The sequence below is a fragment of the Allobosea sp. NPDC055353 genome (genome assembly GCF_053644975.1).
This window is the reverse complement of the sequence record NZ_JBSHMC010000001.1, coordinates 2,168,798-2,223,145: the sequence shown is the minus strand read 5'-3', so window position 1 is coordinate 2,223,145 and position 54,348 is coordinate 2,168,798. Positions and strand designations below refer to the sequence as shown.

The window sequence follows — 54,348 nt, the reverse complement described above, 5'->3', positions numbered from 1 at the left end:
GAAGACCTTGAGGACGGCGGCCGAGAGCCCCTCGTCCATGGTGAAGCGCTCGCGCGACCAGTCGCAGGATGCGCCGAGGCGGCGGAGCTGGTTGAAGATCGTGCCGCCCGATTCCTCCTTCCACTTCCAGACCTCGGCGAGGAAGGCCTCGCGGCCCATCGAGCGGCGGTCGGTCTTGTTTTCGGCGGCGAGCCTGCGCTCGACGACCATCTGCGTCGCGATGCCGGCATGGTCGGTGCCGGGCTGCCAGAGCACGTCCTTGCCGCGCATGCGCTCGAAGCGGCAGAGCACGTCCTGCAGCGTGTTGTTGAGCGCGTGGCCCATATGCAGCGAGCCGGTGACGTTCGGCGGCGGGATCACGATGCAATAGGGCTCGGCGCCGGGCGCAGCGCCCCTGCCCGCCTTGAAGGCTTCAGCCTCGTCCCAGGCCTTGCTGATCCGGGCCTCGACGGCGGCCGGTTCGAAAGTCTTGTCCATCATCGCATCGCTCGAACGCAGAAAGGCCGGGGAGCCTGCCCCGGCCGGAAAATCATGGGCCAAATAGGTCTCGCGCCTTAAGAGCCCATGCACGGGCCGCGCGTCAACGTTTTCGATGAGACGCAGCTTCGCGCCACCCTTGTCATTCCGGGGCTTCGCGGAGCGAAGAACCCGGAACCCACGACTGGGCGAGCCGATCCTGACGCTGCACCTGATGTCTCACCCAGTCGTGGGTTCCGGGTTCGCGCCTGCGGCGCGCCCCGGAATGACAAAGGGATAGCGCCCCAAAACAGCCGTTCAGGCGAGGTTCGACTGCAGGAACCAGAGCGACTTGTCGAGCATGCGGGAATAGTCGGTCAGGATGTCTGCGGTATCGGCATCTCCCGCCTCGTCGCAGGCGTCGATCGCTTCGCGGACCTTTTTGGCCGTATCGGCATAGCGCTCGATCAGTGCGGCGAGATGATCCTGCACCGGGACGATGTCCGTCGGATAGGGCTTGAGCGAGGTCGACTGGGCCGTGGTCTGCGTCGTGCCGAAAGCGATGCCGCCAAGCTGGGCGATGCGCTCGGCGACCGTGTCGACATGGGTGTCGAGTTCGGCGCGGAATCCGTCGAGCATCAGGTGGATGCCGATGAAGCCCGGGCCCTTCAGGTTCCAGTGCGCCTGCTTCGTCAGCAGCGAGAGGTCGATGCCGTCCGCAAGGCGCTCGTTGAGCAGGCCGATGACCTTCGTCTTGGTGTTCGATGCCAGGTCGATCCGGCTGGATTTGACCACTTTCGCCGTGGTCGAGCTTTTCGGGGCGCTGCGGGGCGCGGTCTTGGCTGCAGTCTTGGCCATGGCAAAACCTCGGATCGGGAAAGGATTGTGGGAACGACATCGCTGCCGGGGCCGGGCGACCCCGACACACCCTTCCTGATACGCGCGAGCCGCCGCGGGGTTCCGGCCGGGCTGCATTCTCCTGTGACGGAACCAGCCGCGCCGCGCCCCGTTGGACCAAGCAGCAGCCAACGACAACCAACAGGGAGAGCGACATGCCTCACCACAGCGACCAGACACGGGTCTGGGACCTGATCGATTCGATCAAGTTCGCGATGCTCGTGACCCATGACGGCCAGGGCGATGAATTGCGCGCCCGGCCGATGCATGCCCATGGCGAACGCGAGGACGACGCGATCTATTTCCTGACCGATCGCCGCCACCACAAGGACGACGAAATCCAGGTCAACGACAATGTCTGCGTCGCCTTCGCCGACACCGATGGCCAGCGCTATCTCTCGGTGACGGGAACCGCCACCGTCGTTGACGACCGCCAGCGCGTGCATGACCTCTGGGATGCGAGCAACCGGGCGTTCTGGGACGACGAGAACGATCCGAACATCCGCGTGCTGCGCGTCCGGCCGAGCATGGCGGAATTCTGGGACAGCCCCGGCAAGATCGTCACCAGCGTCAAGATGGCGGCGGCGGCCCTGACGGGCGCCAAGCCTGATCTCGGCGAAAACCGCAAGGTTCCCCTCTGATCCCCGTAACGACGAGCAGGATGCGATGATGAAACTCTTGGTCCATGCCCTCGGGGCCTGGTTTGCCGTCGAAGCGGCCTCCGGCCGCTACCCCCGCCCGGTCGCCGTCGGCCTGACCATGCTGGTCTCCCGGCTGGGCGCGCCGGCGACAGCCTTCGCCATGCTCGGCTACGGATTGCTGCGGCTGCAGGAGGCTGGCGCTTTCGAGCGCGGGCGGCCACGGCCCCGGCGCCGCCGGGCCCGCAATACGGGTTGAAGCGGCTTCGACGCCGCCTCGACGCTAGGCGACCGGCTTAACTTCGGCCGCCGCGCGCGACGCGCTCGATCTCGGCGCGGACCAGTCGCTCGACCATGGTCGGCAGGTTGTCGTCGAGCCAGGTCTTCAGCATCGGCTTCAGCATGTCCTTGACCAGATCCTCCAACGTCCGCGCATTGTTGCTGAGCACGGTGTTGGCGAGCTGGCCGAAGGCATTGGTCACGACGAAGCTGGCCTGATCCGACAGCAGGCTCGCCATGTCGGGGACTGGCGTGGAAGCGGGCTCTGGCCGTGCTTCGGGCTGAACTAGAGCCGGCTGCGGCTCGATGGCAGGGGCCGGCGGTTCCGGAGGCAGGGCCGCGGCGGGCTCCTCCTCGATGAAGGCGATATCGGCATCGTCGGGGAGTGCGGCCGGCGCGGGCTCCGGCGCTGCGACCAGGGCAGCCTCGGCTCCGAGATCGAGAACATCGTCGTCGATCGCCGCAACCGGCTCGGGCTCCGGCGCCACGTCTACCTGCGGCGCTGCAGCCTCATCGGCCGGCTTCGCCTCATCGTCCGAAATGATCCGGCGGATGGAGGCGAGGATTTCCTCCATCGACGGTTCGCTGGGCTTGGCTTGCGCGCTCATGAGTCTAACCGTTGGACACCGGGCGCGCCGACAGAATCAACGCTGCTCCACGAGCGCAGTATTCCACGGCGCTGCTGTCAGACAAGGCGCCCACCGGCTCCCCCACAGGAGAAATCCGCCCTGTTGCCCGAATACGCCGTGGTGTGAGGCTGCCGGCCCGGGCTCAGCGGCCGTCGGGCGTCTGCGTGCCCCAGAGCTTGCCCTGGACCTGCTCGTAATGCTGGCGGGCGTCGTAGACCTCGGCCTTGAGCTTGAGGGACTGGGCGGAGAGCTTGCCGACGGCGGAGAGCACCGCATAGGACGCCACGACGCGGTCGCGCTGCGCGACGACGAGGCTCGAACGCGCGCTCACCAGCTCCTGCTGGGCGTTGAGGACGTCGAGCGTGGTGCGCTGCCCGACCTTGGCCTCCTCGCGGACACCGGACAAGGCGGTGGAAGCCGCCTCGACCTGCGCCTGGGCGGCGACGATCTGGGCCTTGGCGGCTTCATGCCCGCCCCAGGCGGAGACGACGGCGGCGCGCACGGTGTCGCGCTGGGTATCGACCTCGATCCGGCGCTGGCCTGCCGTTTCCTTGGCCTGGCGCGTCCGGGCGTAGACTTGGCCGCCCTCGTAGATCGGGATCGTCAGCGTGCCGACGATGCTGGCCGAGAAGCGGTTGTCGCCGGAGAACTGGGTGTCATAACGCTGCTGGACCACGCCGCGCACGCCGACCACCGGATAGAGATCCGCCTCGGTGACCTTGACCTGGAGCTCTGCGGCATCGACGCCGTGAAGCGAGGCGATGATGGCCGGATGGTTCGACAGGGCCTGATTCAGCGCAGCCGGCAAGGATTTCGGCAAGAGCCTTTCGACCGGGCGCCCCGGGGCGAGCGAGCGCGGCTCGGTGCCGACATTCTGCCGAAAGCGGGCGACCGAGGTCTTCAGGTTCGATTCGGCGAGAATCGCTTGGGACCGCGCCGAGGACAGGCGGGCTTCCGCCTGCGCCACGTCGGTGCGCGTCACTTCGCCGACCTGAAAGCGGTCACGCGTCTGGCGCAGCTGCTCTTCGAGAACCTCGACGTTGTTGCGGTTGAGATTGAGGATCGCCGTGTCGCGCAGCACGTTCATATAGGACGTCGCCGCATCGAGCAGCACGTTCTGCTCGGTGTTGCGCAGCGTGGCGCGTGCGCCGAGAACCTGCGATTCGGACTGGCCGACGGCGCTGCGGGTCCTGCCGGAATCGAAGATGTTCTGGTCGATCTGCAAGCCGGCGCCGCGCGGCCCGAGGCGGGATACGTTGTTGGTATGGACCGGCGAGGTGCTGGCGAAGGCCGGAATCCCCGATTCCGTGATGCTGGCACCGATATCGGCCGAGGCCGTGATTCGCGGGCGATAGCCCGCCTTCGCCTGCGGCACGTTCTCGTCGGTTGCGCGGACCGAGGCGCGCTGCGCATTGAGCGTGGGATTGGCGGAATAGGCCCGCGCGAGCGCGGCTTCCATCGTCTGAGCCGAAACCGGCCCCGCCCAGCCGCCCGCCAACGCCAGGGCGAAGACGGCGGAGAGCCCGAACCGGGAAGTCTTTTCGTCGCTTTTATACACTTGGACGCCTCACGTGCGCACTGAAAGTCGCGCCCAGGCATCGCCCCAGCCTCGGCAGAGTTGCAATTTATAACCGCTCCGGCGCCTCCCGCCAACGGATTGGGCGGCTCCGGAATGGTTTCGTCTGTGCAGTGCCGCAAAAATGCGACACCAATCGCCTCAGAAAACGAAGGCCGCCGGACGACGGAACTCCGACAGGACCGGCGCCGCCGCGTCGAAAACCGGCCGGCCGGAGACGATGTCGCTGGACTTCAGATAGAGCACGACCCGCGCGGCGCGGCCCAGGCCCTCGACCACGATGAGCCGGCCTTCCGGCCGCAGCAGCGGGAAAAGCGCTTCGGGCACGATTTCGCAGGCGCCGCTGACGAGAATCGCGTCGAAGCTGGCATCGCCCGGCTGGGTGGCTGTGACCGTCACGCCGGCGGAGCCCGCGCGAACAAGCGCCGCTTCCGCCAGGGCGCGCGCCGGCGCGTCAGGCTCCCAGAGCGTAGCCCTGGCACCCATATGCGCCATCAATGCCGCCCCGTAGCCGGAGCCGCCGGCGTATTCGAGAACATCCTCGTCCGGCTGCGGATCGAGCAGCTGGATCATCCGCACGGCGACCATCGGGGTCATCAGCGCCCGGCCGGTGCCTGGCAGCGGAATCGCCTGATCGAGATAGGCGAGATGGGCGAGATTCTCGGGAGCGAACGCTTCGCGCGGCACCGAATCCGCCGCCGCCAGCGCGGCCCGGTCGGTGATGTCATAGGTACGCAGCTGGCAATCGACCATATTGCGGCGCAGCGAGGTAAAATCGTCCATGCCCGAATTCTCCGTCCACGACGCCGGTGCTGCAAGGGGCGACCGCTGTTGTGAAGCCGCATCGAACCGGTGCAGCGATCGCGCCGTTCTTCGGCAGCTTTCTGTTCGAGGCTCGCGCAAAAGGCAAGCGTCGGCTGGCCGCAGGCTGCTTGTGCCGCTCCGTGAGGACGAACCATCGATGTCAGGAGGAGGCTGGCTCCCGGAGCAGGATTCGAACCTGCGACCAATCGATTAACAGTCGATTGCTCTACCGCTGAGCTATCCGGGAACAACGTGGCGGCGTCTTAGCCGCGTGATCCGGATAGCGCAACCCCCTTGCGAGCCGACCCGACAGATTTGTCGCCGCTGCTGTGGAAGTTGCGATGCCGGGTTGCGGCGGCGCACGGCTTGTGGTTAGTGCGCTCTCGCTGAAGCGGCCGTGGCCGTTTTGGCCGGAAGGCCTCGTGGCGGAGTGGTTACGCAGAGGACTGCAAATCCTTGCACCCCGGTTCGATTCCGGGCGAGGCCTCCAAAGATCCCAAGCGCTGATATGATCGCGCTCTTCTCCTTTTGATCACTACTGCGGCCGTAGCCTGATCGACAGGATCGGTGGCACCCGCTCCCTTTTTCAGCGCATCGAGGAGCGCGACTGAAACAAGGCCGGTGCGACCCGCTCCGGAAATGTCAGCGACGACACGGCGACGATCACTGTCAAGCCGATGACGGCCAGCCAGAGCCAAAAATCCAAAGGCGGTTTTTTCGGATCCTTCATCTAAAGGGGGACGCCCGAGCGGGCTTCGGGTTCCCGATCCCAAGCCGCGAAGGTCGCCGTCGCGGCTCCTGGGAAGCGCGTCAGTCCTTTCGGGCGGCATCGGCCGATGAAGCGGCTTTCTGCGGACCCTCGCCCCGCTTTGGCCCCGAGCCATGCTTGATCGCCAGCGTGAGAATCGTCCGGCCGATCGCCTCCGGCAGGTCGGCGTCCAGCATCACGCGCAGGCGACCGGCCCCTGCCTCGGCAGCCGAGACTTCGAATGCCGCCGGCTTGTGCCGCGGCGGCGTCCGCGGGCGGCGCGCGCTGAACAGGGTGTCCAGCCTCCGGCCGATTTCTCCGAGCTCGAGATCGAGACCGGCTTCCTCCAATGCATCCATCGTCTCAACAGCCGTCCATCCGGAGCCATCGTTCAGGCTGTGATTCGCCTTAAGAACTTCATTTACAAATCGTTAAAATTTGAGTTAGTGGCAGCCGCCCGATTTGGGGCGGAGTAGCGTCATGTTCGAAGCCATTCTGATAGCGGTCCTCATGGCCGGAACTGCAGGCGTGTCCTGGCTGGTCGCCGATGTCCTGCATCTGCCGCTGGAAATCTGAGCGACGATAACAGATTCGGCAGGAGCGGGCCGGTTTTCGAAGCCCCGCGAGCCAGCGCTTCCAAAAAACCTTTCCTCTTGTCCGGTCCCGTTCCGCTTCGGCCGCGTTGATCGGGGATTGCGGCCTCGCGTGGCCGTGCCGGGATGAGGAATGATGACTGGACGCACCCTTCACTGGTTCCGCAACGATCTGAGGCTGGCGGACAATCCGGCGCTCGCAGCCGCATCCGAGGCCGGGCCGACCTTATGCCTCTACATCCTCGATACAGGTAGCGATCGCCGACCGTTGGGAGGCGCCGCGCGCTGGTGGCTGTCGCGCTCGCTCGATGCGCTTGGCGAAGCGCTCGCACGGAAGCGTGGGCGGCTCGCGCTGATGAAAGGCGATCCAGCCGAATTGCTGCCGCGGGTTGTGGCAGAGGCAGGGATCAACCGGGTCACCTGGAACCGCCGCTACGAGGCGAAGGAGATCGCGCTCGACAGCCGGCTCAAGGAGGCGTTGTCCGGAAACGGCATCGATGTCGGCAGTTTCAACAGCCATCTGCTCAACGAGCCCTGGCAGGTGACCGCCACCACCGGGCAGCCGATGAAGGTGTTCACGCCTTACTGGCGCGCCGCCCGTCAGAAGGGCGAGCCGGCTGCTCCGATCCCGGCTCCGGCACGAATCCCTGCATTCCCCCTGCCCGATTCGGTCGAGGCGCTGACGGTCTCGCTTGATGATCTCGGGCTCGCACCGCGGAAGCCGGACTGGGCCGGCGGTCTGCGGGCTGCCTGGACACCGGGAGAATCGGGTGCCGCGGAGCGTCTCGACGATTTTCTCGGTAGCGGGCTTTCCGGCTATGCCGGGGACCGCGACCGGCCGGATCGGGCAGCGACGTCGCGGCTCTCGCCGCATCTGCATTTCGGCGAGATCGGCCCGCGGCAGGTCTGGCATGCTCTGCACCACGCCCGTGCCATCGGCGAAGCCGCAGGATCGGAGCAGGACGCCGAAAAATTCCTCTCGGAGATCGGCTGGCGGGAGTTCTCCCACCACCTGCTCTTCCACAACCCCGACCTCGCGCGCCGCAACTACGACTCGCGATTCGATGTCTTCCCCTGGCAGCCGGACGAGACGGCACTCCGCCGTTGGCAGCGCGGCCAGACCGGCATTCCGCTCGTCGATGCCGGCATGCGCGAGCTCTGGACGACCGGCTGGATGCATAACCGCGTGCGGATGGTGGTCGCGTCGTTCCTGATCAAGCATCTGCTGCAGGACTGGCGGGCCGGCGAAGCCTGGTTCTGGGACACGCTGGTCGATGCCGACGCCGCCAACAACGCTGCGAGCTGGCAATGGGTCGCAGGCTCCGGAGCAGATGCCTCGCCCTATTTTCGCATCTTCAACCCGGTGACGCAGGGCGAAACCCATGATCCCCAAGGCGCTTACGTTCGCCAATGGGTGCCGGAGCTGGCGGGGCTTTCCGATGGGGATATCCACCAGCCCTGGAAGGCATCGGAGAAGGCCCTGCGCGACGCGGGCGTCCGAATCGGCGAGACCTACCCGGCCCCGCTCGTCGATCTCGCTTTCGGACGCCAGCGCGCGCTCGACGCCTTCGCTACGATCCGCAGCGGCTGACGCCCGTTTCAGCCGTTCCGCTCGGCAAAGCGGCTCATCAGCGCGAAATAGACCGGATAGGGTAAAAGGCGCGCGACCTTCAGGATCCAGGCGAGGCGACGCGGCACCGTGACCTCGAAGCCGCCGCGCTCGAAGCCATCGACGATTCGCCTCGCGCCATCCTCCACGGTCAGCAGGAACGGCATCGGGAAGCGGCGGCCCTCCGTCATCGGCGTCGCGATGAAGCCGGGATTGACCAGCTGCAGGCGGATGCCCGCCGCCTCGCAATCGAAGCGCATCGATTCGCAGAAATGGATCGCTCCCGCCTTCGCTGCGCCGTAGGCGGCTGCGCCCGGCAGGCCGCGATAGCCGACGAGCGAGGCGTTGACCGCGATCTGCCCCCCGCCCCGCGCGACCATGCGCGGCTGCACGGCAAAGAAGCTCTTGGCGACACCCAGCAGATTGACGCCGACCACCGCCTCGACGGTCTCGACATCGACCGTCCGCCCCAGTCCGGAGGCGATGCCGGCATTCAGGAAGGCCAGCACGATCGGCCCGTGGATGCTCTGGATCGCATCGGTGACGTCGCGCATGCCCTGCGCATCGGTCACGTCGCCGGCATGGGCGACGATGCGGCCCGGCAGGCTCTCGGCGCTGCGGGCGAGACGCTCAAGCATCTCCAGGCGCCGGGCGGTGACGGCAACCGTCCAGCCCCGCGCCGCCAGTTCGAGCGCGACCGCAGCGCCGATGCCGGAGCTGGCACCGGTGATCCAGGCGACGCCGTCCTGCGGCTTCATGCGGGGCAAGGCCATGGCGGCTCCGGGGTGGCGGGACAGTCATCTAGGCACGGAATCGTCTGGCCGGAAGCCATGCGTCCCAAATCATCCCCGCTATCCCGCCAACGAGGTGGCATGGCCGGCTCAATCGGTGCAGTCTGCGTCGCGAAGGCGCTCCGCGCCGCCAGTGAAATGACGAGATCATGCCGACCGAACTTCTCTTTCGACAGGATGCCTATCTCAAGGAAACGCCCGCGACGGTCGAAGCCGTGAACGAGCGCGGCGGCATCATCCTCGACCGCACGAATTTCTACGCGACCGGCGGCGGCCAACCGGGCGATGCCGGCCATCTGCGCCGCGCCGACGGCAGCGAGATCGCGATCGCCACCACGATCTACGATCCCGAGGACAAGAGCCGGGTCATCCATGTTCCCGCCGAAGGCCAGGCCCTGCCCGCGCCCGGCGAGGCGGTGACGACCGTGCTCGACTGGGAGCGCCGCTTCAAGCGGATGCGCATCCACACTGCGCTGCATCTGCTCAGCGTCGTGCTGGCCTTCCCGGTCACCGGCGGCTCGATCGGCGACGGTGACGGGCGGCTCGATTTCGACATCCCGGAAGGCGGGCTCGACAAGGCGGAGATCGGCGAGAAGCTCAACGCGCTGGTCGCCCGCAATGCCGACGTCACCGAGCGCTGGATCACCGATGCGGAGCTCGACGCCAATCCCGGCCTGGTCAAGACGATGTCGGTGAAGCCGCCCCGCGGCTCCGGTCGCGTCCGGCTCGTCGCGATCGGCGATATCGACCTGCAGCCCTGCGGCGGCACCCATGTCCGTAACACCGCCGAGATCGGCGCGGTCGTGGTCACCGATATCGAGAAGAAGGGCAAGCAGAACCGGCGCGTCCGGATCGCGCTGGCCTGAGATCACCGAGTTTATGTCCAGAGGATACGCCTATGGCCCGTGAAGACGTCTTCGTTTCGACCGAGTGGCTGGCCGAGCGCCTGAATGCGCCGGATATCGTCGTGGTCGATGCCTCCTGGTACCTGCCGGCGCAGAAGCGCGACGGCGCGGCCGAATATGCCGCGCGCCGCATTCCGGGCGCGGTCCATTTCGATATCGACAAGATCAAGGATACGCGCTCGTCCCTGCCTCATATGCTGCCATCGGCCCCCGAATTCGCGGCGGCGGTCGGCGCGCTCGGCATCGGCGACGGCATGCGCATCGTCGTCTATGACGGGCTCGGCTTCTTCGCGGCGCCGCGCGTGCGCTGGACCTTCAAGGTGTTCGGCGCGCGCGATGTCGTCATTCTCGATGGCGGTTTCCCGAAATGGCTCGCCGAAGGGCGCCCCGTCGAGGACGACAGCCCGAAGGCGCGAAAGCCGCGCAGCTTCACCGCAAGGCTCGACAATGGCGCCGTGGCCAACGCGGACGATGTGGCACGCGCCACCGCCTCGCAGGCGATCCAGGTTGTCGATGCCCGTGCCGCCGACCGTTTCCGTGGCGAAGCGCCGGAGCCGCGGCCGGGCCTGGCCTCCGGCCATATCCCCGGCTCGCTCAACCTGCCGTCGTCGCAGCTCACCAGCGATGGCCGGCTGAAGTCCCCGGAAGAGATCGCCGCGCTGTTCAAGGATGCCGGGGTCGATCTCGACAAACCCTCGATCATGACCTGCGGTTCGGGCGTCTCGGCCGTGATCCTGTCGACGGCGCTCGAGACCGTCGGCAAGCCGGCCAAGGCGATCTATGATGGTTCATGGTCCGAATGGGGCATGGGCGAGCGGCCTGTCGCGACCGGACCGGCGAAGCAGGCTTGAGCGGGAGGCATCGATGAGCCACGACCACGACCATTCGCACGACCATCCGCACGATCACAGCCATGACGGCGAGCCGCGCTGGAAGCATGATGGCGTGCGCGTCATTTCCGGCGACAAGCTCGACCCCAACACGGCGCAGACACCCGGCATGTTCCGGCAGGCGGCGATCAACCATGCCCGCGTCGGCGCCCAGAAGATCTGGGCCGGCACGGTCGCGATCGAGCCCAACGCCAAGACCGGCGTGCATCATCACGGCGATCTCGAAAGCGTGATCTATGTCGTGAGCGGCAAGGCGCGGATGCGCTGGGGCGAGCGATTGGAATTCGTCGCCGAGGCCGGGCCGGGCGATTTCATCTATGTGCCGCCCTTCGTGCCGCACCAGGAGATCAACGCCGATCCCGACAATCCGCTGCAATGCGTATTGGTGCGCTCGGATAACGAGGCGATCGTCGTCAACATCACCGATGTCGACCCGGTCGAGAAGCCGGAAGAAGTCTACTGGGTCGATCCGATCCACAAGCACCCGCACGGGTGAGCGGACCGCAGCAGGCTCGCTGAAACAACACGCGGCCAGCCATGTATCAGCCGCGCACCCCGGGCTATCGCAAGAGCGACGCGCAGATGCGCTGGGCCCTGCCCGACCGTGTCTTCTTCGCCTGCGGCGCCTGCCATATCCTCGCTTACGCATTCCTCACGAGATGGGGGGAGCGTGGTATGCGGGCGCTCTGGATCAAGCCGGCGGCCGGCCATACCGGCAACCACATCTTCGTCGACGGCGGCGGCTGGGCCTTCGACTATCACGGATATGCGGAGAAGGATCGCTTCCTCGCTCACACCTGGCGCGGTGCCCGCAGGCGCTGGCCGGGCTGGGAGGCCGCCCTCATCGAACTCCCGGCCGATATCCTCGTCTCGGAGGTAAAATCGCGCGGCTATGACGGTCTCTGGCTGCGTGAGCCCGGCCAGTTCCTGCACGACGCCATGCCGCGAGCCGAGGCCTATCTCAGCCGGTTTCCGGCCCCTCCGCCATGACCGTCGAACTGCGCGAGATCACCGCGGCGACGGTCCGCACCATCTGCGGACTCGAGGTCGCGGAGGAGCAGAGCGACTACGTCGCGCCGGTCGCGATCTCGATCGCGCAGGCGCATTTCGAGCCGCGCGCAACCTTTCGGGCGATTTATGCCGGGGACGAGCCCGTCGGCTTCATGCTCTGGCGCAATGACGATAAGCCGGGCACAGCCTATCTCTGGCGCTTCATGATCGATCGGCGGCATCAGGGAAAAGGCTATGGCCGCGACGCTCTGGAGCAGGTCTTCGCAATGCTGAAAGCGCAAGGCGTCACCACGCTCAGCGCCAGCGTCGTCCGTGGCGAGCACAGTCCGCTGGCCTTCTACCTGTCGATCGGCTTCGTCGAGGCGAATGAAGTCACGAGCAGCGGCGAATGGCTGATCCTGAAAAGCCTTTAGGCGAGCCGGCCGCCTAGCCCGTCTCGAAATCGCCGGGCTGCGGCGGGGCGATCGGCGTGAACAGCGTGCGGTCCGGCTTGATGTCGAGCAGCGGCGTCTCGTCGAGGCAGTCGAGCCCGCGCACCAGCAAAACCCGCCCCTCCCGCGCGACCAGCGTCGCGATCGAGGTGCCGATCGGGTTCGGCCTGACGGGCGTGCGCAAGGCGAAGGTGCCATGGGTCTCGCCGTTATTGGCCGGGCTCTGGCGGACGAGATCGCGGCGCGACCGGTGCAGCCAGTAAAGCACCTCCAATCGCTCGAAGCGCTCGATCCCCTCAAGCGCCTCGTCCCAGGGCGGGAAGAGTTCGATACGGCAGATCGGCCCATCCGCCCTGCCCTGACGCGGGCAGACAAGCCGCGAGGTCCAGGGCGTGCGGATGGTGCCGATGAAGACGAGGCCGGCATCGGTCGCCTGCGGCGGCGCGACGGCGACCTCCTTCTCGCGGATCTCGTTCTCGCGGACCATTGTCGTCAGTCGATGGCGATCATCACGTCGGAGGCCTTGACCACGGCATAGGCCTCCTTGCCGACGGCGAGGCCGAGATCGTCCACCGCCGCATTGGTGATCGAGGAGGTCACGATCGCGCCGCCGATATCGATGCGGACATGGGCCGTCGTTGCGCCCTTGGTGATCTCGACGATCCTGCCCTTGAGCTGGTTGCGCGCGCTGATCTTCATGGCTCGTCCTCTCCTTGCGACAACACGGCTGTCGCCGCGCCTTGACTTGGGTTCGGGGGCGCGGCAACCATCGTTATACCCGACGATATACAACGCGAAATTCGAGCGAGGAACAGCATGTTGAAACGCCGCACCCTGCTGGGCATGGGCCTGGCCCTTGCCGTGAGTTTCGCGCCTGCCTTCAATGCCGCGCAGGCGCAGACGAAGGACCTCGTCATCTTCGCCGCCGCCAGCATGAAGAACGCGCTCGACGAGGCCGCCGCCAACTGGGTCAAGGAGAGCGGCAAGCCCGCGCCCAAGATCTCCTACGCCGCCAGCAACACGCTGGCGAAGCAGCTTGAGAACGGCGCCCCGGCCGATCTCTTCGTCTCGGCCGATCTCGACTGGATGGACTATGCGGCGGGCAAGAACCTGATCAAGCCGGATACCCGCGTCAGCCTGCTTTCTAACCGGATCGTGCTGGTCGCCGGCAAGGATTCGACCGCCAGGCTCGATCTCAAGCCCGGCGCCGATGTCGCCGGCGCGGTTGGCGCCGGCCGCCTCGCCATGGGCAATGTCGATTCCGTCCCGGCCGGCAAATACGGCAAGGCGGCGCTGGAGAAGCTCGGCGCCTGGGACAAGGTGAAAGACAAGATCGCGCAGGCCGACAATGTCCGCGCCGCGCTGCTGCTGGTCTCGCGCGGCGAGGCCCCACTCGGCATCGTCTACGCGACCGACGCCGCCGCCGATCCGCAGGTCAAGGTGGTCGCGACCTTCCCCGAGGATTCGCACCCGCCGATCGTCTATCCCGTTGCTGTCACCAAGGATTCGGCCAATCCCGATGCGCAGGCCTTCCTGACCTATCTGCGCAGCCCCGCCGCCCGGCCCGTCTTCGAGAAGCAGGGCTTCACGGTTCTGAACAAGGCCGCCAGCTCTTCGTGATCGACTGGCTATCACTATCGCCTGAAGAATGGACGGCGGTGAGGCTCAGCCTCATCGTCGCGACGACAGCCATGCTCGCGAGCCTTCCACTGGGGCTCGCGGTTGGCTTGCTGCTGGCGCGCGGGCGCTTCTGGGGCAAGTCGCTGCTCGACGCGGTCGTCCATATGCCGCTGATCCTGCCGCCTGTGGTGACGGGCTATCTGCTGCTCGTCGGCTTCGGCCGGCGCGGGCCGATCGGGGAATTCCTCTATGACTGGTTCGGGATCGTGCTCTCGTTCCGCTGGACCGGCGCGGCGCTGGCCTGTGCCGTGATGGGCTTCCCGCTGATGGTCCGTGCCATCCGCCTCTCGATCGAGGCGGTCGACCGCAAGCTCGAATCCGCCGCCGGCACGCTGGGGGCGAGCCCGATCTGGGTCTTCCTCACCGTCACGCTGCCACTCTGCCTGCCCGGCATCATCGCCGGCATGATCCTGTGCTTCGCCAAGGCGATGGGCGAATTCGGCGCGACGATCACCTTCGTTTCCAATATCCCCGGCGAGACGCAGACCCTCCCCTCCGCGATCTACACTTTCACGCAGGTGCCCGGCGGCGATGCCGGGGCGATGCGCCTGACGCTGATCTCGATCGTGATCTCGGTTGCGGCGCTCCTCCTGTCCGAGCTGATGGCCCGCATCGTCGGCCGGCGGATCGCTGTCGAATGAATCCGGTTCTCGACATCGCCGTCCGCCACAGGCTCGGCGACTTCACGCTCGATTCCGCCTTCACCTCGGATGGACGCCTGACCGCCCTGTTCGGCAGCTCGGGCTCGGGCAAGACCTCGCTGGTCAATGTGATCGGCGGTTTGATCCGCCCCGATTCCGGCCATGTCCGCGTCGATGGCGAAACGCTGGTCGATACCGGGCGCGGCATCTTCCTGCCGAAGCACCGTCGGCGCATCGGCTATGTCTTCCAGGAGGCACGGCTCTTTCCGCATCTCACCGTGCGGCAGAACCTGCTCTTCGGACATTGGTTCGTGCCGCGTGCGCAGCGCAAGCCGGCCGAGCTCGACAAGGTGCTGGACCTGCTTGGCATCGGCCATCTGCTGCACCGGAGACCGGGCGGCCTTTCCGGCGGCGAGAAGCAGCGCGTCGCCATCGGCCGCGCCCTGCTGGCCCAGCCGCGCCTGCTGCTGATGGACGAGCCATTGGCAGCGCTCGACGACGCCCGCAAGGCCGAGATCCTGCCGCATATCGAGCGCCTGCGCGACGAGGCCGGCATTCCCATCGTCTATGTCTCGCATGCGCTGGCCGAGGTCGCGCGCCTCGCCACAACCGTCGCCATGGTCGAGAACGGGCGCGTTGCGGCGTGCGGCCCAACGGCCGACATCCTGTCCCGCCCCGATCTGGCCGCACGGCCGGGCGCACCGGAAGCGAGCACGTTGCTATCCGCCGAGGTCATCGGCTTCGAGGAGGCTTTCGGACTGGCCCGGCTGACGACGCCGGCCGGTCCCTTGACGATCGCTCGTGGCGCATTGCGGCAGGGCCAGCGCATCAAGATCCGCATCCTCGCCAGCGACGTCATGCTCAGCCTCGGTCAGCCGGCCGAGATCAGCGCGCTCAACGTGCTGCCGGGGACCATCGCTGAGATCGGCGAGCGCAGCGGCGCCGGCGGCAGCACCGTGCATCTGCTCGTCGCCTGCGGCGAGGCGAAGCTGGCCGCGCGCCTGACGGCGAAATCCGTCGCCCTGCTCGGCTTGGCGCCCGGAAAGCCGGTCCATGCGGTGATCAAGAGCGTCTCGGTCGAGATGCCCTGAGCCGGGCGCTGCACAACCTTCCCAAAAAGTCATGGATTGAACCTTGACCTTCCCATGATGGGAAGCCCTATATCGCCTGTCATCACCATGAAGGAGACGGCGATGACGGTCATCGACAGAAGCAGGAACGATCTCGAAACCCTCGATCTGGGCGTCGAAGGGATGACCTGCGCTAGCTGCGTCGGGCGCGTCGAGCGTGCCATCGCGGCGGTTCCGGGCGTCGATGCGGTTGCGGTCAATCTCTCGACCGAACGGGCGCGGATCACTTTTGCCAAGGGCGGCACCGACCTCAGGCAGATCGAGGCGGCCGTCCGACAGACCGGCTATACGCCGGTCGAGAACACGATCGAGTTGTCGGTTTCGGGCATGACCTGCGCCTCCTGCGTCGGCCATGTCGAGAAGGCCCTGCGCGCCGTGCCGGGCGTGGTCGAGGCCACCGTGAACCTCGCGACCGAGCGTGCCAGCGTGAAGGCGCTCGCCGGCAGCGACATCATCCCTGCCCTGGTGAAGGCCGTGGCCGGCGCCGGCTACGAGGCGAGCCCGGTCGCCGCGGCCGATGGCGATGCCACGGCACGCCAGCAGGCCGCCAAGGACGAGGAACAGGGCAAGCTGCTGCGCTCGGTCTTGCTTGCCGGCCTCCTGACCCTGCCGCTGCTCGTCATAGAGATGGGTAGCCACATGGTCCCCGCCTTGCATCACTGGCTCGCCGGCACCTTCGGCGAATGGAATGTGCGCGTCTTCTCCTTCGCGCTGGCGACCATCGTCCAGTTCGGGCCGGGCCTCGTCTTCCTGCGCAAGGGTTTCCCGGCGCTGCTGCGAGCCGCGCCCGACATGAACTCGCTGGTCATGCTCGGCACCGGCGCGGCCTATCTCTATTCGAGCGTCGCGACCTTCCTGCCTGACCTGATGCCGGCGGGTACCGAGGGCACCTATTTCGAATCCGGCGCGGTGATCGTGACGCTGATCCTGCTCGGGCGCTGGTTCGAAACCCGCGCCAAGGGCCGGACCGGCGCCGCCATCCGCAGCCTGATCGCGCTCCAGCCCAAGACTGCCCGCGTGCTGCGCGACGGCACTGAGAGCGACGTTGCGGTCGACAGCGTCCGCCCCGGCGACATCGTCATCCTCAGGCCGGGCGAGCGCGTCCCGGTCGATGGCGAGGTCTCCGACGGCAGCTCCTTCGTCGATGAATCGATGATCACCGGCGAGCCCGCACCTGTGCGCAAGGAAGCCGGCAGCACCGTCACCGGCGGCACCGTCAACGGTTCGGGCGCGCTGCGCTTCACCGCCCAGAAGGTCGGCGCCGACACGCTACTCGCCCAGATCGTGCGGACCGTACAGGCCGCGCAGGGCGCCAAGCTGCCGATCCAGGCGCTGGTCGACCGCGTCACGCTCTGGTTCGTCCCGGTCGTGATCGTACTTGCTCTGCTGACCTTCGCCGTCTGGCTGGCCTTCGGCCCGAGCCCGGCCCTGTCGCATGCGCTGGTCAACGCGGTCGCGCTGCTGATCATCGCCTGCCCCTGCGCTATGGGCCTCGCGACCCCGACCTCGATCATGGTCGGCACCGGCCGCGGCGCCGAGCTCGGCATCCTGTTCCGGCAGGGCGACGCCTTGCAGGCCCTGAAGGACGTCCAGATCGTCGCGCTCGACAAGACGGGCACGCTGACCAAGGGCAAGCCCGAGCTCACCGATATCGAGCCGGCCGCCGGCTTTGCGGCCGACGACGTTCTGCGTCTCGTCGGCTCGGCCGAGAATCGCTCCGAGCATCCGCTAGCGCTGGCGCTGGTTGCAGCCGCCAAGGCTCGTAATCTCGCCCTCACCGAGCCGGCCGATTTCACCAGCGATCCCGGCCGCGGCGTCACTGCGACGGTCGAGGGCCGGAAGGTCGCGATCGGCGGCCACCGGCTGATGGATGACGCTGGCCTCGACCTCGCGCCCTTCGCCGCCCGCGCCAAGGCGCTGGCCGAAGCCGGCAAGACCCCGCTCTATGCCGCGATCGACGGCCGGATCGCCGCTGTCATCGCGGTTGCCGACGCGGTGAAGGAGACCACGCCCGCCGCCATCGCCGCCCTGCACAAGCTCGGCCTCAAGGTCGCGATGGTGACCGGCGACGACCGGCGCACGGCGGAAGCGGTCGCGCGCGGCCTCGGCATCGACGAGGTCTGGGCCGAAGTGCTGCCGACCGACAAGGCCGAGGTGGTGAAGCGCCTGCAGAGCCGCGGCGCCAAGGTCGCCTTCGTCGGCGACGGCATCAACGATGCGCCCGCGCTGGCTCAGGCCGATGTCGGCATCGCCATCGGCACCGGCACCGATATCGCGATCGAAAGCGCCGATGTCGTGCTGATGTCCGGCGACGTGATGGGCGTGCCCCGAGCGATCGCGCTGTCGCAGGCGGTGATTTCCAATATCCGCCAGAATCTCGCCTGGGCCTTCGGCTACAATGCCCTGCTGATCCCGGTCGCGGCGGGCGTGCTCTATCCGGCCTTCGGCATCCTGCTCTCGCCGGTCTTCGCCGGGCTCGCCATGGCGCTGTCGAGCGTCAGCGTGGTCAGCAATGCGCTGCGGCTGAAGCGTTTTCAGGTGCCGGCTTCGCACGGACAGGAGGTCTGAGATGAATATCGGCGAAGCCGCAACCCGCTCCGGCGTCAGCGCCAAGATGATCCGCTATTACGAGAGCATCGGGCTGATCACCGCGCCGGCCCGCACGGCTGCGCAATACCGGGTCTATGCCGCCGACGACGTGCATACGCTGCGCTTCGTGCGCCGCTCGCGCGATCTCGGCTTCTCGCTGGAGGAAACGCGGGAGCTGCTGGCGCTCTGGCGCGACAAGAGCCGGGCCAGCGCCGATGTGAAGAACCTCGCCATGGCGCATGTGCGCGAGCTCGAGGAAAAGGCTTCTGAACTCAAGGCGATGGCCGACACGCTGCGGCATCTGGCGACGCATTGCCATGGCGACCACCGGCCGGATTGCCCGATCCTGGCCGACTTCGCAGCTACCACGCCGACGCAAGGCAAAGCCTGAGACGCTGCTCCGCCATGCGCTGAATGTCTGGACGGGGCGGTGCGAGATTGCTCATATGCGCCTGCCCACCAGAGGCGGGTCCGGCCCGGCCGCATCGGCCCCGTCGGGGAATCCGCCTCTCAACAAAAGACGGGGAACGCCCGCGCGGTCCCCAGGCGGAACGACAATGGACAATCGAAACGATCTCTGGCGGCATGTCGATGCGAACAAGGAGCGGCTGATCGCGCTCTCCGACCGGGTCTGGGGCATGCCGGAGGTGTGCTACACCGAGAAGCGCTCGGTCGCCGAGCATATCGCCGAACTGAAGCACCAGGGCTTCAAGATCACCGAGAACGTCGCGGATATCCCGACTGCGGTGATCGGCGAGGCCGGCGAAGGCGGCCCGGTCATCGCCTTCCTTGGCGAATACGACGCCCTGCCCGGCCTGTCGCAGGAAGCCGGCGCCTCCGAGCACAAGGAAATCGAGGCCAACGGCCACGGCCATGGCTGCGGCCATAACCTGCTCGGCTCCGCCGCCATGCTCGCCGCTGTCGCGATGAAGGACTGGCTGGCCGAGAACAAGATCCCCGGCCGCGTGCGCTATTACGGCTGCCCGGCCGAGGAAGGCGGCGCCGCCAAGGCCTTCATGGTCCGCGCCGGCGCCTTCGACGACGCCGATGTCGCGATCTCGTGGCACCCGTCGAGTTTCTGGGAGGTCGCTCCGGCCCTCGCCCTGGCCAATACCCGCGCCGACTTCGTCTTCACCGGCCGCGCCTCTCATGCCGCCGCCGCGCCGCATCTCGGCCGCTCGGCACTCGATGCCGTCGAATTGATGAATGTCGGCGTCAACTACATGCGCGAACACATGCCGTCCGATGCGCGCGTGCATTACGCGCTGCTCGATACCGGTGGCATCGCGCCGAACGTCGTCCAGGCTCATGCGCGCGTGCGCTACTCGATCCGCGCTCGTGACCTGCGCGGCATGCTGGAGCTCGTCCAGCGCGTGAAGAAGATCGCTGAAGGCGCTGCATTGATGACGGAAACCAAGATGGAGATGCGCATCGTCAGCGCCGTTTCGGATCTCGTCGCCAATACGCCGCTCGAAGAGGCCATGCACAAGGTGATGGGCGAGCTCGGCGCGCCGCATTTCGACGAGACCGACAAGGCCTATGCCGAGCAGATCCGCGGCACGCTCTCGCCGCAGGAGATCGCCTCGATCTGGCGCACCATCGGCATGCCGGATACAGGCGCGCCGCTCGCCGACTTCCTCGTGCCGCGCGACGCCAAGCGCAACCCGGCGATCGGCTCGACCGATATCGGCGACGTGAGCTGGGCGGTGCCGACCGTGCAGGCCCATGCGCCGACCGTCGCGATGGGCACGCCGTTCCACACCTGGCAGGTGGTGGCGCAGGGCAAGTCCCCCGCCGCGCACAAGGCGATGGTCCATGTCGCCAAGGCGATGGCCGCGACCGGCGCCGCCGTGCTGAGTGATCCGGCCCTGATGGCCGCCGCCAAGGCCGACCACAAGGCGCGCCTCGGCAAGGAAGGCTACACCTCGCCGCTGCCGCCCGAAGTGAAGCCGCCGCTGACGATGTCGCTGGGCTGATCCTCGGTAGAGCCTCACCGTCATTCCGGGGCGGCCCGTAGGGCCGAGCCCGGAATCCATGAACACGGCGCTTGTCGTCATGGTCGGGCTTGTCCCGACCATCCACGTCTTCCTTCATCGAGGACGGTGTTCAAGACATGGATGCTCGCCACAAGGGCGAGCATGACGGCGGCTTGAATAATGTCGTGTTCATGGGTTCCGGGCTCATCGCTGCGCGATGCCCCGGAATGACGGCGTGTTGTTCTCGCCTTGCTGATTGAACGAACACATATGATCCGGGAGAATGCGCCTCTGCCATCAGCCGGCAGAATCGCCAGCCCGGAGCCAGCATGGATCGCGCAGAGGAATCGGAAGACGGGCTCGGCCGGCATCACCGCATGGCCAGCGGCCAGGCCGATTCCGCAATGCCTGAGCCGGTCGATCTCGCCGGTTATGTGCTGGACGAGCAGTTCGGCTTCCTGCTGCGGCAGATGCAGCAGCGCTATGTCGCGATGTTCCTGGAGATGATGGGCGCGGACGGGCCGACGCCGCCGCAATTCGCGGTCCTCTGCCGGCTCGCCGTCGACGGACGGATTTCCCAGAACCAGCTCGGCCGCATGACGGCGATGGACCCAGCCACGATCCGGGGCGTGGTGACGCGGCTCGCCGAGCGCGGGCTGGTCGAGCGTCTGCATGATCCCGACGACAAGCGCCGCGTGCTGGTGCAGCTCGGCCAGCGCGGCCGCGAACTGCTGCCGGAGTATGTGGTCCGCGCCAAGGCGATCACCATCGCGGCGCTGGACCCGATGGCGGAGCGCGAGGTCGAACCGCTGCTCGACGTGATGCGGCGGCTGCTGGCCGGCTTCAGACCGCCAGATACTGGCTCCGTGCCGCCTCGTCGGCCTTGAGCGCCGCCATCGTGTCGTCGAAGCGGATCAGTCCCTTCTCGATGATCACGGCGCGATCGGCGATGCTGCCGGCGAAATGCAGGTTCTGCTCGGAGAGCAGCACGGACAGCCCCTCGCCTTTCAGCACGCGGATCGTCTCCGCCATTGCCTCGACGATCACCGGCGCCAACCCTTCCGAAGGCTCGTCGAGCAGCAGCAGGCGCGGATTGCCCATCAGGGTGCGGGCGATGGTCAACATCTGCTGCTCGCCGCCGGACATGGCGCTGCCAGGCCGGTCGCGCATGCGGCCGAGATTGGGGAAGAGATCGAACAGCCGCTCCGGCGTCCAGTGCGGCGCATTCGTCCGCGCCGGCTGGCGGCCGACTTCGAGGTTGTCCATCACGGTCAATTCGGAGAAGACACGCCGGTCCTCCGGGACATAGCCGATGCCGAGTCGGGCGATCTGGAAAGGCTCGCGGCCGGCGATCTCCTTGCCCTCGAAGCGGATGGAGCCCTGCGGCTCAGGCACCAGCCCCATCACCGTCTTCATCGTCGTCGATTTGCCGGCGCCGTTGCGGCCCATCAGCGCGACGACCTCGCCATGTCCGACCGAGAAGCCGACGCCATGCAGGATCTTGGCGCGGCCATACCAGGCTTCGACGCCCGACAATTCAAGGAGTGCCGTCATCAATGCCCTCCCGAGGTCGCGCCGGAGCCGAGATAAACCGCGCGCACCTGCGGGTCGTTGCGCACCTCGGCGCTGGTGCCAGATGCGATCAGCCGTCCACGGTCGAGCACCAGCACGCGGTCGGCATGGGCGAAGACTACGTCCATGTCGTGCTCGGTGAACAGCACGGCAATGCCTCGCTCCCGCGCAATGCGAGCGGTCAGCGCCATCAGGGCGATGCGCTCCTGCGGCGCCATGCCGGCAGTGGGCTCGTCCATCAGCAGGAGCTTCGGCGCATTGGCGAGCGCGACCGCGAGCTCGACGCGCTTCAGGTCGCCATAGGCGAGCACCCCGCAGGCGCGATCGGCCTGCCCGGCCATGCCGACCTGATCGAGCAAGGCATCGGCTGCCTCGCGATGACGCCCGTCTGCGCGTCCGAACAGGCGCCAGCTCTCGCCTTCATGCGAGATCAGCGCCATCTGGACGTTCTCGCGCACGGTCATCGAGGCAAAGGTCGCGGTGATCTGGAAGGTGCGGCCGACGCCGAGCCGCCAGACCTTGCGCGGCTCCAGCCCGGTGATCGGCTTGCCCGCCAGCAGCACCTCGCCGCGATCGGGCTTGAGCTGGCCGTTCAGCATGTTGAAGCAGGTCGTCTTGCCGGCGCCGTTCGGACCGATCAGCGCGACCAGCCTGCCGGCCTCGACCGAGAAGGACACGCCGTCGACCGCCTTCACGCCGCCGAAGGACTTGGCGAGATCATGCGCTTCCAGCACGGCGGGCACCAGCGCGCTCATGCTGCGGCCGTCGCTTGTGCGGCGCTCTCGCGCCGGGCGCGCCAGAACAGCCAGGTGCCGACGAGGCCGCGCGGGAACAGCACGACCAGCAGCACGATCGAGAACCCGAGGCCGAAGCGCCAGTAGGTCGTCAGCTTCATCAATTGCTCGTTCAGCCCCATATAGGCGAAGGCGCCGATGACCGGCCCGGCGACCGTCTGCACGCCGCCGAGCAGCACCATCAGCAAAGCATCGACCGAGCGCGGGATCGCCATATAGGTCGGGAAGACCGAGCCCTTCGAGAAGGCGAAGAGCCCGCCAGCGATGCCGGCCGCGATCGCAGCGATGGTGAAGGCCGCCCATTGCAGGCGCCCGACATCGAGCCCGACGGCTTCAGCCCGCAAGGGGCTGTCGCGGCCGGCACGCAGGGCATAGCCGAACGGGGCAAAGATGATGATGCGCAGGGCCAGGATCACCAGCACGGCGATGGCGAGTGCGAGATAGTAGAACACCGTCTTGGGTGCCGCCCAGGCCGAGGGCCAGACGCCGAGGATGCCATTGTCGCCGCCGGTGAGGTCGACCCACTGGAAGGCCGTCGCCCAGGCGATCTGGGCGAAGGCCAGTGTCAGCATGGCGAGATAGACACCCGAGAGCCGCACGCAGAACCAGCCGAAGATCGCGCCCGCAATGCCGGCCATCAGCGGCGCCAGCATCAGCGCCTCCTCCATCGGGCTGCCCAGCCATTTCACCGCCAGCGCCGCGCCATAGGCGCCGAGCCCGAAATAGGCGGCGTGGCCGAAGGAGGTGATGCCGCCCGGGCCCATCAAGAGATGCAGCGAGGCGGCGAAGACTGCGAAGATCACGAGATCAGTCAGGGTCAGGACGACATGATCAGGTACGACGAGCGGCGCGAGGACCAGCAGGGCGAGCGCCACGGCGCCGAACAGCTTCGCCGCGCCATCGGCCGGGCTCAGCAGGAAGAGCTGGCCGGCATGGCCGCGCGGCTCGGCGCCGGCCTTGCCAAGCAAGCCATGCGGCCGGACGATCAGCACCGCCGCCATCACCAGGAAGACGAGAACCAGCGTGATCTTGGGCAGGACCAGAATGCCGAAGGCGTGGAGCACGCCGATCAGCACGGCGGCGAGATAGGCCCCCGTCACGCTGCCGAGCCCGCCGACCACGACGACCACGAAGGCCTCGGCGATCATCGACAGGTCCATGTGCAGATTGATCGCCTCGCGCGGGAGCAGGAGCGCGCCGCCGAGCCCCGCCAGCGCCGCACCGAAGGCGAAGACCGAGGTGAAAAGCAGGCGCTGGTTGACGCCGAGCGCGCTGACCATCTCACGGTCCTGCGTGGCGGCGCGGATCAATACGCCCCAGCGCGTGCGGTGGAACAAGAGCCAGATCAGGCCGAGCACGACCGGCCCGACCGCGATCAGGAAGAGCTCGTAGCTCGGGAAGCGGTTGTCGAAGAGGATGACGAAGCTGCGGAAGCCCGGCGCGCGCGGGCCGAGCTTGTCCTCCGGCCCCCAGGTCGCCAGCGCGATATCCTGCAGCATCAGCACGACGCCGAAGGTCGCGAGCAACTGGAACAGCTCCGGCGCCTGATAGATTCGCCGGAGGATCAGGACCTCGACGAGCACGCCGGTAAGGCCGGTCAGCAGCACGGCGAGGATGACGCCACCCCAGAAGCCGAGCGGATCGGCCGGGCCGAGCCAGCTCACCAGCGTGAAGGCCAGATAGCCGCCCAGCATGTAGAGCGAGCCATGGGCGAAGTTCACGATGCGCGTGACGCCGAAGATGATCGACAGCCCGCACGCCACCAGGAACAGCGACGACGCCGAGGCCAGGCCGTTCAGGGTCTGGGTGAGGACGAGATCAAGCATGTCGTCTCGGGCGTAACGCTACGGCCTTCAGGCCGTAGCGCCGCGCTCCATCTCAGGCAAGGTCAGACAGCCGGGCGCAGCTTGCGGACCTCGTCGTCGCTCGGCAGGTATTTGGCGCCGTCGCGATAGCTCCAGTCGACCATCACGCCCTTGCCGTTCTTCAGCGCGCTCTTGCCGACATAGGCGCCGAGCGTCGATTGATGGTCGATCTTGCGGAATTCGATCGGGCCGAAGGCCGAGCCGAATTTCAGCCCCTCGAAGGCGTCAACGAGCTTCTCGTTATCGGTCGAGCCGGCCTTCGCTAGCGCAGCAGCGATGGCCTGCACCGTCTCGTAGCCGACAACCGAGCCGAGCCGCGGATAGTCGTTGTACTTCGCCTTGTAGGCGTCGCGGAACTTGACGTGCTCGAGCGTCTGCAGGTCGGCATGCGGATAGCCGGTGATGATCCAGCCTTCCGGCGTCTCGGCGCCGAGCGTGTCGAGATATTCCGGCTCGCCGGTCAGCATCGAGACGACCTGGCGCCCCTCGAACAGGCCGCGCGTGTTGCCGGCGCGAACGAAATTGGCGAGGTCGACAGCGAAGGTGACGTTGAAGATCGCCTCGGGCTTGGCCGCTTCCAGCGCCTGGACGGTGGCGCCGGCATCGATGCGGCCGAGCGCCGGGAACTGCTCGGCGACGAAGGTCACGTCCGGGCGCGCCTTCAGCAGCAATTCCTTGAACCATTTCACCGCCGACTGGCCGTATTCGTAGTTCGGCGCGACGATCGCCCATTTCTTGGCCGGGAGCTTCGCGGCCTCCTCGACCAGCATGGCGGCCTGCATGTAGGTCGAGGGCCGCAGGCGGAAGGTGTAGCGATTGCCCTTCGACCAGACGAGCGCATCGGCCAGCGGCTCGGAGGCCACGTAAAGCCGCTTGTTCTGGTTGGCGTAGTCGGCGAGCGCCAGCCCGACATTGGAGAGGAAGCCGCCGGCGATGATGTCGACCTTCTCGGCGGTGGCGAGATCGGCGGCATGGCGCACCGCATCCTCGGGCTTGCCGGCATCGTCGCGGAAGACGGTCTCGAGCTTGCGGCCGAGCACGCCGCCGGCTGCGTTGATCTGCTCCTGCGCCAGCTCCCAGGCCTGCCGATAGGGTTTCAGGAAGGCCGGCTGGGCGGTATAGGAGTTGATCTCGCCGATGCGGATCGGCCCCGCGCCCTGGGCGCGCGCCAGCGAGGGAACGCCGAGGGCAAGCGTGCCCGCGACGAAGCTGCGACGATCGATCTGCATCGGGTTTAAGTCCTTCGCCCTGCTGCGGCTGCAATCCGCGCCGATACCGCTCGCGCCGGGTGCGGCGAAGCGGAATTCATTTGCATGCATATGAATGAACAGATCCGGGCGCCTGTCAATCTGCCATTCTTGCAATGCAGCAGATGAGCAGGCGACTGACCGCAGCTCGCGCAACCTTGCGGGAATTGTCCGGAAGCCGTTGATTTTATTTGAGAAAAAAGGCGATTAAAAATAAGACAGTGATGCTGCCCTTTTGGCCTTGCAGGCGTCGCCTGAGCTTACTATCTAAAGTGCAGCGCAGCAGAGATGTTGCGCCGCCCTCCTTGGGCGTTTCCTCCCTAGACTTGGGCTGCGCTTCCGGCGTGGCCCTTTTTTCTTGTCGGGAGTCGGGCGCCCTTACCAGCGCCGGCCGTAGCCCCAGGGCCCGCCGAAGGAGGCGTCGAAGCGGTCGAAGCGATAGCGCCGGTCGGCCGCGCGATCGAGGTCGAGCTGCATCAGGCAGTTCGAGAACGCCTCGCCCGGTGCGCGGAAACCATAGGAGCGGCAGCGCTCCTCGTCGATCGCGCGATACTGCGCCTCGGTGGTCACGCAGCCGCCCAGTGCGAGGGCCAGCATCGCGCCGGCGGCGAGCCTGATGATCGTCATCGCGCTTCTCCTCTCGCTCATACCCGTCCTACGCATGGACGGCCTGGGGGTTCCCGCACTCAGCCGAGTGGGATGGACACCTGGCCATCGTGGGGCAGAACCGCCTGATTGTCATTCCGGGGCTTCGCGCAGCGAAGAACCCGGAACCCACGACCGGGCGAGCGACCTGCAACTCCGGGAAAAATGCTCCACCCAGTCGTGGGTTCCGGGTTCGCGCCTGCGGCGCGCCCCGGAATGACAAGGGTGGCTGCAACCCTCCATAACCAAGTGTCCCTAGCCCCTAGCGCGAGAACTTGATCGGTACGCTCAGCGAAATCGCCCCGCCGCCCAGGCCATCCGGCGGTGCCGGCACAGGGCTGGCGCGACGGATCATCGCGACCGCCTCCTCGTCCAGCGTCGCATCGCCCGAGCCCCGGACGAGCCGGGCCGAGAGCACGCGGCCGCCGCGGTCGATGCTGAAGGCGACCTGCACTGTGCCGGGGCTGGCGCCGCCGGGGAAGCGCTTGAAGCGGTTGAGATGCGCCATCAGCGACCCGCGCCAGCTCGCGGTTGCGGCCGGAGACGGTGAGGACGCCCCGGAATTGGGCGCCGCCGCACGCGGGGCGGCCTGCGCCTGTGCGACCGGCGCGGAGGTCCGCTCGGCCTTCGGCTTGTCCGGGCGGATCGGCTTCTTCTTCTCGACGACCTTGGGTTTCGGCTTGGGCTTCTTGGGCGGAGGCGGCTTCGGAGCCTCCTTCGGCGGCGGCGTCAGGATCGCCGCGGCATCGGGCAGCGGCGGCAATTCGGGAATCTTGATCTCCGGCTCAGGGATCGCGACTGGCTCCGGTTCCGGCGGCGGCGGCTCGATCTCCTTGGGCTGCTCGACCGGCTCGGGCGGCGGCGGTTCGGGCTCGGGCTGCGCCTCGGCCATTTCGGGGCCGGGCGCGACCTCCTGCGGCGGCGCTTCCGGCGCGACGGCGAGCGGTGCGAGTTCGATCATCACCGCGGCCGGAGGCGCGCCCATCGCCGCCTCGGCGCGCTGCCAGTTGGCAATGACCCAGCCGGCCGTGCCATGGGCGCTCGCGATCACCAGGGCCGCAAGGCTCCAGCGAAGGGCCGCCGGCGCGAAACGCGACAATGACGGGCGTTCGAGGCTCATGGCTTTGGCCCCGCAGCAGCCCCCTGCCCTGTATCCTCCAGACCGACCAGCGCGATCTTGAGATACCCGGCATTGCGCAGCAGGTTCATCACGTTCATCAGCTCGCTATAGGCGACGCTGCCATCGGCCCGCAGGAAGACCCGCTGCTCGCGGTCGCTGTTCGTCTTCTGGTCGAGCGCCGCCTGCAGCGCCTCGCGCGGCACGGGATCATTGCCGAGCGCGAGCGAAAGGTCGCCCTTCACGGTCAGGAACATCGGGGTATCCGGCCGCGGCTGCGGCTGCGCGTTCGAGACCGGCAGGTCGACCGCCACATCGACGGTCGAGAGCGGCGCCGCCACCATGAAGATGATCAGCAGGACGAGGATGACGTCGATGAACGGCGTCACGTTGATGTCGCTGACCTCGCCGAGGTCGCCGTCCTGCGGCTCCTTGAGGGAAACGCCCATGATTCACTCCGCCGGAACGAGCGGCGCAGCCGCGACGGCGGCCGAAGCCGAGGAGGCCGAGGCCGAGCGCGGGGCCGGCGCGACGGCGCGCTGGCGGCGCTCCAGATCGCGCGAGAGATGGCGCAGGATCTCGCCGGAGGCATCGGAGAGCGTAGCGCGGTAGCCGGTGATCGCGCGGGCGAAGACATTGTAGATGATGACGGCGGGGATCGCGGCGACGAGGCCGATCGCGGTCGCCAGCAGCGCCTCGGCGATGCCGGGCGCGACGACCGCGAGATTGGTCGTCTTGGCCTGGCTGATGCCGATGAAGGAATTCATGATGCCCCAGACCGTGCCGAACAGGCCGACGAAGGGGGCGGTCGAACCGATCGTGGCGAGCAGGCCGGTCCCGCGCGCCATCGAGCGGCCGGCGCGCGCCTCGATCCGCGAGAGCGCGATGGCGACGCGCTCCTTGATGCCGTCCTCGCCGAGATCGGCGGAACGGCGCGTCTCGGACAGGGCAGCGGACAGCAACAAGCCGACGGCGCCGCGCAGCTTGCCGTTCCTGCCCGCCGCTGCTCCGGCTGCCTCGCCCAGATTTTCGGCCGCCTCGATGCGGCGCAGCGCCCGGCCGGCCGACCGCTTGGCCGCGGCCAGCTCCATCGCCTTGGCGAGCCAGATCGTCCAGGTCACCAGCGAGGCGAAGGCGAGCCCCAGCATCACGCCCTTCACGACGATGTCGGCCGCCATGAACATGCCCCAGGGCGACAGGTCATGCGGCAGCGTGGCCGTAGCCGCCGGAGCCGGAGCCATTACAGGCGTGGCCGGGGTGCCGGACGTCAGCGGCGGATGGGCCGTGCTCGGCGGGTTGATGCCGAGCTGGGGCAGAGCCGGCGGCAGCGGATTGGTCGGGGTGGCCGGCTGAGCCGGGGCGGCTTGCTGTGTCGGCGATGCGGGCTGGCTCGGAGCGGCAGGCTGGGCCTGTACCGCGGGCGGAGCCGTATCGGCCGGCGCCTGCGGGGCGGGCTGCCCCGGCGCCTGGGCCTGGGCCTGGGCCGCCACCACGGACAGGCTCATCGCAACAAGAGCCAGACGGAACGCACGCATCATCACAAATCAGCCTTCTCTGGAGGAGCGCCGCGCCGGCTTTCGCCGACTCCACAGCCTTGCTGCCGGGCACCTAAGGGCTAGCAGCTTCCTCATTGGAATCATTACAAAAAAAGACTTGCAGCACCGATGCTGCATATGCGATACGCCTGTTCGAATCGGGCCGGCATGTCAAGGAAAAGCGGCTCACCGGCCATGGCCCCGGACAGGTCTCGGCCACGCCAAATCAGGCCAGCCCGCGCTCCGGACAGCCCTCACATATCCGCTATTCGATGCATGCAGGGCGCTGCCGAGGCGGTGCGCGCGACAGCGATTCAGCTGCGCTCGGGCCGGTCGATCTCGGCCTGGAGTGCAGCGAGGTGAGTGGACGCAGCCTCGGTCGCCGCCTGCTCGACCGCGCGGAAGCGCAGGATGAGCGCTTCGCCGAGCGGGGTCAGTTGCGCCCCGCCGCCATTGCGCCCGCCGACCTGGCGCTCGACCACCGGCTTGCCGAAGAGCACATTCAGCTCCTCGACCAGTTCCCAGGCGCGCCGGTAGGACATCTCCATCGCCCGGCCGGCGGCCGAGATCGAGCCATGCGTCGCGATGTTCTCGAGCAGCGCGATCTTGCCGGGGCCGATCCTGCCTTCGGGGTCGAGCTGGATGCGCAGGCTCAGCGAGGGCACCGCGGCCTCAGGAGGCTTTGGCGAGGTTCGCCTGCGCGCCCTCGCCGCAGGCGGCGAGCCAGATCGCCGCGATGCGCTCGATGCCGGCCTGGTCGTCGGCATCGAATCGCGCCGGCGACGGGCTGTCGAGATCGATCACGCCGATGACGCCATCGCGGCCGATGAGCGGCACGACCAGTTCCGAGCGCGAAGCCGCATCGCAGGCGATATGGCCGGGAAAGGCATGGACGTCCTCGACCAGCATCGAACGTGCTTGCGCCACGGCCGCGCCGCAGACGCCCTTGCCGACCGGGATGCGGACGCAGGCCGGCTTGCCCTGGAACGGGCCGAGCACCAGCTCGCCACCGCGCATGATGTAGAAGCCGGCCCAGTTCAGGTCCGGCATCATCTGGAACAGCAGGGCCGAGGTGTTGGCGGCATTGGCGACGGGATCGCTTTCGCCGGTGAGCAGGGCTTCGAGCTGTCCGGCGAGTTCGCGATAGAACTCCGGCTTGCTGCCGGCGGCGATGCTGCGTGCCTCGAACATGATCCTGACGCCTCGCTTGCGGTCGCTCTCGAAATCCAGCGCCGGTTCCTACCACCATCCTCCCGGCCGCGCCATCGAAGAGGCCCCATACGGGCGGTTGCCGGAACGATCTTGAGCGGTCTCGCTCTTGTCATTCCGGGGCTTCGCATCGCGAAGAACCCGGAACCCACGACGGGTGCGCCCTTGTCATCAGCTGTAAGAGGCCTCACCCAGTCGTGGGTTCCGGGTTCGCGCCTATGGCGCGCCCCGGAATGACAAGGGCGTCGTTCGCCCCTAGCGATCAACCGAACCCAGCGCCCTTTCCCACCCCCGGCGGATCGTGCCAATCCTCCCCTCGCGCCTCATCGGATCGGGACCCGGTCTTGAGCGAGGTATCCGATGAATCCAGGCTGCCGGAGACATCCCGATGAACGACTTGACTGCGAGCCCGCGCCGGGCGGATGGCAGCGCCGGCGATGCCGATTACGGCCGCATCGGGAAGGGCTACGCCTCCTATCGCCAGCCCGAGCCCGCCATCGCCGCGTTGATCGAGACCGCGCTCGGCCCGGCCCGGCGGGTGCTCAATGTCGGCGCCGGAGCAGGCTCCTATGAGCCGCGCGGGCGCGACATGATTGCGGTCGAGCCCTCCGCCTCGATGCGGGCGCAGCGCCCCGCCGATATCGTCGCCGCGATCGATGCAACCGCGGAAGCCCTGCCCTTTCCCGACGGGCATTTCGACGCGAGCATGGCGACCTTCACCGTGCACCAATGGCAGCATCTCGATGCGGGCCTGCGCGAGATGCGCCGGGTGACGCGCGGGCCGGTCGCGATCCTGTCCTGCGATCCCGAGCTGGTGCAGGCCTTCTGGCTCAACCACTACGCGCCGGAGGTGCTGGCGACCGAGGCACGGCGCTATCCCACGCTCGGCCATATCGGCACGGTTCTGGGCGGCGATGTCGAGATCGTCGCGGTGCCGATTCCCCTCGCCTGCCGTGACGGCTTCAACGAGGCCTATTACGGCCGGCCGGAACTCTTCCTCGATCCCGCCGCGCGCTCGGCCTGCTCGGCCTGGAGCTTCGTCGGCGAGACCCAGAACGCCGCCTCGATCGAGAAGCTGCGCCAGGACCTGGACTGTGGCGCCTGGGACGATTGCTACGGCTTCCTGCGCAACCAGCCGAGCTTCGATGGTTCGCTGCGCCTCGTCATCGCGCGGCCTTGAACCGAAAACGGAAGGGCCGGCTCCCTTGCGAGAACCGGCCCTTCTGAAAATATCGATACCATTCCGGCCTGAAGCCGGAACCAGGCCCTAGAACGGGATGTCGTCGTCGAGATGGCTGGAGGACGAGCGCCCGCCGCCACCACCGCCGCCCGACATCGCCGGCTGGCGCGAGCCGCCGCCGCTGCCCATCGCGCTGGAGCGACCGAACGAGCCGCCGCCGCCCGAGCGCTCCTCGCCGTAGCCGCCGCTGCTGCCACCGCCCTCGCCATATTCGTCGGAGCCGCCCTGGCGGCTGTCGAGGATGGTGAGCTCGCCGCGGAAACGCTGCAGCACGATCTCGGTGGTGTATTTCTCGACGCCGGACTGGTCCTGCCATTTCCGGGTCTGGAGCTGGCCCTCGATATAGATCTTCGAGCCCTTCTTCAGATACTGCTCGGCGACCTTCGCCAGGTTCTCGTTGAAGATCACGACCGAGTGCCACTCGGTGCGCTCCTTGCGCTCGCCGCTCTGCTTGTCGCGCCAGGTCTCGGAGGTGGCGATACGCAGATTGACGACAGGCTCGCCGCTGCCGAGGCGGCGCACTTCGGGATCGCGCCCGAGATTGCCGACCAGAATGACCTTGTTGACGCTACCAGCCATGACAGGCTCCATTTCCTGCGCACTTCACACAAACCGGCCGCTTGACCGGAGCCAAACCCTATCGGTCGATAAAGGCATTATCAAGAATGTTCCTGTTTTGTTCAAGTGCCTGTTTCGAGGTTGTCCCCTGCTGATTCGGTGGTGTCTCACCGCGGAGGCTGCCGCGCGCCGAGGATCGCCTGCGCCATCCGGTCGAGCAGCACCGCGAGCAGCACGATGCCGAGCCCGCCGACGAAGCCGAGCCCGGGATCGGCCCGTTGCAGGCCGAGCAGCACCACCTCGCCCAGCCCCTTGGCGCCGATCATCGAGGCGACCACGACCATGGCCAGCGCCATCATGATCGCCTGGTTCAGCCCTTGCAGGATCACCGGCCGGGCCAGCGGCAGTTCGATCAGCCAGAAAGCCTGTCGCGGCCTCAGGCCCAGTGCCCGCGAGGCCTCGACCAGTCCGGCATCGACGCCGCGCAGGCCAAGCTCGGTCAGGCGCGCGAAAGGCGGCAGCGCATAGACCAGCGTCGCGACGAGGGCCGGCGCGCGGCCGAGCCCGAGCAGCATCGCCACCGGGATCAGGTAGACGAAGCTCGGGATGGTCTGCATCAGGTCGTAAAGCGGCGCCAGCGCCCTTCCCAGTCGCGGCAACCTTGCAGCCGCCACGCCGAGCGGCAGGCCCAGCAGCACGACGAAGACGACGGCGACGGTCACCAGAGCGAGCGACTGCATCGCCTCGCCCCAGATACCGAGCCCGGCCAGCGCCAGCGGCAGGAGCGCCATCGCCAGCGCGAAGCCGATCCGCCGCGTCGCGAGCCAGGCCCCGACCGCGACAGCCAGCACGAAGGCGGGAACCGGGACGTGCTGGAGCAGCGTCTCGACCAGGCGGACCGGCGCGGTCAGCACCGCACCGAAGCCGTCGAGCCTGTCGCCATAACCGGTGACGAGGGCATCGACCGCGCGATTGACGGCGCCCTGCAGCGCCTTGCCGAGATCCGGCACCAGGGCCGTCGTCACAGGCTCGACGCGACCTTGCTGGCGACATCGGCCGGCAGCCACTTCTTCCAGATCTCGCCCTGCGTCTTCAGGAAGACCAGCGCCTGCTGCTCGGGCGTGACGCCCTTCTCGCGCGCCTCGGCCAGCATCTTCGAGGTCACGTCGCTGGTCGTGCCGTAGCTCCTGAAGAAGGCCGCGAGCTGCGGCGCCTGCTTCGCAAAATCGATATTCGCGCCGATCACGACCTTGCTGGTCGGATAGGCGGTGGCGCGCTTGGGAGCGTCGCTGGCCTTGAGCTCGGCCCAGACCGCTGCATCGAAGGGCGCTTCCTCCAGCTTGACGAGGTCATAGGCGCCGAGCAGCCAGCTCGGCCCCCAGTAGTAGAACACGACCGGGCGCTTGCGCTTGAGCGCCGCCTCGATCGCGGCGACCAGCGCCTCGCCCGAGCCGCCGCGCGTATTGGTGAAATCCTCGGTGAGCCCGTAGACCGCGAGCTTCTTGGTGTTGATGCCCTCGCAGACCCAGCCGGCAACGCAATTGTAGAAGCGCCCCTTCCCCGGCTCCTCGGGATCGGCGAACAGGGCCTTGTAGCGCTTCAGATCCTCGGGCTTCTTGAGGTCCGGCGCCTTGGCGTCCGGTCCGGATACGACGTAACGCGGCACGAACCAGCCTTCGCTCGCATCCGGGAAGGTGGTGCCGAGCGGCTCGACCTTGCCGGCATCAGTCGCCTTGACCCAGGCATCGACCGGGTTGGCCATCCAGATTTCCATGACGATATCGACATCGCCGCGCGCCAACCCATTGACCAGCGGCGCGATCACGCCCGGAACGCGCTCGACCTTGCAGCCGAAGCCGCGCTCGGCGATGGCGCCGGCGAGAGCGGTGTGGAAGGCGGCGGAATCATAGTCGAGCCCGGCCATCTTCAAGGGGCGGTCGAGCTCGCAGGCCATGGCCGGTACGCCAAAGCCGAGGCCGAGCGCCAGGGTTGCTGCTCCAAGAAGGGCCTTCATCATCGTCGCTCCCCCAAAATCGATCATGGCAGAAGCCGCCGGGGCCGATCGCGCCGGCGGTTCGCGCTGTAACGCAGGGCCGGACGAATTGATCCGTTCTTCCGGGCACTTGCGCGGCAGCATCGCTCAATCGCGGCGACGAGGCGAGGCCGATCCTGTCATCGCCGGTCAGCAGCCATGCAGGGCGATATATCGGGGCCGATGCCGAAGCGGCGCGGGCCCGGACGGATTGTAATCGCCCCCGGCAGAGGCCATGAGCTAGGCTGACAGCCAGCATACGGCCCCGGCAAAAGGGACGACTCCTTCGTGACAGGCAGCAACCGCATCGTCCTTTCCAGTGATCACGCTGCCATCCCGCTGCGGCAGGCCATTGCCAGGCATGTCGCCGCGCAGGGCTGGGACGTGGTCGATATCGGCCCGACGACGCCGGAGAGCACGCCCTACCCGAAACACGGCGAAGCGGCGGCGCGGCTGGTCGCTGCCGGCGATTGCCGGCTCGGCATCATCCTGTGCGGCACCGGCCAGGGCATCATGATGGCGGCGAACAAGGTCAAGGGCATTCGCTGCGGGGTCTGCGCCGACACGTTCTCGGCCCGTATGATCCGTGAGCATAACGACGCCAACATGCTCTCGATCGGCGCGCGCGTGGTCGGCGAAGGGCTGGCGCTCGCGATCGCCGATGCGTTCCTGAACGCCGAATTCGAAGGCGGCCGGCATGCGACGCGGGTGGAGATGATCGCGGCGCTGGAGGGGTAGCCCGGGTCCGGTGATCCAGGCCCGGTTCCGACCCGTTGCCGAACTCTGATCCGGCTGTCAGGCTGCACCCCGGAGGTTCCCATGAGCGAAGACGGCAGTCGGGTTGAGCAGCGTATCCGAGCCAGCTTTGCGAAACAGGGCCTGATGACGACCCTCGGCGCAACCATCGCAACCGTGGAGCCCGGCGCTGTCGCCATCGAACTGGCGCCTGCTCCGACAATCTCTCAACAGCACGGTTTCGTTCATGCCGGCGCGGTAAGTGCCATTGCCGATAGCGCAGCAGGATATGCCGCCCTCTCTATGATGCCTATGGACCGCGGGGTGCTGACTACAGAGTTCAAGATCAACCTCTTGGCTCCAGCCGCTGGCGACCGGATCATCGCCCGAGGGAAGGTCGTGAAAGCGGGACGCACTCTGACTCTGGCCCAAACCGAGGTGTTCGCGGAGAAGGATGGCCGATCGCGATTGATCGCCCTGCTTACCGCAACGCTGATGGCCGTCGAGGGGCGGGACGGCATTGCCGACTGATGTCGGCTTCCGACCCTTGGTCGACGCTCCGGGAGAAAATTCCCCCCAAGCCCCGGGATGCCGGATCGCGAAAATCCGACGCGCCGACCGGAGGTTCACCCAACGGTAACCATCCAAGCCGATGTATCTCCTCAGCCTTGTCCGAGAGATACCCGATGCTGACCCGCCGATCGTTTACGTTTCCCGCCCTCTCCTTCGCGGCCGCAGGCCTGGCCGGATGTGGATCGAGAAGCATCGTCGCGCTGCCCGAGATCGATGCCGGCCAAAGCCCGAGAGGCCTGGTGACGCGCACGCTCTCCCGGCCGAACTATGCCGCGGTCTATGCCGACTATCCCGGCGAGAAATTTCCGATCGCCGCCATCGATTATCAGCGGATCGATAACCGGTATCTCCGCCAGACGGTCGCGTTTCCGCGCGACGAGAAGCCCGGCTCGATCGTGGTCGATCCTGCCGGCTACCACCTCTATTTCGTCGAGTCCCCGCGCGTCGCGACGCGTTACGGCGTCGGCGTCGGGCGCGAAGGTTTCGGCTGGTCCGGTGCGGCCCGCATCAACATGAAGCGCGACTGGGCGGATTGGGTCCCGCCTCCGGAAATGATCGAGCGTGACCCCTCGATCCGATCGCAGCTCGAGATGACGCCGCGCGGGCTCGGCGTGCGCGGCGGCTCGAAAAGCCCGCTGGGCGCGCGGACCCTGTATCTGTTCGGCGAGGGGCGAGACCTCGGCTATCGAATCCATGGCACGTTCGAGCCCTATACGGTGGGCACGAACGTTTCGTCGGGCTGCATCCGGATGATCAATCAGGACATCGCCCATCTCTATGCGCGCGTCGCGCCCGGCACCCCCGTGACGGTGCTGCCTGCGTGACCTCGAGCAGGTGAACGGCAGCCAACGGATCGGTTCATCCTCCGTGGAGGCGCCGCGTGATCTGATCAGGGTCGAAAGGAGTTTGCCATGCGCAAGCTGTTGATCTTCACGACGATTGCACTCGGCAGCGCGTTGGCCGCGCCGGCCATGGCCTCCGAGGCGTTGCCGAAGGAGCTCGCCCAGCGTCTCGACAAGGCGACGGTCGCGTATTCCTGGTCGGCTGCAGCCGAGCGGCGGCATATGATCATCGAAGAAACCATGCGCCAGCAACGCTACGGCCGCGGCTATGGCTATGGTCGCGGTTATGGACCGCCGCGCGGATACGGCCCGCCTCCGGGTTACGGTTACGGTCGTGGGCCGGGCTGGGGGCCGCCGCGTTATGCCCCGCCACCTCCCGACTGGTGGTGATTCCGAGAGCGACGGGCGACCGTCGCTCTTTTCTTTTGCGTGGGTAGGCCGGGTGGCGGGCCGCGAAGGATACAGGTAGGTTTGCCGTCCGCGCTTGCGGGAGTGGATCGAAGATGCACAGCGGCTCATGCCTGTGTGGTGCGGTCACCTTGACGGTGGCTGACAGCCTGCCCGATCCGAATTTCTGCCATTGCCGCATGTGCCGCAAGCACTCGGGCCATTACTTCGCGTCCACCGATGTGCCCAGGACGGCCTTGACGATCATCGGCGAGGAGAAACTGGCGTGGTTTCAATCGTCGGAGCACGTCCGGCGCGGCTTCTGCTCGACATGCGGATCGTCCCTCTTCTGGGATCGGCCGGATCGGGATTGGATCGCCGTGGCCATGGGCGCTTTCGACGGAGCGACGGAGACCGCTGCAAATCTGCATATCTACGTCGCCGACAAAGGGGACTACTACGAGATCGCAGACGGCCTGCCGCAATACGACACCGTTCCACCACGCGATTGAGGCACTGTGAGCTGAGCGTCCGTTTTCGACCCGTTGCTGACGTCCGTCGCCTATCTCGGCCGAGCAGCGTCGGCGAGAAGTCCCATACCCAGACCGGCAAAGCTCAGCCCGGCGATGCGCGCGGTCCATCGCTTGCCGTCCTTGCTGATGAGCCTGGAGCGCATTCTCAAAGCCACAAATGCGTAGCAAGCGTGAACTGTGCCCACGATGCCAATGATGATCGCGAACATGATGGCGAACTGCGACGCGATGGACGCCGATGGGTCGAGGAAGGTCGGAAACACGGCAGAGAGGAAGAGAATAGACTTCGGGTTACTCAACGAAACCAACAATGTCTTCAAAACGATCGACACATCCTCTGAATTTACCTGCTCATCCGGCGCTGCGTTCGATGTCATTCCGAAAGACGATCGAAATGTCTTCCAGCCGATCCAGATCAGATAGATCGCGCCAGCGAGCTTCATGACAGTGAACGCGTCGGGAAACATCTTTATCAAGCCGCCGACGCCGAAAGCTGCCGCGCTCGCAACAAGGAACAGGGCCAGCAGATTTCCCAGGATAGCGAGAGCAGCGCCGCGAACGCCATATCGCAAAGCGTGCGAGATGACCGCCAACACATTCGGGCCGGGTGAGCAGGTAGCAATTCCGATCAGGGTTGCGAAGCCAATGATTGCTTCGGTCCGCATGCTCGCCTCCTGCAACGAAAGCCGCCGCCACTTGAATATGTATAGACTTTTCGTACGCGTGCTCACAAGTGGCGCCAGGGAGGTCTGCTCACGACCCGTTGCTGACCCTAACGGTGTAGGCGCGACGGGTCATCGCGTCAGAAGCTTCGCTCCAGGAAAAGCTGCGCCGAGCTCTGCCGGCCCGACAGGCTCGCCGCGCGTGCGTTTCCGGCGATGTCGAGCTTCTGCCAGGCGACAGAACCTTCGAGACCGAGGCGCACTCCATCGATCGGCGCCCAGACCAGATTGGCCGCCACCCGGTCGATCTGGACACGGCCCGCCAGCCCGGACGCGTTCGGAATCGTCAGACGATAGCGGCTGACATAGGCGTTGCTCGACCATTCGTCGGTCCATTCCCGCCCGATCGCGACCACGCCGGACCAGCCGCGCGTCGTCAGATTCCCGGTCAGGACCGAGAAGGCCGTGCGCTGGTCGAGCCTGGAGCCGATATAGGGCGCCGCATTCACGGCGCCGGCGATCTGGGCGGTCAATGTCAGCGGCCGGTCCAGCAGCTTTTTCTCCCAGGTCGCGCCGAGGATCGCAGCCCGGCCGACGCGGCTGGAGCCACCGCCGGGGATATCCCGCGCCGCGATCGCCCCGTGCAGCATCAGTCCACCCTGCTCGTAGAGCAAGCGCACGACACCGTCCGGCACGCGATTTCCCCTTGTCGGCAGCACCGTGCGCCGGTCGGCGGAAGCATCTTCGACCGATAGCGAGAGACTGAGCTGTTCGGTCAATTGCCGCTCATAGCCGATCAAGGCGACCGTCCGGCTCGGAATCCGCCCAAGGAAGGCGAATTCATCGCCAGCCCAGAAATCGAAACGCGAGTCCGCGAGTCCGAAGGCGAACGCCCCGAAGGTGACGCTGGCCTCGTTCATCGTGAGCTCGCTGCCGCCCTCGCTGGTCGTATCCATGGAGAAGTCGAAGGCGGTCGCCAGATGGTGGCCATCCGCGAGCATCTGTCCGGTCTCGATCCGGAAGCTGGCGCTCAGGGGAAAGCTGGTGGCGCTCTGCGGAACCTGCCCGGTCGCGCGCGCCAGCGCATTCGCCTTGTAGTCGTCGCGCTGGATCCCGGCATTGACCGTGCCGGATACGGCGATGCAGGTGCCGGAGCCCGGCGAGACGAAGCCGCGAGGGCTATCGTCGTCCTCGTCCTCGTCGTCATTCTCGGCCTCGTTGTCGTCGTCATCGCTCTCCGCCGCGGATGTCGCCCCGGCGGGAAACGAGAAAAGCGGTGATGGGTCCGGAGGCGTGATCGTGCAACTGCGCAGAAACAAGGGCGGCTTGCTCGCGGCTTGCACGGGAGAAACTGCGAACGGGGCGAAACAGACGGCTATGGGCAGCGTCGCGGCCTGAATCCCGACCGCGATCGGCAGTATGCCGCGCCAAACCGGCCTGTCGTGTTTCTCGTTGGGAAGCATGCGTTTGGCGAGGATCATGGACGTCTCACGCGATCATCGCATTCGGGCGTGGAGAACGCTATGAAATCTCCACCCGGTCCCGAACTACTGCAATGGAGCTCGCCATGCTGAAACGTTATCTCGCCCTGGCTTTCATGCTGCTTGGGCCGATCGGCTGCACCACGCAGGACAGCGTCCCCCGCGCCAGAGCCGACGGGCCGGCCTATATGCAGCCGGGCATCGGCGCCCCGGCGCGCCAGACGGATTCGTTCGGAAACGCCGTACGCTAGGCGCCCGCTTCATTCTTCGCGGAAACGCGTCGTCATTCCGGACAAGCTGCGAAGCGGCGCCGATCCGGGATCCATCGAAGGGCGCAGCGCTCTCCGATGGATCCCGGGTCAAGCCCGGGATGACGAGGTGTTTCCGCGTGAAATCAGCATGCTCTCAGAGCCTGGTTGGAAAGTCCCTGAGCTCTCATCCCGAGGAGCCGTTCCCTTGGGAATGGCGTCTCGAAGGATGCTTCAGGAGGCTCCGGATACCCACTGGAGCATCCTTGGAGACGCAAGCTTCGCTTGCTCCTCAGGATGAGGGCTGAGTTTCCAAACTGACTCTCAGAGCCTGCGGCCGGTCGCGGTCCAGCCCCTGCCCCGGAGCTCAACAAAAACCCGGCAGGCCGAAGCCCACCGGGTCGCTGATGCGAGATCGCGTGACCGTCTCAGCCGCGCGGCGCGAAGGCCTTGAGCGTCGCGGCGGCCAGCGCCGACTTCAGGATGGCGCCGAGGATGAAGGGCGTAGCGCCGAGCGCGATCGCCTTGGACAGGCCGATCAGGGTGCCGAGCCAGGCGACGCCGATCACCAGGCAGAGCGCGTTGCCGGCCAGCATCGCCGCGAAGGCGAGGCCGATGCGGCTGCCGTTCCAGCCGCGCTGCGCCAGCCAGCCGGTCAGGGCGGCGGCGAAGGGGAAGGCCAGCAGGTAGCCGCCGGTCGGGCCGGCGAAATAGGCCGCGCCGCCGACGGCGCCGGCGAAGACGGGCAGGCCCATGGCGCCCTGCGCCAGCCAGGCGATGACGGTGACCGCGCCGAGGCGCCAGCCATAGAGCGCGCCGATCAGCGTCACTGCAAAGGTCTGCATCGTCATCGGCACCGGGTACATCGGCACCTTGATCTGCGAGGACAGCGCCAGCAGCAGGCTGCCGACGATCACGGCGCCGGCCTGCCAGGTGAGCGAGCGGCTTTCCAGCCGCAGCGGGCTGAACGGGCGGCTGAGGGCGAGATCGGTCATGGTCACTCCTTGGTCGCGATCAAGATTATCTATAATTTTGATCTTTGATCTATGAGGAAGTCCATATCTTGGCGGAAAAGGCAAGCGCGCCCTTTGTGCGAAATCGCCCACGCCGGGGACGGACAAAGCTCAGCCGACGATGGCAGCATCATTTCTGCGAGTGCGACCCTTGTCATTCCGGGGCTTCGCGCAGCGAAGAACCCGGAACCCACGACCGGGCGAGCGGTGTGCAAACGAGTATCTGATGTCTCACCCGGTCGTGGGTTCCGGGTTCGCGCCTGTGGCGCGCCCCGGAATGACAAGGGTCTCGCGCGCCTAGCGCCCACACCTACCCGACGATCGCAAAAGCCCCGCGCGTCGCGCCGGAAGCCGTGCGGACCGGGCGCTCGCCGATCCACTGGGCATGCCGCGCCAGCGTCGCGATCGCGGTTTCGAGGTCGCCATTGCGCAGGGCGTTGAGGATGGCGCGGTGGTCATGGTCGGTGCGGGCCTCCCATTCCGAGCGCCAGGCCGAGAACAGGAAACGCGCGCTCGCCGCGTGGAGGTCGTCGATCGTCGCGAGCAGGCGCTTCATGCCGCAAGGTGCGACCAGCGTGCGGTGAAAGCGGCGATTCGCCTCCTCCCAGGCCCGCACATCGGTGGCGGCGTCGCAATCGCGCCGTGCCTGCTCGGCCTTGTCGAGGATGGCGGCGGTGAGATGCGGCGCGGCATGGCGCAAGGCCAGCACCTCCAGCGCGGCCCGCATGGCCGCGACCTCCTTGACCTCCGACAGGTCGAAGGAGGCGACGCGGACGCCGCGACGCGGCTCGCTGATCGCCAGCCCCTGCGCCTCCAGCCGGCGGAAGGCTTCGCGAACCGGGACATGGCTGGTCTCGAATTCCTCGGCGATATGGTCCTGTCTGAGGCGGGAGCCGGGCTCGATCGTTCCGGCGATGATCCGCTCGGCCAGGGCCCTGGCGATGCGGACGGCGATGGTGTCTTCGGCAGGCTTCGTCATGATTTATAGATAATTCGAGCGTGCCGTGGAGTCGATTGCGATCGGTGCAATGATCCCCACATGAGAGCCTCGCCGATCCTGACGCCTTCTGTCAGGAAGACGGCAGCAGCCGGGACGGCTGCGTGCTATTCATGCCGGGCAGATCGCCGCGAGGCTGGAAAGGCCCGGCATTTGCCCTACATCTAGCGCTTCACCGCAACGGACGCCCCGATGGCCCGCAAGACCGAATCCGCCGCTGCCCAGGCCGCTGCGCTGGAAGACATGTTCGACCGCAACCGTGCGGCCGACCCGAACAGCCGCGTCATCACCGTGCGCGGCGCGCGCGAGCACAATCTCAAGAATGTCGATCTCGCGATTCCCCGCGACAAGCTCGTGGTCTTCACCGGCCTCTCGGGCTCCGGCAAATCCTCCCTCGCCTTCGACACGATCTATGCCGAGGGCCAGCGCCGCTATGTCGAGAGCCTCTCGGCCTATGCCCGCCAGTTCCTCGAGATGATGCAGAAGCCCGATGTCGACCAGATCGACGGGCTCTCGCCGGCGATCTCGATCGAGCAGAAGACGACCTCGAAGAACCCGCGCTCGACGGTCGGCACCGTCACCGAGATCCACGACTATATGCGCCTGCTCTGGGCGCGCGCCGGCATTCCCTATTCGCCCGCGACCGGCCTGCCGATCGAGAGCCAGACCGTGCAGCAGATGGTCGACCGCATGGTCGAGCTGCCGGAGAAGACGCGCGGCTATCTGCTCGCACCGGTGGTGCGCGGCCGCAAGGGCGAGTTCAGGAAGGAGATGGCCGATTGGCTGAAGCGCGGCTTCCAGCGCGTCAAGGTCAATGGCGAGTTCTACGAAATCCCGGACGCCCCTGCCCTCGACAAGAAGTTCAAGCACGACATCGACGTGGTCGTGGACCGCATCGTGATCCGGCCCGATCTCGGTGCGCGCCTCGCGGATTCGCTGGAGCAGGCGCTGGAGCTGACCGACGGCATCGCCGTCTTCGAATATGCCGACGAGAAGGAGGAGAACGGCGAGGCGAAGCGCGTCACCTTCTCCTCGAAATTCGCCTGCCCGGTTTCCGGCTTCACTATCCCTGAGATCGAGCCCCGGCTGTTCTCGTTCAACAACCCGTTCGGCGCCTGCCCCACCTGCGACGGTCTCGGCCACGAGATGCGGATCGATCCGGACATGATCGTGCCGGACCATTCACTGACGCTGAAGAAGGGCGCCATCGCGCCCTGGGCCAAGTCGACCTCGCCCTATTACGGCCAGACGCTGGAATCGCTCGCGAAGCATTTCGGCTTCTCGATGACAAAACCCTGGTCGGAGCTGCCGGAGAGCGCGCAGAAGGCGATCCTGTTCGGCACGGGCACGGAAGCCGTGCGCATGGCCTATAATGACGGCCTGCGCAGCTACGAGGTGAAGAAGCCCTTCGAGGGCGTGATCACCAATATGGAGCGGCGCTGGAAGGAGACGGAGTCGGATTGGGCGCGTGAGGAGATCGGCCGCTTCATGTCCGAGACGCCCTGCGCCGCCTGCAACGGCTATCGCCTGAAGCCCGAGGCGCTGGCGGTGAAGATCGACATGCGCCATATCGGCGAGGTCTCGAGGCTTTCGGTCAAGGATGCGCTGGACTGGGTCACCACCCTGCCCGCGCGCCTGTCGAAGAAGCAGAACGAGATCGCCCCGCGCATACTCAAGGAAATCCGCGACCGGCTGACCTTCCTGCTCGATGTCGGGCTGGAATACCTGACGCTCGCCCGCGCCTCCGGTACGCTGTCGGGCGGCGAGAGCCAGCGCATCCGGCTCGCCTCGCAGATCGGCTCAGGGCTGACCGGCGTGCTCTATGTTCTGGACGAGCCCTCGATCGGCCTGCACCAGCGCGACAACGAGCGCCTGCTCGGGACGCTGCGCCGGCTAAGGGACCTCGGCAACACCGTGATCGTGGTCGAGCATGACGAGGACGCGATCCTGACGGCGGACTATGTCGTCGATGTTGGCCCCGGCGCCGGCATCCATGGCGGCGAGATCGTCGCCAAGGGCACGCCGCAGGACATTCTCGACGATCCCAATTCGCTCACCGGCAAATACCTCACCGGCGAGATGTCGGTCGCGGTGCCGGCCAAGCGCCGCAAGGCCACGAGCGGCCGCAGCCTCAAGATCGTCGGCGCGCGCGGCAACAACCTGCGCAATGTCGATGTCGAGATTCCGCTGGGGATGTTCACCTGCATCACCGGCGTCTCCGGCGGCGGCAAGTCGACGCTGGTGATCGACACGCTCTACAAGGCGGTGGCGCGCAAGCTGAACGGCTCGATCGACCATCCGGCCCCGCATGACCGCATCGAGGGCATCGAGCATCTCGACAAGGTCATCGACATCGACCAGTCGCCGATCGGCCGCACGCCGCGCTCGAACCCGGCGACCTATACCGGCGCCTTCACGCCGATCCGCGAATGGTTCGCCGGCCTGCCGGAGGCGAAGGCGCGCGGCTATCAGGCCGGGCGCTTCTCGTTCAACGTCAAGGGCGGCCGCTGCGAGGCCTGCCAGGGCGACGGCCTGCTCAAGATCGAGATGCACTTCCTGCCGGATGTCTACGTCACCTGCGACGTCTGCAAGGGCAAGCGCTACGACCGCGAAACGCTCGAAGTGAAGTATCGCGACAAGTCGATCGCCGACGTGCTCGACATGTCGGTCGAGGAGGCCAAGGGCCTGTTCAAGGCGGTGCCCTCGATCCGCGACAAGATGGAGACGCTGGCGCGCGTCGGCCTCGACTATGTCAAGGTCGGCCAGCAGGCGACGACGCTCTCGGGCGGCGAGGCGCAGCGCGTCAAGCTCTCCAAGGAACTGTCGAAGCGCGCCACCGGCCGCACGCTCTACATCCTCGACGAGCCGACCACCGGCCTGCATTTCCACGACGTCGCCAAGCTCATGGAGGTGCTGCACGAGCTGGTCGACCAGGGCAATTCGGTGGTGGTGATCGAGCACAATCTCGAGGTGGTGAAGACCGCCGACTGGGTGATCGACATGGGCCCCGAAGGCGGCGACGGCGGCGGCCAGGTGGTGGCCGAGGGCACGCCGGAGGACATCGTCCGCATCGGCAAGGGCCACACCGCGCGCTTCCTCAAGGAGGTGCTCGACCGCCGGCCGATCAAGAAGGGCAAGGTGCAGCGGCAGGCGGCGGAGTGAGGCCAACAAGGGAGGCCCGATGATTGCGTCCATGCTAGTGACGGGCTGAATGACAGAACGTCGCTCTAGAAGTACGGCGAATCAGAGAAGTCCCTGTCTGTATCGAGGGTGAGTATCTCTGCCTTAATGCCGCTTCCTTCAAGAATTTTTGAGAAACGGGCGAACTTCGCTTTCAAGCTATCGCTATCTGCCTCCATCACAGCAATCATCGCAATATCTGGCCTGAGCTTAAGCATTGTTTGAGCAAGCCCTTCCGGGTCAAGAAATTGGCGATCCGACTGCTTCACCTCGCACATGCGCACTATACCATTTTCAATTATCGTAAGATCGACATCCGTATTGGGCCTATTCTCAAGCGCCGCGTCGTCGTTAAAGAAAATATTCAACGGGCCGTCGAACCAAAACGATGTGGAGTTGCTCTGCTGAAATTTATCAAGAACCCAAAAAAGCGGCCCAATCCCATGCCTTTGGAGCGCTTCTCTGAGAAAGCCGTTGAGGCGGAACTGCCATGCTCTATCCACCGGAGCTGGCTCTTCACTGTGGCACACCTCGCAAGTAATCTGAGTTTTCAGATCAGCGATGGCCGTCCATGAGCGATGAAGGCATTGGCGGCAGGTATGTTCATAGCCTTGATGTAGAACGCCAAGAGAGCATAAATCCTGCACAAATGACTTTAAATATGATGCATATCCATCGCGCTCCTCCGCTTGTTCTTTTTCGCTTTGAATCTCCTTAATCGGCAAATTGTTTCGGCTGATAAAGGCATCAACGACTTCATCAAAAGCTAATTTAATCTTATCCCATCGCAGTGATCGTACTGTGCTTCGTACTGCATCAGCTTCTTGCAGTACCATATTAGCAAGCGTTGCTAACTTGTCGCCCTCTGTCGGATCGAACGCCTTGATGCCAATTCGTTTTTTTAATTGAATCTCAACGCGGCGTTGCCGCTCCTCAGTTCTCTGATCAGTCGCCCCAAGCTCCTTTAGCTGCTTCCGCCAGAATGCATGGAGCAAGAATGCCCTTGCTGTCTTGAGGTCCCCAAAAAGCTGATAGACGCCCCAAAAGTAACGACCAGCAGGGGAGCGTTCAACTCGCGCGCAGATCCTTTCAGGTGGCGCGCCGTCCTCTCCAAATCTTTCAAACGAAGGCCACGCCCGCCCCACCCTGAGAGCATGCAGGATCGCGTAATGGTCAGACGGCAGATGGATCGTAGGAGTTTGACATCCGATTGCAGCAAACAACGCGAGGTGACCGTTAATAGATGCGCGCGGATATATAATCGGGCTATTATGGTCAGACAGGCCATAGGCTCCTAAGAAGGCGCCAGTGACTCTGAGGCGCCGCGGCAGTCTCCACGTGTGCCGGCGATTTGAGAATCGAGAGTGATCTATAGAGCGGTCAATATCCACATCGAGCGCCCAAAGACCTAGGTCGGCATTGGCAATTGATGGGGGAACATGTCGAACGTGCTCTGGAGCGGGCGCACCTAGTGCAATGACGTCGCCGCTAAAGCTTTGTTCTTGCCATGCGTTGGTTGGTCGAAAGGCGCTTCCGGAGCTTGCAAGCCGAACCTGAGCCAGCTCCTTATCTTTCGGCCTCACATTCCTTATGTCACTTATATGCTCATGATCGTAGGCTATCCAGCCGCTCCCGTTCATCATCAATTGCGCAAGTTTGTCTAACTCGCTTTCTCTGAGGCTCACGGATCGTAGCGTAGCCTTATGTGGTCCTTGCCCGCCGCCCCCAATGTAATTTCTTTGATTCATGAACTCGCGAAGATGCGTCACAAACGCAGTGTCTTCGAACTTCTCGCGTGGGATCATTAGGTCTACATCATCCCAATCACGGCCAATTGGCATAAGAGATCGAGCATTCCAATAGAGAATGCGGTCTGAAACGGTATTACCTACGACGATATTGAAGCTATTTCCCCAACGACCCATGTAGAAATCCAACCTCTGGGACATCAGCGCTGAAATTCTAGAAAGGCTTTTGATGCGGTGATTTCGGGTCATCTGGTAAAGTAGAGAAACTTCGTCGGGCACTGTTTTTTCAGGCGAAGAGAAATACTGCTCTCTAGGCTGAAACTCGTTGTCTGGCACGGCTGCCAGGAGAGAGCCAAACTCTGAAAGGGGGCCTCGCAGTGCGTTACGAAGCTGAGAGGATACCAAACCGAAGCTGTCGCTTATGAATCTGTCATCCCACCATCCTCCCATGCCCGTAGCGAGCGTTACACCTCGCGAACCGTCCATGAAGCTTGCAGCTCCAGCTAACGGCATGAGGCTTTTCACCTGTAGCGGCGGCATAGCAGGTTCTGGTGTTAGCCGAGGGCGAGAATTACCTTTCGAGATACTATGACGCTGCAAAACCGACGGATAGAAAGCTTCATGAAATCTGAATTGATCAGGTTTCGACAAGTCGACATAAGAGTAAATCAAGTCCGCATCAAATGCTCTGAGCCAAGGCATGAATTCAGGCACCGGCTTATTTTCGATGCACGGCACGATAAGTGAAAACCGCCCCGACCATATAGAAAAGCAGTATTGAAACACCTCGTCGAGAATAGAATGTGAATCTTCGCTAATGTCGATCAGAAAAGCGATGCGGATCGGTCGCGGCCTCACGGAGACGTTGATTCTATCGGTGTTCACTTTGCCTCGCAGTATGCCGGAGCCCGATTCCCTAGAACCTACTGCTTGTTCTCGTTGCAGAACAGCTAAGGCATCAGGCTGCTCATACCGCCGACTTTTGGACGCCACGCGAACATATTGCACTCAACCCAGCGAAGGGCCGGCGTCGTAGCTCCGTCTCCCAACTTATCCTCGCCCCACCTCACCCGCCCTATCCTGCCCTCGCCCATCACCCAAACGGGGCGGCCGTCCGGAGGTATGCTGGAGGTTGGGTGAGGGTCGGCGCCTGCGGGCGGGGGTTACGCCCTGCTCCCGGGAGGCTTCGGGAACCGCCCTGGGGACACTACGGTCCCTGTGCGAGGAGCTCGCTGGGAACGGCCGGCCGTTGATGATGGGTACGGCGACGACGCGACGCTCCCGTAAGGGACACTGGCGTCGAAACCCGCCCATCCTGAACCGCCCGGCCCGATAAGCGCGGCCCGGAGCCCAAAATCGCCGGAGGCGGAGCGCCACGGGGCGTGCGACGGGTGGCTCAATCCCGCCGCGCCGCAGCCTGGCTCAACGGTTGCGGATTCCCTTCGCGCCTCGCGGCGCTCCGCCAGCCCTGTCTAGCCACCCCTGCGACCCCGCCGCGCATCCGCGCGGGCGGATGATCCTGCGTGCCTGACCCCAGGGAGACCCGCTATGCCGAAACGCCGGAACACCCAAGCCGCTATCCCGCCGATCACCGATTTCGAGAGCTGCCAGAGGGCGCGGTCCGCCCTGTTTCGCCGGCTGACCGACCAGCTCGAAATCTTCCGCGTCTGCCCGAACAGAGTCTGCAAGCGGAGGCGCGCCTGCCAGGATGCGCGTGGCGCCTGCTTCCACGCCGTCTTGCGGGCCATGCCGGACGAGACCCGCAGGTCGTTCGCCTACACGATGCAGAACCGCGCCAACGGGCTCGACCCCGACGAGGCGATCGCGCAGGCCGAGGCGCGCATCGCCGCGGAGAGCGCGCGGGATGGGGCGTGAAGGCCACCGCGTTTCCATGAAAACGCGGGTCATCCCGAACGGAGCGAAGCGGAGATCCGGGATCCATGCCGGAGCCTGCATCGGATGCGCTCAGGCATGGATCCCGGGTCAAGCCCGGGATGACCACCTGAGGAAGGTCAGCATCGGAGGCGTTGGAGCCTCCTCGTCATGAGATGCTCGGGTCAAGCCCGAGCATGACGCGCGCGGGGGCAGAGAAGCCGTCTGCGCCCCGCCCCTCAGAACCGGTCGATGATCGTCACGCCCGTGCCCTCGAAGCGGTCCATCGCCATCAGGGCGGGGATCGATTCGGCGAGGTCGATGCGGCGGCCGACGAGCTGCTGCGGGGTGAGCTTGCCGGCGCTGATCATGTCGAGCATCGCGCCATAGCGATGCGCCTGCATGCCGTGGCTGCCGAGGATTTCCAGCTCGTGGGCGATGACCTGCGCCATCGGGATCGGCGGCGTCGCCTGCTCCGCCAATAGCAGCCCGACCTGGATATGCTTGCCGCGCTTGCGCAGGTTCGCCACCGAATTGAAGCAGGTCTGGGGGTGGCCGAGCGCATCGAGCGAGACATGCGCTCCGCCACCGGTCGCGTCGCGCACGGCGGCGACGACATCGGGTTGCGTCTTCGCGTTGATCGTCACCGCGGCGCCGACCTCGCGGGCGAGGCGCAGCTTGTCATCGGAGATATCGACGGCGACGACATTGGCGCCGAGCGCATTGGCGATCATGATCGCGGAGAGGCCGACGCCGCCGCAGCCGTGAACGGCGACCCATTGCCCGCCCGTGACCTTGCCCTGGTCGACCACGGCGCGGAACGAGGTCACGAAGCGGCAGCCGAGGCTGGCGGCCGTGGCGAAATCGATCTCCTCGGGCAGGCGCACGAGGTTGAAATCGGCCCGGTCGATGCGGACGTACTCGGCGAACGAGCCCCAATGGGTGAAGCCGGGCTGGAACTGGTCGTCGCAGACCTGCTGGTTGCCGGAATGGCATTGCGGGCAGGAGCCGCAGCCCGAGACGAAGGGCACGGTGACGCGGTCGCCCTCGCGGAAGCGCACGACGCTGCGGCCGACCGCGGCGATCACGCCGGCCAGCTCATGGCCCGGCACATGCGGCAGGCGGATATCGGGATCGTGGCCGACCCAGCCATGCCAGTCGCTGCGGCAGAGGCCCGTCGCCTCGACCTTGATGATGACGCTGTGCGGCTCCGGGGTCGGGTCCGGCAGGATGCGCAGTTCGGGGGCCTGCCCGAAGGCTTCGTAGACGACGGCTTTCATGGGGCGGGCCTCCTTGGTCGAGGCCCGTGTCATGCGGCAGCGCTGCGGGAAGCGTCAACCGCGGAGGCCTGCGGCGGTGAGACGCCCTTAAGATTCCGCGCCTATGGTGCGTTCGCGCTCGGCTCGCCGCATCGGCGGGCTTTCCGAAGACGGCCGCGAAACATTCATGAGCGACAGCGTCCACGGCTCGACGATCAGCGACACGACCCGATCCGAGCCCGGCCTGCTCGGCGCCATCCTGTCCGGCTGCGGGCTGTTCATCCTGATGCTGTCGCTGCAACCCTTTGCCGGCGTGCCGGAGCAGACGGCGCCGGGCGAATCGACCGGCAATATCGTCAACCAGGTCGGCTGGTTCGGGCTCGGGCTCGTCTTTCTCGCGGCGATGCTGGGATTGGCGCAGCGCGACGTGCTGGCGCGGCTCGGCTTCGGCCGCTGGGCCGTCGTCTTCGGCGTTGCCGCGCTCTCGATCGCGCAATCGCTCGATCCGACGGCTTCGTGGCGCGGGTTGCTGCTCACCGCGATCGTGATGATCGTCGTCGCCGGCGTTCTGGTCCTGCCGCGCGACGAGCGCAGTTTCGCCGTGGCGGCGGTCAATGCCTGCCTCGTCTTGCTGCTGCTGGTCTACGCGATGCTCGTTCTGGCGCCGCATCTGGTCGTCCACGGTTCGGAGGGTGCGGAAGGCGTCCATGCCGGCGACTGGCGCGGGCATCTCTCGCACAAGAACTTCGCCGCGCCGGTCTTCTCGATCGTAGCGATGATCGGGATCTATGGCTGGCGCTGCGGGTTGCGCTGGCGCGGCGCGCTCGTTGTCGCGCTCGGCCTGCTCTTCGTGCTCAACAGCGGCTCGAAGACGACGATGGGCTTCCTGCCTCTCGCCATCGGCGTGGTCACGCTGGCGCGCATCACCGGGCGGCCCGGGCTCGCGGTTATGGTACACGTCATGCTGGTCGCGCTGATCGCGGCGCTGACCGTCGGCTCGGTGATCTCGCCTGCGCTCAACGCCATGCTCAAGGCGGTGATCTCGGACCCGACCTTCACCGGCCGCGACGAGATCTGGAAATTCGCCCTGCAGCGTATCGCCGAGAAGCCGTGGTTCGGCTACGGCTATGCCAGCTTCTGGCAGACGCCGGCCGTCACCGGCTTCGAGGAGAATTACGAGGCGAGCTGGGATGTCCGCGGCATCGGCTCGGGCCATAACAGCTATCTCGACGCCGCGCTGACCTTGGGCGTTCCCGGCGCGGTGCTGGCGATCTGGCTGCTGATGGGCCGGCCGCTTGTCGACTACATGCGTAGCTGGCGAATTCCGGGGAACCGCAATCTCGCCGACCTCTTCGCCATGATCCTGATCTTCATGACCTATGTCGGCATGCTCGAGACCTTCCCGCTCAACCGCGCCGATCCGCTCTGGGTGCTGTTCGCCATGGCGGTGATGGGGCTTGGCCTCGCCGCACGGATGCGGGCGAAAGCGTCCTGACGGCGGCGGCTCACTCCGCCAGGGCCAGCGCGGGGGCCTTGCGATTGCGCCACTGCTTCTGGCCGAGCACGTAGGGCTTCACCTTGAGGAAAGGCTTCTCGATCCAGAGCCAGGACACCAGCGCGAAGGCGATGACGATCGGCGCCGAGATGGCGAAGAGCAGCGGCCCGTTGCCATGGACGAAATCGGTCTGGCTGACGATCGCCTGCTGGATCGGGAAACCGTAGAGATAGATGCCGTAGGAGACGTCGAGCTTCTTGATCCGCGCCGGCAGGTGCAGCGGCAGCAGGCCGAGATAGACCACGCAATAGGTCAGGAAAGGCGGCACGAAGAAGGCGTATTCGCGCGGCGCGGCCATCAGGGCGACCGAGGCCAGGAGCGCGGCGACGAAGAGCAGCCAGTGCATCTTCACATGCTCGCGCCACTGGAAATACAGGCAGCCGACCAGGAAATAGAAGACCACGACGGTCCAGTGATAGTTACCCTCGGTGACGCCGAAGCCGACCTTGAACGCGGCAATAGTGGCGCCGAGGATGACCGCCAGCGTCAGCGCGGCGAAGGCGAGCCGGCGGTGCAGGATGCCGACCGCGATCATGATCGCCATCAGGATATAGCAGTAGAATTCCGGCTTCAGCGTCCAGAGGTTCTGGTTGACCACGCCGGCGACGGGATTGCTCTCGAACACGCCCGGCAGTTCGAAGCGGATGCGGCCGACGATATTGCCGAAATACTCCCAGAAACGGATATCGGCGACATAGTCGCGCAGCAGCCAGGTCGTCAGCAGCGGGCCGAGCACCAGCGCCGACAGCGTGATCTCAACGAAAAGTGCCGGCATGATGCGGATGGCGCGCAACGTGATGAAAGGCCGCACCGCGTCGGTCCGCAGGGCGCTGCCGGTGACGAGGAAGCCGCTCAGCGCGAAAAAGGCCGGCACCAGGCTCATCAGGAAGATGCCGTGCAGCCCTTCCCAGTCGCGGCTCGTATCGGCGCCCGCGACCCAGCCGGAATGCACTGCGAGGATGGTCAGCGACAGGATCAGGCGCATCGCGTTGAAGCCGGGGCCTTCACCGCCGTTCCGGTTCAGGATATCGGCAGCGCTCGGAAGGGAACGGTAGAGCCGGATCATGCTTCACCTGGATGCGGGACTGCATCGTACGCGGGCGACGATATGGACCGGCGGCCGCATCGCTTTCAACACATGCCGGCAGTTAGGATTAACCCGAGACTGACCGGATATTCGAAAGGGCCAGCGCAAGCGGCCCAGCTTCAGGCGAGCGAGACATCTATGAGCGCAACTCCGATTTCCCTGGGCCTCATCGGCGCCGGCATCATGGGCGAGCGCATGCTGCGCGCCGCGCTCGACCAGCCGGCGAGCGCGCTTCGCGTCTCCGGCATCTGGGACCCCTCGGCCGAGGCGATGGAGCGGATCGGCGCTGCATTGCCGGCGGTGCCGCAGCAGCCGGATGCAGCTGCCCTGATCGCTGCAAGCGACTGCGTTTATATCGCTTCCCCGCCCTCCTCCCATCTCGGTCATGCGCGTGCGGCGCTCGCTGCCGGCAAGGCGGTGTTCTGCGAGAAGCCGCTGGCGGTCGATGTCAACGATGCGCGGGCTTTCGTCACTGAGGCCGGCGCGCGCGGCGCGGTGAACTTTCCCTTTGCCTCCTCGCCGGCCGTCGCTCGTTTGCGGGAATGGATCGATTCCGGAGCGGTGGGCACGCCGCAGCGCGTCTCGATCGAGGTCGCCTTCGCGAGCTGGCCGCGCTCCTGGCAGGTCGACGCGGCCGGCTGGCTCGACCGCACGGCGCAGGGCGGTTTCACCCGCGAGGTCGTCTCGCATTTCCTGTTCCTGACCCGCCGCATCGCTGGGCCCTTCGCCAACCTTTCCGCCAAGGCCGCCTATCCCGAGGCCGGCAAGAGCGAACGCCGGATCGACGCGACGCTGACCGCGGGCGCCCTGCCCGTCAGCCTCACCGGCAGCGTCGGCACGACCACCAAGGACGACCATAACGTCTGGACGCTGGAAGGGGATAAGGGCGCTGTCCGGCTCTGCGACTGGTCGCGGGCCGAGCGGCGCCTTCCCGATGGAAGCTGGCAGCCAGATCCGGAGGCGCTCTCCCAGAACGAGGCGCGCCCGCTGGCGTTGCGTCGCCAGCTCGAAGGCGTGGCGAAGCTCACCCGCGGCGAGCCGCACCATCTCGCGACGCTGCGCGAAGCGTTCGATGTGCAGGACATCGTCGAGACCATCCTGAAAAGCGCCTGACGCGCGAGCCCGGTCGCTCTGGGGCCAGAACCACCCTTGTCATTCCGGGGCGCGCCGCAGGCGCGAACCCGGAACCCACGATGGGGTGAGACATTCGATGCCGCCTTGCAGGCCGCTCGCCCGGTCGTGGGTTCCGGGTTCTTCGCTACGCGAAGCCCCGGAATGACAAGAGTGACCTTGGAAACTGTCCGGCTGGCATAATTTTGCGGCAAATCGGCCCAAAAATGCTTCTTCAGGATAATTCTACTCTAGCGCATCGATAATTCGAAAAAACCGACTACCTGATGTGAATTGAGCTGAAACCCGCCTGTAGCGTAAAATCCCTGTTCGAAAGACCGAACGGGGATGGGCGTTATCGTGGCAGTTCTGAACGTCATCGATCGACAGGGCCGGAGCCATGAACTCGAAGCCGTGGAAGGCTGGCGGGTCATGGAAATCCTGCGCGACTACAAGGTCGGCATCGAGGGCGTCTGCGGCGGTTCCTGCGATTGCGGCACCTGCCATGTCATCGTCGCGCAGGAATGGGCCGGGAAGCTGCCCGAGCCGCGCGACGAGGAAATCGACGCGCTCGACGAACTGCCATTGATCGAGGCGACCTCGCGCCTCTCCTGCCAGATCATCTGGGCTGACGATCTCGACGGGCTGACGCTGACGCTCGCGGAGGCCGCGTGATGGCCGCCCCAGCGAAGCGCGTTCCCTTGCCGGCGATCCTCCTCGCCAACGACCTGCTCGATGGCGATGTCGTCTTTGCCTTTGCGGGCGATGCTGGGCCCTTGGCCTGGACCCGCGATCCGGCGCTCGCGCTGGTCGCTGCCGATGATACGGCGGCCGAACGGCTCGAAGCCTTCGCCGCTGCCGAACTGCGCGGCAACAAGGTCGTCGACGCCTATCTCGTCGATGTCGCCATCGAGAGCGGCAGCCCAGTGCCGCGCCATTTCCGCGAGCGCTTCAAGACGCTCGGCCCCAGCAATCGTCC

Annotated in this window: 58 protein-coding genes and 2 tRNA genes (2 of these 60 only partly in view); 29 read left to right on the top strand and 31 right to left on the bottom strand. The window is 66.2% G+C overall.

The annotated features are described in order from the left end of the window. Positions 1 to 480 carry the 5' portion of a valine--tRNA ligase gene (locus ACWIEX_RS10280; RefSeq protein WP_454032944.1) on the bottom strand. It extends 2,352 nt beyond the left edge of the window, so only the first 480 of its 2,832 coding nucleotides appear in the window; it begins with the start codon at positions 478 to 480; its stop codon lies beyond the left edge, outside the window. 294 nt (positions 481 to 774) lie between these two features. Continuing rightward, complete coding sequence (gene dps, locus ACWIEX_RS10275; protein WP_454032943.1) at positions 775 to 1,314, bottom strand: DNA starvation/stationary phase protection protein Dps; 540 nt, start codon at positions 1,312 to 1,314, stop codon at positions 775 to 777. Between the two features lie 194 nt (positions 1,315 to 1,508). Here dps and ACWIEX_RS10270 point away from each other — a divergent pair, with 194 nt between their 5' ends. Together ACWIEX_RS10270 and ACWIEX_RS10265 are read left to right on the top strand one after the other, a co-directional pair. Continuing rightward, positions 1,509 to 1,994 carry a pyridoxamine 5'-phosphate oxidase family protein gene (locus ACWIEX_RS10270; RefSeq protein WP_454032942.1) on the top strand — a complete coding sequence of 162 codons (486 nt, stop codon included), beginning with the start codon at positions 1,509 to 1,511 and terminating at the stop codon, positions 1,992 to 1,994. Between the two features lie 25 nt (positions 1,995 to 2,019). After that, positions 2,020 to 2,250: a hypothetical protein gene (locus ACWIEX_RS10265; protein ID WP_454032941.1), complete on the top strand. Its 231-nt coding sequence runs from the start codon at positions 2,020 to 2,022 to the stop codon at positions 2,248 to 2,250. 37 nt (positions 2,251 to 2,287) lie between these two features. On the opposite strand, the gene ACWIEX_RS25285 is transcribed toward ACWIEX_RS10265, so the two are convergent. The 4 genes from ACWIEX_RS25285 to ACWIEX_RS10245 all read right to left on the bottom strand — a co-directional run bounded on the left by ACWIEX_RS25285 (position 2,288) and on the right by ACWIEX_RS10245 (position 5,526). Next, complete coding sequence (locus ACWIEX_RS25285) at positions 2,288 to 2,845, bottom strand: PopZ family protein (protein ID WP_061967934.1); 558 nt, start codon at positions 2,843 to 2,845, stop codon at positions 2,288 to 2,290. A 196-nt stretch (positions 2,846 to 3,041) separates the two neighbouring features. Further along, entirely contained in the window at positions 3,042 to 4,457 is a 1,416-nt protein-coding gene (locus tag ACWIEX_RS10255) for a TolC family outer membrane protein (RefSeq protein ID WP_454032940.1), read from the bottom strand. A gap of 159 nt (positions 4,458 to 4,616) precedes the next feature. Further along, a complete protein-coding gene (locus ACWIEX_RS10250) occupies positions 4,617 to 5,258 on the bottom strand; it encodes a protein-L-isoaspartate O-methyltransferase family protein (protein WP_454032939.1) in 642 nt (213 codons plus the stop codon). A gap of 193 nt (positions 5,259 to 5,451) precedes the next feature. Continuing rightward, positions 5,452 to 5,526 (bottom strand) — tRNA-Asn (locus ACWIEX_RS10245). A gap of 169 nt (positions 5,527 to 5,695) precedes the next feature. Between ACWIEX_RS10245 and ACWIEX_RS10240 the strand changes: the two genes are divergently transcribed. Further along, positions 5,696 to 5,769: transfer RNA gene (locus ACWIEX_RS10240), tRNA-Cys, on the top strand. Between the two features lie 96 nt (positions 5,770 to 5,865). Here ACWIEX_RS10240 and ACWIEX_RS10235 read toward each other — a convergent pair. After that, entirely contained in the window at positions 5,866 to 6,009 is a 144-nt protein-coding gene (locus tag ACWIEX_RS10235) for a hypothetical protein (protein WP_454032938.1), read from the bottom strand. A gap of 80 nt (positions 6,010 to 6,089) precedes the next feature. After that, on the bottom strand, positions 6,090 to 6,386 hold the full coding sequence (locus ACWIEX_RS10230; RefSeq protein ID WP_454032937.1) for a hypothetical protein: 297 nt from the start codon (positions 6,384 to 6,386) through the stop codon (positions 6,090 to 6,092). A 367-nt stretch (positions 6,387 to 6,753) separates the two neighbouring features. Here ACWIEX_RS10230 and ACWIEX_RS10225 point away from each other — a divergent pair, with 367 nt between their 5' ends. Beyond that, positions 6,754 to 8,211: a cryptochrome/photolyase family protein gene (locus ACWIEX_RS10225; RefSeq protein WP_454032936.1), complete on the top strand. Its 1,458-nt coding sequence runs from the start codon at positions 6,754 to 6,756 to the stop codon at positions 8,209 to 8,211. Between the two features lie 8 nt (positions 8,212 to 8,219). Here ACWIEX_RS10225 and ACWIEX_RS10220 read toward each other — a convergent pair whose 3' ends face one another. Further along, entirely contained in the window at positions 8,220 to 9,002 is a 783-nt protein-coding gene (locus ACWIEX_RS10220) for an SDR family NAD(P)-dependent oxidoreductase (protein ID WP_454032935.1), read from the bottom strand. 167 nt (positions 9,003 to 9,169) lie between these two features. On the opposite strand from ACWIEX_RS10220, the gene ACWIEX_RS10215 reads away from it, so the two are divergent. The 5 genes from ACWIEX_RS10215 to ACWIEX_RS10195 are packed head-to-tail and all read left to right on the top strand — an operon-like array spanning position 9,170 to position 12,239. Continuing rightward, complete coding sequence (locus ACWIEX_RS10215; RefSeq protein ID WP_454032934.1) at positions 9,170 to 9,886, top strand: alanyl-tRNA editing protein; 717 nt, start codon at positions 9,170 to 9,172, stop codon at positions 9,884 to 9,886. 32 nt (positions 9,887 to 9,918) lie between these two features. After that, the gene (gene sseA / locus ACWIEX_RS10210) at positions 9,919 to 10,776 is read left to right on the top strand and encodes a 3-mercaptopyruvate sulfurtransferase (RefSeq protein ID WP_454032933.1); all 858 of its coding nucleotides are present in this window, start codon (positions 9,919 to 9,921) and stop codon (positions 10,774 to 10,776) included. 13 nt (positions 10,777 to 10,789) lie between these two features. Further along, on the top strand, positions 10,790 to 11,311 hold the full coding sequence (locus ACWIEX_RS10205) for a cupin domain-containing protein (protein WP_454032932.1): 522 nt from the start codon (positions 10,790 to 10,792) through the stop codon (positions 11,309 to 11,311). Positions 11,312 to 11,352: 41 nt separating this feature from the next. Beyond that, entirely contained in the window at positions 11,353 to 11,805 is a 453-nt protein-coding gene (locus ACWIEX_RS10200; RefSeq protein WP_454032931.1) for a hypothetical protein, read from the top strand. Further along, positions 11,802 to 12,239, top strand: a complete 438-nt coding sequence (locus ACWIEX_RS10195; RefSeq protein ID WP_454032930.1) for a GNAT family N-acetyltransferase — start codon at positions 11,802 to 11,804, stop codon at positions 12,237 to 12,239. Before ACWIEX_RS10200 ends, ACWIEX_RS10195 begins: the two co-directional genes overlap by 4 nt. Before the next feature lie 13 nt (positions 12,240 to 12,252). On the opposite strand, the gene tsaA is transcribed toward ACWIEX_RS10195, so the two are convergent. Both tsaA and ACWIEX_RS10185 read right to left on the bottom strand, forming a co-directional pair. Further along, positions 12,253 to 12,744 carry a tRNA (N6-threonylcarbamoyladenosine(37)-N6)-methyltransferase TrmO gene (tsaA, locus tag ACWIEX_RS10190; RefSeq protein ID WP_454032929.1) on the bottom strand — a complete coding sequence of 164 codons (492 nt, stop codon included), beginning with the start codon at positions 12,742 to 12,744 and terminating at the stop codon, positions 12,253 to 12,255. 5 nt (positions 12,745 to 12,749) lie between these two features. Continuing rightward, complete coding sequence (locus ACWIEX_RS10185) at positions 12,750 to 12,956, bottom strand: TOBE domain-containing protein (RefSeq protein ID WP_454032928.1); 207 nt, start codon at positions 12,954 to 12,956, stop codon at positions 12,750 to 12,752. Positions 12,957 to 13,073: 117 nt separating this feature from the next. Here ACWIEX_RS10185 and modA point away from each other — a divergent pair, with 117 nt between their 5' ends. The 7 genes from modA (at position 13,074) to ACWIEX_RS10150 (ending at position 21,160) form a co-directional block, all read left to right on the top strand. After that, entirely contained in the window at positions 13,074 to 13,877 is an 804-nt protein-coding gene (gene modA / locus ACWIEX_RS10180; RefSeq protein WP_454032927.1) for a molybdate ABC transporter substrate-binding protein, read from the top strand. Further along, entirely contained in the window at positions 13,877 to 14,578 is a 702-nt protein-coding gene (modB, locus tag ACWIEX_RS10175) for a molybdate ABC transporter permease subunit (protein ID WP_454033491.1), read from the top strand. The genes modA and modB overlap by 1 nt, the downstream gene beginning before the upstream one ends. Continuing rightward, entirely contained in the window at positions 14,575 to 15,669 is a 1,095-nt protein-coding gene (gene modC / locus ACWIEX_RS10170) for a molybdenum ABC transporter ATP-binding protein (protein ID WP_454032926.1), read from the top strand. Before modB ends, modC begins: the two co-directional genes overlap by 4 nt. Before the next feature lie 102 nt (positions 15,670 to 15,771). Continuing rightward, positions 15,772 to 18,276 carry a heavy metal translocating P-type ATPase gene (locus ACWIEX_RS10165; protein WP_454032925.1) on the top strand — a complete coding sequence of 835 codons (2,505 nt, stop codon included), beginning with the start codon at positions 15,772 to 15,774 and terminating at the stop codon, positions 18,274 to 18,276. 1 nt (position 18,277) lies between these two features. Beyond that, a complete protein-coding gene (gene cueR, locus ACWIEX_RS10160) occupies positions 18,278 to 18,688 on the top strand; it encodes a Cu(I)-responsive transcriptional regulator (RefSeq protein WP_454032924.1) in 411 nt (136 codons plus the stop codon). 166 nt (positions 18,689 to 18,854) lie between these two features. Beyond that, positions 18,855 to 20,273, top strand: a complete 1,419-nt coding sequence (locus ACWIEX_RS10155; RefSeq protein WP_454032923.1) for a M20 family metallopeptidase — start codon at positions 18,855 to 18,857, stop codon at positions 20,271 to 20,273. Positions 20,274 to 20,602: 329 nt separating this feature from the next. Then, positions 20,603 to 21,160 (top strand): MarR family winged helix-turn-helix transcriptional regulator, encoded by a 558-nt coding sequence (locus ACWIEX_RS10150; protein ID WP_454032922.1) that lies wholly within the window; start codon positions 20,603 to 20,605, stop codon positions 21,158 to 21,160. Here ACWIEX_RS10150 and ACWIEX_RS10145 read toward each other — a convergent pair. From ACWIEX_RS10145 to ACWIEX_RS10100, 10 genes are all read right to left on the bottom strand, one after another. Then, entirely contained in the window at positions 21,117 to 21,827 is a 711-nt protein-coding gene (locus tag ACWIEX_RS10145) for an ABC transporter ATP-binding protein (RefSeq protein WP_454032921.1), read from the bottom strand. The genes ACWIEX_RS10150 and ACWIEX_RS10145 overlap by 44 nt on opposite strands. Beyond that, a complete protein-coding gene (locus ACWIEX_RS10140; protein WP_454032920.1) occupies positions 21,827 to 22,600 on the bottom strand; it encodes an ABC transporter ATP-binding protein in 774 nt (257 codons plus the stop codon). The genes ACWIEX_RS10145 and ACWIEX_RS10140 overlap by 1 nt, the downstream gene beginning before the upstream one ends. Then, positions 22,597 to 24,465 carry an ABC transporter permease gene (locus ACWIEX_RS10135; RefSeq protein ID WP_454032919.1) on the bottom strand — a complete coding sequence of 623 codons (1,869 nt, stop codon included), beginning with the start codon at positions 24,463 to 24,465 and terminating at the stop codon, positions 22,597 to 22,599. The genes ACWIEX_RS10140 and ACWIEX_RS10135 overlap by 4 nt, the downstream gene beginning before the upstream one ends. Before the next feature lie 62 nt (positions 24,466 to 24,527). After that, entirely contained in the window at positions 24,528 to 25,733 is a 1,206-nt protein-coding gene (locus tag ACWIEX_RS10130) for an ABC transporter substrate-binding protein (RefSeq protein WP_454032918.1), read from the bottom strand. Positions 25,734 to 26,129: 396 nt separating this feature from the next. Further along, positions 26,130 to 26,378, bottom strand: coding sequence for a hypothetical protein (locus ACWIEX_RS10125; RefSeq protein ID WP_454032917.1), 249 nt, complete (start codon positions 26,376 to 26,378; stop codon positions 26,130 to 26,132). 280 nt (positions 26,379 to 26,658) lie between these two features. Next, the gene (locus ACWIEX_RS10120; protein WP_454032916.1) at positions 26,659 to 27,516 is read right to left on the bottom strand and encodes an energy transducer TonB family protein; all 858 of its coding nucleotides are present in this window, start codon (positions 27,514 to 27,516) and stop codon (positions 26,659 to 26,661) included. Beyond that, positions 27,513 to 27,962: a TonB system transport protein ExbD gene (gene exbD, locus ACWIEX_RS10115; protein ID WP_454032915.1), complete on the bottom strand. Its 450-nt coding sequence runs from the start codon at positions 27,960 to 27,962 to the stop codon at positions 27,513 to 27,515. The genes ACWIEX_RS10120 and exbD overlap by 4 nt, the downstream gene beginning before the upstream one ends. A 3-nt stretch (positions 27,963 to 27,965) precedes the next feature. After that, positions 27,966 to 29,051 carry a tonB-system energizer ExbB gene (exbB, locus tag ACWIEX_RS10110; RefSeq protein ID WP_454032914.1) on the bottom strand — a complete coding sequence of 362 codons (1,086 nt, stop codon included), beginning with the start codon at positions 29,049 to 29,051 and terminating at the stop codon, positions 27,966 to 27,968. Between the two features lie 311 nt (positions 29,052 to 29,362). Then, entirely contained in the window at positions 29,363 to 29,713 is a 351-nt protein-coding gene (locus tag ACWIEX_RS10105) for a winged helix-turn-helix domain-containing protein (RefSeq protein WP_454032913.1), read from the bottom strand. 7 nt (positions 29,714 to 29,720) lie between these two features. Next, positions 29,721 to 30,239, bottom strand: coding sequence for a GAF domain-containing protein (locus ACWIEX_RS10100; protein WP_454032912.1), 519 nt, complete (start codon positions 30,237 to 30,239; stop codon positions 29,721 to 29,723). 406 nt (positions 30,240 to 30,645) lie between these two features. Between ACWIEX_RS10100 and ACWIEX_RS10095 the strand changes: the two genes are divergently transcribed. Then, entirely contained in the window at positions 30,646 to 31,437 is a 792-nt protein-coding gene (locus tag ACWIEX_RS10095) for a class I SAM-dependent methyltransferase (RefSeq protein WP_454032911.1), read from the top strand. A gap of 87 nt (positions 31,438 to 31,524) precedes the next feature. Here ACWIEX_RS10095 and ssb read toward each other — a convergent pair whose 3' ends face one another. The 3 genes from ssb to ACWIEX_RS10080 form a co-directional block, all read right to left on the bottom strand. Further along, a complete protein-coding gene (gene ssb, locus ACWIEX_RS10090) occupies positions 31,525 to 32,076 on the bottom strand; it encodes a single-stranded DNA-binding protein (protein WP_454032910.1) in 552 nt (183 codons plus the stop codon). A 146-nt stretch (positions 32,077 to 32,222) separates the two neighbouring features. After that, entirely contained in the window at positions 32,223 to 33,080 is an 858-nt protein-coding gene (locus tag ACWIEX_RS10085) for an ABC transporter permease (protein WP_454032909.1), read from the bottom strand. After that, positions 33,077 to 34,072 carry an ABC transporter substrate-binding protein gene (locus tag ACWIEX_RS10080; protein ID WP_454032908.1) on the bottom strand — a complete coding sequence of 332 codons (996 nt, stop codon included), beginning with the start codon at positions 34,070 to 34,072 and terminating at the stop codon, positions 33,077 to 33,079. Before ACWIEX_RS10080 ends, ACWIEX_RS10085 begins: the two co-directional genes overlap by 4 nt. Positions 34,073 to 34,375: 303 nt before the next feature. Here ACWIEX_RS10080 and rpiB point away from each other — a divergent pair, with 303 nt between their 5' ends. The 5 genes from rpiB to ACWIEX_RS10055 all read left to right on the top strand — a co-directional run bounded on the left by rpiB (position 34,376) and on the right by ACWIEX_RS10055 (position 37,136). Further along, a complete protein-coding gene (gene rpiB / locus ACWIEX_RS10075) occupies positions 34,376 to 34,825 on the top strand; it encodes a ribose 5-phosphate isomerase B (protein ID WP_454032907.1) in 450 nt (149 codons plus the stop codon). 81 nt (positions 34,826 to 34,906) lie between these two features. Beyond that, entirely contained in the window at positions 34,907 to 35,353 is a 447-nt protein-coding gene (locus tag ACWIEX_RS10070; protein WP_091859263.1) for a PaaI family thioesterase, read from the top strand. Positions 35,354 to 35,508: 155 nt separating this feature from the next. Beyond that, positions 35,509 to 36,219 (top strand): L,D-transpeptidase, encoded by a 711-nt coding sequence (locus ACWIEX_RS10065; protein ID WP_454032906.1) that lies wholly within the window; start codon positions 35,509 to 35,511, stop codon positions 36,217 to 36,219. 87 nt (positions 36,220 to 36,306) lie between these two features. Then, positions 36,307 to 36,627 carry a hypothetical protein gene (locus ACWIEX_RS10060; RefSeq protein WP_454032905.1) on the top strand — a complete coding sequence of 107 codons (321 nt, stop codon included), beginning with the start codon at positions 36,307 to 36,309 and terminating at the stop codon, positions 36,625 to 36,627. 113 nt (positions 36,628 to 36,740) lie between these two features. Continuing rightward, entirely contained in the window at positions 36,741 to 37,136 is a 396-nt protein-coding gene (locus ACWIEX_RS10055; protein WP_454032904.1) for a GFA family protein, read from the top strand. Between the two features lie 50 nt (positions 37,137 to 37,186). On the opposite strand, the gene ACWIEX_RS10050 is transcribed toward ACWIEX_RS10055, so the two are convergent. Beyond that, positions 37,187 to 37,822 carry a LysE family translocator gene (locus tag ACWIEX_RS10050; protein ID WP_454032903.1) on the bottom strand — a complete coding sequence of 212 codons (636 nt, stop codon included), beginning with the start codon at positions 37,820 to 37,822 and terminating at the stop codon, positions 37,187 to 37,189. 137 nt (positions 37,823 to 37,959) lie between these two features. Beyond that, the gene (locus ACWIEX_RS10045) at positions 37,960 to 39,138 is read right to left on the bottom strand and encodes a porin (protein WP_454032902.1); all 1,179 of its coding nucleotides are present in this window, start codon (positions 39,136 to 39,138) and stop codon (positions 37,960 to 37,962) included. A 248-nt stretch (positions 39,139 to 39,386) separates the two neighbouring features. On the opposite strand from ACWIEX_RS10045, the gene ACWIEX_RS10040 reads away from it, so the two are divergent. Beyond that, positions 39,387 to 39,551 (top strand): hypothetical protein, encoded by a 165-nt coding sequence (locus ACWIEX_RS10040; RefSeq protein WP_454032901.1) that lies wholly within the window; start codon positions 39,387 to 39,389, stop codon positions 39,549 to 39,551. Positions 39,552 to 39,976: 425 nt separating this feature from the next. Here the strand turns inward: ACWIEX_RS10040 and ACWIEX_RS10035 are convergent, their stop codons facing one another. Then, positions 39,977 to 40,543, bottom strand: coding sequence for a biotin transporter BioY (locus tag ACWIEX_RS10035; RefSeq protein ID WP_454032900.1), 567 nt, complete (start codon positions 40,541 to 40,543; stop codon positions 39,977 to 39,979). Between the two features lie 328 nt (positions 40,544 to 40,871). Continuing rightward, positions 40,872 to 41,540, bottom strand: coding sequence for a GntR family transcriptional regulator (locus tag ACWIEX_RS10030; protein WP_454032899.1), 669 nt, complete (start codon positions 41,538 to 41,540; stop codon positions 40,872 to 40,874). A 210-nt stretch (positions 41,541 to 41,750) separates the two neighbouring features. Here ACWIEX_RS10030 and uvrA point away from each other — a divergent pair, with 210 nt between their 5' ends. Then, positions 41,751 to 44,720: an excinuclease ABC subunit UvrA gene (uvrA, locus tag ACWIEX_RS10025; protein ID WP_454032898.1), complete on the top strand. Its 2,970-nt coding sequence runs from the start codon at positions 41,751 to 41,753 to the stop codon at positions 44,718 to 44,720. A gap of 65 nt (positions 44,721 to 44,785) precedes the next feature. Here uvrA and ACWIEX_RS10020 read toward each other — a convergent pair whose 3' ends face one another. Then, complete coding sequence (locus ACWIEX_RS10020) at positions 44,786 to 47,371, bottom strand: hypothetical protein (protein ID WP_454032897.1); 2,586 nt, start codon at positions 47,369 to 47,371, stop codon at positions 44,786 to 44,788. Positions 47,372 to 48,034: 663 nt separating this feature from the next. Here ACWIEX_RS10020 and ACWIEX_RS10015 point away from each other — a divergent pair. Then, the gene (locus ACWIEX_RS10015) at positions 48,035 to 48,361 is read left to right on the top strand and encodes a hypothetical protein (protein ID WP_454032896.1); all 327 of its coding nucleotides are present in this window, start codon (positions 48,035 to 48,037) and stop codon (positions 48,359 to 48,361) included. Between the two features lie 236 nt (positions 48,362 to 48,597). Here ACWIEX_RS10015 and ACWIEX_RS10010 read toward each other — a convergent pair whose 3' ends face one another. Further along, on the bottom strand, positions 48,598 to 49,638 hold the full coding sequence (locus ACWIEX_RS10010) for a zinc-dependent alcohol dehydrogenase family protein (protein WP_454032895.1): 1,041 nt from the start codon (positions 49,636 to 49,638) through the stop codon (positions 48,598 to 48,600). A 166-nt stretch (positions 49,639 to 49,804) separates the two neighbouring features. Between ACWIEX_RS10010 and ACWIEX_RS10005 the strand changes: the two genes are divergently transcribed. Further along, entirely contained in the window at positions 49,805 to 51,112 is a 1,308-nt protein-coding gene (locus ACWIEX_RS10005; RefSeq protein WP_454032894.1) for an O-antigen ligase family protein, read from the top strand. Positions 51,113 to 51,122: 10 nt separating this feature from the next. On the opposite strand, the gene ACWIEX_RS10000 is transcribed toward ACWIEX_RS10005, so the two are convergent. Next, a complete protein-coding gene (locus tag ACWIEX_RS10000; protein ID WP_454032893.1) occupies positions 51,123 to 52,238 on the bottom strand; it encodes an acyltransferase family protein in 1,116 nt (371 codons plus the stop codon). A gap of 159 nt (positions 52,239 to 52,397) precedes the next feature. Here ACWIEX_RS10000 and ACWIEX_RS09995 point away from each other — a divergent pair, with 159 nt between their 5' ends. The 3 genes from ACWIEX_RS09995 to ACWIEX_RS09985 form a co-directional block, all read left to right on the top strand. Then, positions 52,398 to 53,372 carry a Gfo/Idh/MocA family protein gene (locus tag ACWIEX_RS09995; protein WP_454032892.1) on the top strand — a complete coding sequence of 325 codons (975 nt, stop codon included), beginning with the start codon at positions 52,398 to 52,400 and terminating at the stop codon, positions 53,370 to 53,372. 357 nt (positions 53,373 to 53,729) lie between these two features. After that, on the top strand, positions 53,730 to 54,044 hold the full coding sequence (locus ACWIEX_RS09990) for a 2Fe-2S iron-sulfur cluster-binding protein (protein ID WP_257732935.1): 315 nt from the start codon (positions 53,730 to 53,732) through the stop codon (positions 54,042 to 54,044). Continuing rightward, positions 54,044 to 54,348, top strand: partial view of a DUF2849 domain-containing protein gene (locus tag ACWIEX_RS09985; RefSeq protein ID WP_454032891.1) — the 5' portion only. Its footprint extends 52 nt past the window's final position; 305 of the gene's 357 nt are visible here — the first part of the coding sequence; the start codon lies at positions 54,044 to 54,046; its stop codon lies beyond the right edge, outside the window. The genes ACWIEX_RS09990 and ACWIEX_RS09985 overlap by 1 nt, the downstream gene beginning before the upstream one ends.

Excerpts from the sequence above, each read along its gene's own strand:
- ACWIEX_RS10230 (WP_454032937.1), bottom strand. The coding sequence starts at position 6,386 with ATGGATGCATTGGAGGAAGCCGGTCTCGATCTCGAGCTCGGAGAAATC.
- modC (WP_454032926.1), top strand. The coding sequence starts at position 14,575 with ATGAATCCGGTTCTCGACATCGCCGTCCGCCACAGGCTCGGCGACTTC.
- ACWIEX_RS10125 (WP_454032917.1), bottom strand. The coding sequence starts at position 26,378 with ATGACGATCATCAGGCTCGCCGCCGGCGCGATGCTGGCCCTCGCACTG.
- ACWIEX_RS10050 (WP_454032903.1), bottom strand. The coding sequence starts at position 37,822 with ATGCGGACCGAAGCAATCATTGGCTTCGCAACCCTGATCGGAATTGCT.
- ACWIEX_RS10215 (WP_454032934.1), top strand. The coding sequence starts at position 9,170 with ATGCCGACCGAACTTCTCTTTCGACAGGATGCCTATCTCAAGGAAACG.
- ACWIEX_RS10250 (WP_454032939.1), bottom strand. The coding sequence starts at position 5,258 with ATGGACGATTTTACCTCGCTGCGCCGCAATATGGTCGATTGCCAGCTG.
- uvrA (WP_454032898.1), top strand. The coding sequence starts at position 41,751 with ATGGCCCGCAAGACCGAATCCGCCGCTGCCCAGGCCGCTGCGCTGGAA.
- ACWIEX_RS10120 (WP_454032916.1), bottom strand. The coding sequence starts at position 27,516 with ATGAGCCTCGAACGCCCGTCATTGTCGCGTTTCGCGCCGGCGGCCCTT.
- dps (WP_454032943.1), bottom strand. The coding sequence starts at position 1,314 with ATGGCCAAGACTGCAGCCAAGACCGCGCCCCGCAGCGCCCCGAAAAGC.
- ACWIEX_RS10265 (WP_454032941.1), top strand. The coding sequence starts at position 2,020 with ATGATGAAACTCTTGGTCCATGCCCTCGGGGCCTGGTTTGCCGTCGAA.
- ACWIEX_RS10145 (WP_454032921.1), bottom strand. The coding sequence starts at position 21,827 with ATGACGGCACTCCTTGAATTGTCGGGCGTCGAAGCCTGGTATGGCCGC.
- ssb (WP_454032910.1), bottom strand. The coding sequence starts at position 32,076 with ATGGCTGGTAGCGTCAACAAGGTCATTCTGGTCGGCAATCTCGGGCGC.
- ACWIEX_RS10060 (WP_454032905.1), top strand. The coding sequence starts at position 36,307 with ATGCGCAAGCTGTTGATCTTCACGACGATTGCACTCGGCAGCGCGTTG.
- ACWIEX_RS10140 (WP_454032920.1), bottom strand. The coding sequence starts at position 22,600 with ATGAGCGCGCTGGTGCCCGCCGTGCTGGAAGCGCATGATCTCGCCAAG.
- ACWIEX_RS10135 (WP_454032919.1), bottom strand. The coding sequence starts at position 24,465 with ATGCTTGATCTCGTCCTCACCCAGACCCTGAACGGCCTGGCCTCGGCG.
- ACWIEX_RS10100 (WP_454032912.1), bottom strand. The coding sequence starts at position 30,239 with ATGTTCGAGGCACGCAGCATCGCCGCCGGCAGCAAGCCGGAGTTCTAT.
- ACWIEX_RS10195 (WP_454032930.1), top strand. The coding sequence starts at position 11,802 with ATGACCGTCGAACTGCGCGAGATCACCGCGGCGACGGTCCGCACCATC.
- ACWIEX_RS10235 (WP_454032938.1), bottom strand. The coding sequence starts at position 6,009 with ATGAAGGATCCGAAAAAACCGCCTTTGGATTTTTGGCTCTGGCTGGCC.
- ACWIEX_RS10205 (WP_454032932.1), top strand. The coding sequence starts at position 10,790 with ATGAGCCACGACCACGACCATTCGCACGACCATCCGCACGATCACAGC.
- modA (WP_454032927.1), top strand. The coding sequence starts at position 13,074 with ATGTTGAAACGCCGCACCCTGCTGGGCATGGGCCTGGCCCTTGCCGTG.
- ACWIEX_RS10185 (WP_454032928.1), bottom strand. The coding sequence starts at position 12,956 with ATGAAGATCAGCGCGCGCAACCAGCTCAAGGGCAGGATCGTCGAGATC.
- ACWIEX_RS10165 (WP_454032925.1), top strand. The coding sequence starts at position 15,772 with ATGACGGTCATCGACAGAAGCAGGAACGATCTCGAAACCCTCGATCTG.
- sseA (WP_454032933.1), top strand. The coding sequence starts at position 9,919 with ATGGCCCGTGAAGACGTCTTCGTTTCGACCGAGTGGCTGGCCGAGCGC.
- ACWIEX_RS10225 (WP_454032936.1), top strand. The coding sequence starts at position 6,754 with ATGATGACTGGACGCACCCTTCACTGGTTCCGCAACGATCTGAGGCTG.
- ACWIEX_RS10220 (WP_454032935.1), bottom strand. The coding sequence starts at position 9,002 with ATGGCCTTGCCCCGCATGAAGCCGCAGGACGGCGTCGCCTGGATCACC.
- ACWIEX_RS10130 (WP_454032918.1), bottom strand. The coding sequence starts at position 25,733 with ATGCAGATCGATCGTCGCAGCTTCGTCGCGGGCACGCTTGCCCTCGGC.
- ACWIEX_RS25285 (WP_061967934.1), bottom strand. The coding sequence starts at position 2,845 with ATGGAGGAAATCCTCGCCTCCATCCGCCGGATCATTTCGGACGATGAG.
- ACWIEX_RS10150 (WP_454032922.1), top strand. The coding sequence starts at position 20,603 with ATGGATCGCGCAGAGGAATCGGAAGACGGGCTCGGCCGGCATCACCGC.
- ACWIEX_RS10015 (WP_454032896.1), top strand. The coding sequence starts at position 48,035 with ATGCCGAAACGCCGGAACACCCAAGCCGCTATCCCGCCGATCACCGAT.
- ACWIEX_RS10095 (WP_454032911.1), top strand. The coding sequence starts at position 30,646 with ATGAACGACTTGACTGCGAGCCCGCGCCGGGCGGATGGCAGCGCCGGC.
- exbD (WP_454032915.1), bottom strand. The coding sequence starts at position 27,962 with ATGGGCGTTTCCCTCAAGGAGCCGCAGGACGGCGACCTCGGCGAGGTC.
- ACWIEX_RS10065 (WP_454032906.1), top strand. The coding sequence starts at position 35,509 with ATGCTGACCCGCCGATCGTTTACGTTTCCCGCCCTCTCCTTCGCGGCC.
- tsaA (WP_454032929.1), bottom strand. The coding sequence starts at position 12,744 with ATGGTCCGCGAGAACGAGATCCGCGAGAAGGAGGTCGCCGTCGCGCCG.
- ACWIEX_RS10055 (WP_454032904.1), top strand. The coding sequence starts at position 36,741 with ATGCACAGCGGCTCATGCCTGTGTGGTGCGGTCACCTTGACGGTGGCT.
- exbB (WP_454032914.1), bottom strand. The coding sequence starts at position 29,051 with ATGATGCGTGCGTTCCGTCTGGCTCTTGTTGCGATGAGCCTGTCCGTG.
- ACWIEX_RS10200 (WP_454032931.1), top strand. The coding sequence starts at position 11,353 with ATGTATCAGCCGCGCACCCCGGGCTATCGCAAGAGCGACGCGCAGATG.
- ACWIEX_RS10270 (WP_454032942.1), top strand. The coding sequence starts at position 1,509 with ATGCCTCACCACAGCGACCAGACACGGGTCTGGGACCTGATCGATTCG.
- ACWIEX_RS10155 (WP_454032923.1), top strand. The coding sequence starts at position 18,855 with ATGGACAATCGAAACGATCTCTGGCGGCATGTCGATGCGAACAAGGAG.
- ACWIEX_RS10035 (WP_454032900.1), bottom strand. The coding sequence starts at position 40,543 with ATGACCGATCTCGCCCTCAGCCGCCCGTTCAGCCCGCTGCGGCTGGAA.
- ACWIEX_RS10080 (WP_454032908.1), bottom strand. The coding sequence starts at position 34,072 with ATGATGAAGGCCCTTCTTGGAGCAGCAACCCTGGCGCTCGGCCTCGGC.
- ACWIEX_RS10070 (WP_091859263.1), top strand. The coding sequence starts at position 34,907 with ATGAGCGAAGACGGCAGTCGGGTTGAGCAGCGTATCCGAGCCAGCTTT.
- ACWIEX_RS09995 (WP_454032892.1), top strand. The coding sequence starts at position 52,398 with ATGAGCGCAACTCCGATTTCCCTGGGCCTCATCGGCGCCGGCATCATG.
- ACWIEX_RS10040 (WP_454032901.1), top strand. The coding sequence starts at position 39,387 with ATGCTGAAACGTTATCTCGCCCTGGCTTTCATGCTGCTTGGGCCGATC.
- cueR (WP_454032924.1), top strand. The coding sequence starts at position 18,278 with ATGAATATCGGCGAAGCCGCAACCCGCTCCGGCGTCAGCGCCAAGATG.
- ACWIEX_RS10030 (WP_454032899.1), bottom strand. The coding sequence starts at position 41,540 with ATGACGAAGCCTGCCGAAGACACCATCGCCGTCCGCATCGCCAGGGCC.
- ACWIEX_RS10010 (WP_454032895.1), bottom strand. The coding sequence starts at position 49,638 with ATGAAAGCCGTCGTCTACGAAGCCTTCGGGCAGGCCCCCGAACTGCGC.
- ACWIEX_RS10000 (WP_454032893.1), bottom strand. The coding sequence starts at position 52,238 with ATGATCCGGCTCTACCGTTCCCTTCCGAGCGCTGCCGATATCCTGAAC.
- ACWIEX_RS10005 (WP_454032894.1), top strand. The coding sequence starts at position 49,805 with ATGAGCGACAGCGTCCACGGCTCGACGATCAGCGACACGACCCGATCC.